We start from the raw sequence: 56,935 nt of genomic DNA, 5'->3' as shown, positions 1-56,935 counted from the left end.
AGACTTGGTCGCGGGTGGCGATTTTGTCGTCGGCGACGCGGATGCCCGCGCTTTTGAACAAGCGTTTTGCCAGCGGCTTGTCCATCGCCAATGCCGATGCGGTCAGCCCGGAATGGGTGTAAGGAATGTTCAAGATATCCAGCAGGCCTTGAATACAACCGTCTTCGCCAAAGCGTCCGTGCAAGGCATTGAAGACCACGTCGGGTTTGGGATACAGCCGTCCCAACAACGTGCCGACATCGCGCTGCACGTCGATGGCGGTGACCGAGTAGCCCGCGCGTTTCAGCGCTTCGGCGCACGCCGCACCGGATACCAGCGAAACGTCGCGTTCCGCCGACCAGCCGCCCATGAACACCGCCACTTGTTTGGTCATGCGCCCTCTCCCCCTTCTTCGCCACGGATGCCGATACGGCGAATTTCCCATATCAGATCGATCCCCGATGTCGCTTTGACGCGGGCGCGCACCTCTTCGCCCAACGCTTCGATGTCGTCTGCCGTCGCGGTGCCGTCATTGATCAGAAAGTTGCAATGTTTTTCCGACACCTGCGCGCCGCCGATGCGCAAACCGCGACATCCGGCTGCGTCGATCAATTGCCAAGCTTTGTGGCCTTCGGGATTTTTGAACGTCGATCCGCCGGTCGAGGTGCGCAGCGGCTGGCTGTCTTCGCGCGCCAGTTTGATATCGTTCATGCGCGCGCGGATGTCTTCGACCTGACCGGCAAAACCGCGCAGATGCGCTTCGACGAAAATCCAATCCGTGGGCACCGTGCTTTTGCGATAGGAAAAACCCAAGTCCTCCGCGCTCAGCTCGTGGCGATTGCCTTCGCTATCCAACGCCACCGCGCCGACGACGATGTCTTTCATTTCCGCCCCGTAAGCACCGGCATTCATGCGCAACGCGCCGCCGATGGTGCCCGGCACACCGCTGAGAAATTCCAATCCCGAAACGCTGGCTTCCATCGCCGCCAGGGCGACATTGCCATCCAACGCACCCGCACCGGCGATGACGTCGGCCTTGTTGACCAAGATGTCGGCGAAACCGCGCCCCAAACGTACCACCACGCCCGGCACGCCGCCGTCGCGCACCAACAGGTTGGAGCCGACCCCGATCACCGTCACCGCAACGTCGGCGGGTTTGTGTTTGATAAAGTGCGCCAAATCATCCGCATCAGCGGGCTTGAACAAGACTTCCGCCGGACCGCCGACGCCGAACCACGTGACCTTGGCGAGCGACGCGCCCGCGCTGAGACGGCCGCGCACCTCGGGCAGCCGTTCGATCAAGCGTTCGCCGGTGGTCGCGAGAGACGTCATTCAGCGCCCCCCCTTCCGCCATAGCGCAGCTTGCGCAGACGTTCCGGCAAGCGGTTGGCCCACTGGGTAATGTTGCCCGCGCCCAAGCACACGATCATGTCGCCGGGGCGGGCCATGTCCTTGACCACTTCGGGCAGTTCGTCGGGATTGACCAGCGGCATCACTGTGCGGTGACCGTGTTCGCGCAGTCCGGCAACCAACGCATCGCGGTTGACCCCATCGATGGGCGCTTCCCCAGCTGCATAAACATCGGCCACCAGCACGGCGTCGGCATCGTTGAAGCAAGTGCAGAATTCTTCGAACAGATCGCGCAAACGCGTATAGCGATGCGGTTGCACCACCGCGATGACTTGGCCTTTGCCGACCGCGCCGCGCGCGGCCTTCAACACCGCGGCGATTTCCACCGGGTGATGGCCATAATCGTCGATGATGGTGATGCCGTCGATCTCGCCGGTTTTGGTGAAGCGGCGCTTGACCCCTTTGAAGCCCGAAAAGGCGCTCGACAGCACGTTGGGATCGATGCCCATTTCGTGCGCGATGGCGGCGGCGGCGAGTGTATTGAGCACGTTGTGCTTGCCGAACATCGGTAATTTGATATCGCGGATCGCTTGCGGATCGTCATCGCCGTAGCCCGCAAAGACCACATCGAAGGTCATGCCGTCGGGACCGGGACGAACGTTTTCGCCGCGCACCATGGCTTGCGGCGAAAAACCGTAGGTGATGATGCGCCGATCCGATACGCGCGGGATCAACGCCTGAACCTCGGCATGATCGATGCACAACGCGGCGAAGCCGTAAAACGGAATGTTTTCGACGAACTGGGCGAACGCCGCGCGCAACGTTTCGAAATTGCCATAATGATCCAGGTGTTCGGGATCGATGTTGGTGACCACCGCGATGGTCGCGGGCAGCTTCAAAAAGGTGCCGTCCGATTCATCGGCTTCCGCCACCATCCAATCGCCCGAACCCAACCGCGCGTTGGATCCCCACGCATTGATGATGCCGCCGTTGATCACCGTCGGGTCCAAGCCCGCCGCATCCAACAACTGCGCCACCAACGACGTCGTGGTGGTTTTGCCATGGGTGCCGCCGACGGCGATGGACCATTTTAGGCGCATCAACTCGCCGAGCATTTCCGCGCGCCGCACCACCGGCAACAAGCGCTTCCTGGCGCCGACCACTTCGGGATTATCGGATTTGACGGCAGACGAAATCACTACCACGCCGGCATTGTCGATGTTGTCTTCGCTGTGGCCGATGGCGACATTGACGCCCAGTTCGCGCAACCGCGTGACGTTGGGGCCTTCGGCTTGATCGGAACCCTGCACCGAATAGCCGAGGTTATGTAAAACCTCGGCGATACCGCTCATGCCGATGCCGCCGATGCCGACGAAATGAATGGTGCCGATGGAAAGTGGCAAAGCCCTCATGCTTCGGCGCTCCCTTTTTGATGTGTGTGTTCGACCAAACCCGCGACCATGTCGGCCAACCGCTTGGCGGCGTCGGCCCGGCCCAGGTCGCGCGCGCAACGGGCGGATTTTTCCAGCACCGCCGGAAGACCCAACAACGAGTCCAACCGCAACGCCAAGTTATCCGCCGTGAACGTGTCTTGCGGCATGATCCAGCCCGCCCCCGCCGCGTCCACGGCCTGGGCGTTGTAGCGTTGATGGTCGTCGGCTGCAAACGGATACGGCACCAAGATCGACGGCCGACCGACGGCCAAGGCCTCAGCCACCGTCGAGGCCCCGGCGCGTGAGATCACCAGATGCGATTTCACCATGCGTTCGGGCACGTCATCGATGAAGGTCGCGAGATGGGCGCGAATGCCGCAGTCGCCGTAAGCCTTCTTGACCGCGTCCAGGTCTTCTTCGCGGCATTGTTGGGTAACGTCCAACCGCACCTTGATTTCGTCGGGCAGTTTGGCAAGCGCGGCGGGAACCACCTCGCTCAACACCGTCGCCCCTTGCGATCCGCCCAGCACCAAGATGCCCAACGGTGCCTCACCCTCGCTGGGCGGGTACGGCGTGTCGGCTTTGGCGGCGATGGGTGCGCGCACCGGCATGCCGGTCAGCGTGATTTTCGCATCCGCACCCTGGGGCAATCCGTGGGTGTCGATGAACGACGTGGCGATGGCCTTGACCCGCCCGGCCAACAGTCGGTTGGCGCGACCAAGCAATGCATTTTGCTCGTGAATGGCGGTGGGGATCGATGTGAAACTCGCCGCCATCATAGTCGGCACCGAGGCGTAACCGCCAAAGCCGACCACCGCATCGGGCCGCAAGGTTTTCATCAGCCGCCAAGCCTGCCAGGTGCCGAGACCAAGCTCGAACACGCTTTTGATGCGCGCAGGCACGCTTTTTCCGGCGATCCCGCCGGCAAGAATGTGATGTGTTTCCAGCGCGCCCAGCGCGCCGCCGTAAGCCTTGCCGCGCTTGTCGGTGACCAACCCCAAACGGTAGCCGCGATCCATCAGCTCCGACGCCAAGGCTTCCGCCGGGAACACATGGCCGCCGGTGCCGCCCGCGGCCAACAACACGTGGGGACGGGTATCCGATGCGCTCATCGATGCCCCCCTTGACCATGGCGCACGCGGGTCAACGCCAACACCATGCCCATGCCCAACGCCAACGCCAAGGTGCTGGACCCGCCATAGCTGATGAACGGCAAGGTCATGCCCTTGGGCGGGATCAGATTGGTGGTCGAGGCGATGTTGATGATCGCCTGCAAAGCGAATTGGGTCAGCAACCCGGCAACCGCGACCATGACGAAAAAGTCACTGTCTTTGAAGACCCGGGAAAACCCACGCAGCACGATGAACGCGAACAAGACCACGATCAGCAAACACAGCAGCAAGCCGAACTCTTCGCCCGCGACCGCGAGAATGAAATCGGTATGGGCATCGGGCAGCACTTCCTTGACCCGGCCTTCGCCGGGACCACGTCCCAACAAGCCGCCGTTTTCAAACGCATCGAGGGATTTTTCCACCTGATAGCCTTTGCCGCCGATGGGATCGAGGAAACGGTCGATGCGCACACGCACGTGATCAAAGCTCAAGTACGCGCCAAAACCACCCAAGATGAACAGCAGCGCAATGGCGCCGACCAACACCAGCGGAAGTCCGGCAATGAAAAACTGCACCGCCCACACGCATGAAATGACGATCGACATGCCGAAATCGGGCTGCAGCAACAGCAATCCGACCACCGTCACGAACAGGAAGATGGCGATGGCATAACCCGGCACGTCTTCATCGAGCTTTTGCGCCGAAAACATCCATGCGGCCACCACGGCAAAGCTTGGCTTGATGAATTCGGACGGTTGCAACGAGAACCCCGCGATATACAACCACCGCGTCGCGCCCTTGGTTTCCGCACCGACGAACAACACCGCGATCATCGCCAACATGGCGCCGGCGAACACCAGCAACGCCAATCGCCGCACACCGCGCGGCGTCAACAACGAGGTGGTGATCATCACCACCAGCGCCAACGGCAAAAAGATGAAATGGCGATGGACGAAATGGAAACTTTCCAAGCCGATGCGATGCGCCACCGCAGGCGACGCCGCCAACACCAAGATCGCGCCCAACGCGGCGATGACGATCACCGACAACAAGGTCAGGCGATCGATGGTCCACCACCAGCGACTTACGACAGATGTGTCTGTGCGTGTAAAGGTGCTCATGCGCTGGCTGCTCCTCCGTCCACAAGGGCGGCGTGTTCGCTCAGCCCCGCGACAATCGTTTTGAACTTATCGCCGCGATGTTCGAAGCTTTTAAACTGATCGAACGATGCACACGCGGGCGACAAAAGAACCGTCGCCCCCTTCAGCGCATCGGCCTGCGCCGCGGCGTACGCAGACTTGGTCGCTGTTTCCAGATCGCCGCACAGTTCCGTCTCCACCTTGCCATTCAGATATTGGGCGAACGGCTCTGCCGCTTTGCCGATCAGAAACGCGCGACGCACCGGACCCAACAAGGGGTCCAAACCTTCTAGCCCGCCTTCTTTCGCCAGACCACCCGCAATCCAATAGATGTTGTCGTAACACACCAGTGCCTTAGCGGTGGCCTCGGCGTTGGTCGCTTTGCTGTCGTTGACGAACGCAACGCCGTTGAGTTCGCCCAGGCGTTCTTGGCGATGGGCGAGACCGGGGAAACTTTCGATAGCTTTGACGATGTCTTGGGCTTTGACCCCCATCATCCGCGCCGTGGCGTAGGCGGCGGCGATGTTTTGTGCATTGTGGCGTCCCGGCAGGTTGAGCAATGCCGTCAGGTCCATGACCTCATACGCCGCGCCGAGCACGTCGTCGATCAAAACCGCACCATCGACGTAAACACCACCGGGCGCTTTGCGCACACTGCTGATGGGTATGACCTTGCGACCTTTTTGGGCCTTGAGCTCATCGAAGATCGCACGCGAGACATCGTCGTCGATGCCGACCACGGCGATATCGCCCGCACCTTGGCCGCGAAAGATGTTTTTCTTGGCGCGCGTATAGCCACCCATGCCGCCGTGACGATCCAAATGATCGGGCGTGATGTTCAGCAGCACCGCAATTTTGAAGCGGGCGGAGGGACACAGTTCCAACTGATACGATGACAGTTCCAGCACGTAGGCGCAGTCGCGTTCCATCATCGCCATGTCGCAAATGGCCGGACCGAGATTTCCGCCGACTTCAACGTCACGGCCCGCATGTTCGAGGATGTGTCCGACCAGCGCGGTGGTGGTGGATTTGCCGTTGGTGCCGGTGATGGCGATCATCGGTGCGCTCGCACCCGAAGTCGCCAGCAATTCGGCGTCACCGATGATTGGCACGCCCGCATCCTTTGCCATGCGCGCGGCGTCATGCGGTTTGGGAAAGGAGTGGGGAATGCCGGGGCTGAGCACCAAGGCATCCATCGCCGCCCAGTTGATGCGTTTGGGATCGCGCACGGGAATGCCTTCGGCCTCGGCGGCGTCGCGCGCCGCATCGCCGTCATCCCACGCCAACACCCGCGCGCCGCTGCGGCACAGGGCGCGAGCTGCCGCCAAGCCGGACTTACCCAGTCCGATCACGGCGACATGTTTGGTGGCGTATCCTTCGCACGAAATCATTTACGATCGCTCATCTCAGCTTCAAAGTGGACAAACCGATCAGCGCCAAAATGGTGGCGATGATCCAAAAACGAATAACGATGGTGGGCTCGGCCCAACCTTTCTTCTCGAAGTGGTGATGCAGCGGCGCCATGGCGAACACGCGCTTGCCGGTCAGCTTGAACGACACCACCTGCACGATCACCGACACGGTTTCCAAAACGAACAATCCGCCGACGATGGCCAGAACCAATTCGTGCTTGGTGATCACGCTGACCACACCCAATGCGCCGCCGAGACTGAGCGAACCGGTGTCGCCCATGAACACCCGCGCCGGCGGGGCGTTGAACCACAAAAACCCCAAGCCGCCGCCGACCATCGCGCCCAAGAACGTCGCCAGTTCGCCAGTGCCCGGCACATAATGCAGTTGCAGATATCCGGCGAACACCGTGTTGCCGACCAGATACGCGATCAGCATGAACACACCCCCGGCAATCATCACCGGCACGATCGCCAAACCATCCAAGCCATCGGTCAAGTTCACCGCGTTGGAAGAACCAACCATCACAAAGGCGGCGAACACCGGGAAGAACCACGCCAATTGCACCAACGTATCTTTCAAGAACGGCACCGCCAAGGTGCTTTCCAAGTGTTCCGGCATCATGCGCACGATCCACAACGCGGCGGCTAAGGCGAACGCGATTTGCAGCGCCATTTTCATCTTGCCGGGTAGACCCTTGTGATTGCGGCGGCTCACTTTCAGGTAATCGTCGAGGAAACCGATAAAGCCGTACGACACCGTGATGCCCAACGCCACCCACACGAACCCGTTGGACAAGTCCGCCCACAGCAAGGTGGAAACCACCATCGCGATCAAGATCATCAAACCGCCCATGGTCGGGGTGCCCTGCTTGGTGAGCAGATGGCCTTCGGGACCGTCGTCGCGGATCGGCTGGCCGCCCTTTTGGCGCACATGCAACAGCGTGATCAGCTTGGGACCAATGAGGAAGCTGATGATCAGCGCCGTCATCACCGCGCCGCCGGTGCGAAACGTCAGATACTGAAAGACGTTGAAGATCGGAAATTTGTCCGTCAGCGGGAACAGCAGGTGGAACAGCATCTATTCGGCCTCCCCCTTTTCATGTTTTGAGATAGCAAGGGATTTCAGCACTTCGACCACCCGGCCCATGCGCACCCCGGCGGAACCTTTGACCATCACCACATCACCGGGACGGACCGCTTTGCGCACCACGTCGGCCAACAAGTCGGAACTGACCGAATGATGGCCGCGTCGCTCAGAGGGCATTACCTTCCACAAATGCTCCATGGCTTCACCGGCCAAGAACACCAGGTTGATGTGATTGTCTTCCAGCACCTCGTTCAGTGCGGCGTGCAGTTCGGGGGTCTCTTCGCCCAATTCCAACATGTCGCCCAACACCGCGATGCGCCTCCCATCAGGCCCGAGAGGCTGTGCGCTCAGCACCGCCATCGCCGCGCGCATGGCTGCCGGGCTGGCGTTGTAGCTTTCGTCGATGAGCACGAAGGAACCCGCGCCGGTTTCGATTTCGAAGCGTTGACCACGCCCCGTGGGCGCGGTGAGCTTGGATAGGGTCTTGGCCGCTTGCGCAACGTTGCCGCCCGCCGCATGCACGGCCGCCAGCACGCACAGGGAATTCATCACCCAGTGTCGCCCGGGCACGCCCAAACGGTATGTCAGCTCACCCAATGGGGTCATCGCGGTAACATCGGAGCTTTCGGCATGTAGGCTGCATTCAACCAATCTGAAATCCGCGTCGATACCGCCACCAAAGGTAACGATCTCACCCATGTCGGCACCACGCGCGGCGTCGAACAGGCGGTCGTACTCTTTGATGTCGCGGTTGAGCACCGCCGTTGCGCCGGGTTGAGCGCCTTTGAAAATTTCCGCCTTGGCGTCGGCGATTTCATCGGCATTGGCGAAAAATTCCGTATGCGCGGGTGCGATGGTGGTGATCACGCACACGTGCGGCCGGGCCATCAACGACAACGGCGTCAGTTCGCCGGGATGGTTCATGCCCAATTCAAGCACCGCATAGTCCGCGTCTTTTGGGATGCGCGACAGGCTCAGCGGCAAACCCCAATGGTTGTTGAGACTGCCTTCGCTGGCCGACGTTTTGCCCTGTTCGGACAGCACCAGTTTCAAGGCTTCCTTGGTGCCGGTTTTGCCCACCGACCCGGTCACCGCGATGACCTTGGCGTGATCGAGCCGGTCGCGTGCGGCGCGACCCAAGGCTTCCAGTGCCTGCATCGTGTCGTCGACCACCAGCAACGGTGCGTCCGGGTCCAACACCGGCGGGCGGTGACACACGGCGGCGGCGGACGCGCCCTTTTCAAAGGCCGTGGCGACATAATCGTGGCCGTCGGCGTTGGGGCCTTGCAAGGCAATGAACAGGTCGCCCGGCTTCAGCGTGCGGGTGTTGATCGACACGCCTGTCGCCTGCCAATCGGGATGCACGTCGCCACCGGTGGCGCGGGCCGCGTCTTGGGATGTCCACAGAATGTCGGGTGTCTTTATCATGTTCACGCTCCGACCTCCTTCATGACGGCAGCGGCCTCTGCGACATCGTCGAACGACCGCACCTCGTCGCCGATGATCTGGCCTTGTTCGTGGCCCTTGCCCGCCAACACCAACACGTCGCCATCGCCAAGGCCGCACACAGCTTCGCGGATGGCTTGGCGGCGATCACCGATTTCGCGGGCGCTGGGACACGCGGCCATGATCTCGGCGCGAATGAGATCCGGATCTTCACTGCGCGGGTTATCGTCGGTGACGATGACGCGATCGGCGAACTTGGCCGCGATCGCCCCCATCTGCGGGCGCTTGCCGGCGTCGCGGTCACCACCGCATCCGAACAAAACATGCAACTTGCCGGTCGCGTGCGGGCGCAAGGCCTGCAACACGGTTTGAAGGGCATCGGGGGTGTGGGCGTAATCCACATAGACCGCCGCGCCGCCGACCTTGCCGACTTTTTGCAAGCGCCCCGGCACGCCGTCCAAAAATTCCAGTGCCGCGACGGCAGCTTTGACGTCCGCCCCCATGGCCAATGCCAGACCCAACGCACACAAGGCGTTTTCGGCCTGAAAGCCCCCCGCCAACGGCAGGTTCACCTCAAACCCGTCGGCATCGATCTGCACCGACAAGGTTTGCCCATCGCCATGGGGAACTTGATCGACCAGACGAATATCGCGTCCTTCGCGTCCATAGGTCAGAACGCGCAAACCGCGCTTCAAGGCAACCGCAGTAATCTCGTGACCTTCGGGACTGTCGGCGTTGATCACCGCTGCACCGCCGCTGGACACAACTTGGGAAAACAACCGCAGTTTGGCGGCCAGATAGGCGCTCATGGTGCCGTGATAATCGAGATGGTCGCGGCTGATGTTGGTAAAGCCCGCCGCCTGAATGCGCACGCCATCAAGACGGAATTGCTCCAACCCATGGCTGGAAGCTTCCATGGCGAGGTGATCGACGCCTGCATCAGCGAGACGGGCGAGTGTTTCGTGCAGCTGCACCGGGTCCGGCGTGGTCAGCTTGCCGGGTTCGTCGAACCCCACACCGTGCACACCCAACGTGCCGACGCTGGCGGATTTGTGGCCGAGCCTTTGCCAGATTTGGCGCAGGAACGACGCGGTCGAGGTTTTACCGTTGGTGCCGGTGATCGCCGCAACATGGGCAGGTTGGGCGCGATAGAAATTCGCCGCCATGCGCGCGAAGCGCTGACGCACGTTGGCGTCTTCGAGAACCGGAATGCCGTCGACGCGCGTGCCCACCGGGGCGAGCACGATGGCCGCGCCTTTTTCGGCCGCGGCAGGAATGAAATCACGGCCATCGACGTGCGCGCCGGGCAACGCCGCGAACAAGTATCCCGGACGCACGGCGCGGCTGTCGCAGGTCAGGCCCGCGATATCCAATTCACCGTCGATGACGTCCGTATCAAACACGTATTCGTCTCCCAGCAATACTTCAATAAGTCGCATGGCGCACGCTCCCGCCCACCATCGCGGTGCGCTTCGGCCCGCTGGACACCGGCACATGCAACGGATGGTTCGGCGCGTCCTCGGCCTCGACGCCGCGGCCATCGGGGATCATGCCGTAAAGCGGTCCCATGCGTTCGATCACCCCCTGCACCACCGGTGCGGCGACCCAGCCGCCGGTGGCGTAGCCGTACGTGGCTTTGATGCCTTGCGGTTCGTCCACCACCGCCAGCACCACGTAACGCGGATTGGTCATGGGGAACGCGCCGACGAACGACGAGATCAGCGCCTTCTTGTCGTACTTGCCCGCCACTTGCTTTTCCGCCGTACCGGTCTTGCCGCCCACCAGATAACCTTGCACGTCGGCGTTCTTGCCGGTGCCGTCGCGCACCACCAACCGCATCAAACTGCGCATGGCGGCGGACGTTTTCGCTTCCAGAACTTTTTTGCCGCGCGGCACCGTCGTGTCGGTGTGCTTCATCAACGTCGGCGGCATCATCACCCCACCGTTGATCAACGAAGAAACCCCTGCCGCCAGTTGCAACGGCGAAACGGCGATGCCGTGACCATAAGAAATGGTCATGGTGGAAATCTCACCCCAGCGCGCGGGAAACAGCGGGCTGCCGACTTCGGGCAATTCGACGTCGGAAGCACCGAGCAGGCCGAAGCGGGTCAGGTATTCCTTTTGCGTTTTCGCGCCAACGTCCAACGCCATCTTGGCGGTGCCGATGTTGCTGGAATAAACCAGAATTTCCGGCACGCTGAGCCAGCGTTTCTTGGCATGGAAATCGTTGATGGTGAAGCGCGCGATGTGGATCGGCTCGCTGGCGTCGTAGCCGTCGGTCAACTTCACCGTGCCGGTATCCAGCGCCATGGCGGTCGTGAACAGCTTAAACGTCGAACCCATTTCGTAAACGCCCTTGGTCGCCCGGTTGAACCCGCTTTCGCCCAAGGAACTCTCGGGCTTGTTCGGATCGAAATCGGGCAGCGAGACCATGGCGATGATTTCACCGGTGTTGACGTCCATCACCACGCCCGCCGCGCCCAAGGCGCTGAAGCGCTTTTGAGCTTTGACCAGTTCTTCGTGCAAGATCGCCTGCACACGCATGTCGATGGACAGGTCGATGGTTTCGCCTTGGGTGCCGAGGCGCGTTTCGAAAGTGCGCTCGACACCGGAAATTCCGCGCCCGTCGACATCTGTATAGCCGATAACATGGGCAAAACTCGGGCCGTAGGGATAGACCCGGCGTTCTTCGCGGCGGAATCCAAATCCCGGCACGCCGAGACGGTTCACCGCCCACACCTGATCGGGGGTGAGATTGCGCGCCAGCCATTCGAACCGTCCGCCCCCCTTAATCTTATCAAGGACTTGGTCGCGGTTGAGATCCGGCAGAACGCTCAGCAACTTGTCCGCCGCTTCTTCGGCATCGCCGCCTTCAAGCGCCTCACGGCTGTCTACATACAGCGATTGCGTGGGCAGGCTGGTGGCGAGAATGTGGCCTTGGCGGTCGCGCACGTCGCCGCGCACCACCACCGGGCTTTCGGCCTTTTTGGTGGTCATCGCCTGCCACGTCGGCGCACCGTCCTTACCGTGACGGGTCAGGTCGACCAAGCGACCGCCCAACACCACGAACGCCAACGCGAACATCACGCCGGTGACCAGCAGACGCGTCCGCCCCTGGTCCAACGCCTGTTTACGCGCACTTTCCATGCGGATGCGTTCGGGGTCCAGCGCCTCGAACGGGATTTCGGTTTGCAACGGGGATGCATGCTTCATTGCGCCGCCTCCCCCTCGGAATTCTTTTCGCCGAATACGATCTCGCGCACGGGAATGCTCATCATCGCGTCCGGGCCGACCACACGGCGCGGCGGAACCGGCCCCATGTTCAAGTATTCGATCGCCAGCGCCTCGATGCGCGCCGGATCGTTCAGCGTCGCCCACTCGGCATGCAGCACATGTAGCGCACGGCGCTCTTCTTCCAACTCACCGGACAAACGCTTGTATTGAGATTCCAGATCGTGAACCTGATATTTGACCGAGAACAACACCATCGAAATGCCGCCCGCCAACAGCAGGAACAACACGGTGGTGTGGCGCAGGAAAGCGGATCGATGGGTCATCACGCCGCCCCCCCATAAGGCCATGCGGGCGCATCGGTGCGCTCGGCCATGCGCAGCCGCGACGAACGCGAACGCGGGTTGATCTTGCATTCTTCGGCGCTCGGCTTGACGGTGCCTTTTTTGAGCAACTTAAATGTCGGCGCTCGCCCCGTCTCGCCGCTGTCGGGCATGTAACGCGACGGATTGGGCACATTGCCGGACCGCGCGTTGAGGAACGATTTGACGCGCTTGTCTTCCAGGGAATGAAACGCCACCACCGCCAACCGCCCGCCGGGCGCGAGCAGACGTTCCGCGCCGCTAAGACCGCGATCGACTTCGCCCAGCTCGTCGTTGACGTAGATGCGCAAGCCCTGGAAGGTGCGCGTGGCGGGGTGAATGCCGTCCTTTGATTTCTTCACCACCCGGCACACGATGTCGGCCAACTGGCCGGTACGGGTGATCTTGCGTTCGGACCGGGCCTCGACGATGGCGTGCGCGACCCAGCGCGACCGGCGTTCTTCGCCGAATTCATATATGACGTTGGCGAGATCGTCTTCGTCCATATCGTTGACGACGTCGGCGGCACTGAGACCCTTTTGTTCCATGCGCATATCCAACGGCCCGTCGGACATGAACGAAAAGCCGCGTTCCGCCTGATCGAGCTGCATGCTGGACACGCCCAGATCCAACGCCACCCCATCGACGCCGGCGACGCCGCGGGCGCTCAGCAAATCGAACATATCGCCAAAGCGACCTTCGACGACGCGTAGCCTGCCGTCGTATTCGCTTTCGATCTGGCGTGCCTTGGCAATCACATTGGGATCGCGATCGATCCCCCACACGACGCAATCCGCAGCCTCGAGAATCCCGCGCGAATACCCGCCGTTACCGAAGGTACCATCGACATAGACACCGCCGTCACGGGGGTTTAGGGCAGTTAAAACCTCTTTGAGAAGAACCGGGATGTGAGGCTGTGACATGGGCTCACTCCCCCCCGGTTGGATTTCGCGGCGACAACTGCAACGTCGCCCCTTCGGCCTTGGCTTTTTCCAGCGCGCCGCCACGGTGCTCTTGATAAGTGTCCGGCGACCAGATCTGAAAGCGCGAACCATGCCCGACGAACAGCGCCTGACCGTCAAGACCGGCATGTTGGCACAGCTCCGTCGGCAAGCTGATGCGGCCTTCAGGATCGAAGGCCAACTGGAAGGTGTTTTCCAAGGTGATGGCGGCCAGACTTTCCTGAGCGTCGGAGAAAAGCTCGAGATTGTCGTCAAGGCTGGCGGACAGACGTTGCATGAACGCTTCGCCCGCGCCTTCCAAGGCCGGATATTTGAAATAAGGGAAAATATAGACGCCCGCGAAGCCCTCAGACGTGACGGCTTCCCGATAAGGCTTCGGGACGGAGACCCGGCCTTTCTTGTCTATTTTATTGAGATGACGGCCGACGAGCAGCGCCATAACTCCCCCTAACTGATGCATCAACAAAGACCCTTTGCAGGCCCTTGATAACGGCTCCCTCGTTTTCGAAACCGGCCCCATCCCCGTGACGGAACCCAATGCCGAAAGCTTGAAAGCCTGCCCGCATCGCACGTCGAACGCGCTCACGGGCCCCATTGGTAACTTATGGGATAACATGGGATCTTATGGGCGTCAATGGGAATGCTTGGTTTGTCTTGGGTTTTACTGGGGATAAGTGGAACTTAAGAACACTCGCATAAGCACAAAAAAAGCCGCCGATACGGCAGCAACATTTTGAAAAAATTGTAGTTTTAGGTTCACCAAGCCATCACGCCGCAAATGTTCTTGTATTGTTCTTTATTTGAGCGAAATGATCCAGTATTTCAACTCGATCAAAAAGGAGGACGTTTCACGTGTTAAGCGTCTAAACCGCGCCGAACGAGGGCTGCGAGCATGCTCGGCATCAAAACCTGAATTCGGCCACGCCCGCTTTTGACCCACTTGCGCTTTGAAAATACGCCCAGCGTCTTGGCGATGACTTCTCGCGTCGTGCCAATATGGGACGCGATTTCTTGCTGGGTTCTCAACACCCAGCCCTCGTCGCTCGCCTGATTGAGCAAAAAGCTCGCCAGGCGCTGATCGACACGATGCGCATGCACCTCTTCCAGTTCCGTCATCAGTCGCATCACCACCGTTGAAAGGGTGCGCACGGTGAGATCTTGAATCACGGCTTCATCAGCGAACAGGGTGCGATACAACGCCCCGGGCACGACCATCACATCGGTATCCTCTTCGCTCTGCACCCAAGCGGGATAAAGCAATTTATTGAATAGGCTATTGAGCGCAAACACACACGTTTCACCCGGACGGATCAAGTATAACGTGGCCTCTTTGCCACTGGGTGTGAGGGTATAGACCCGCAACTGCCCACGGGTGACGAAATACGCTCCCGATACCGTCTGGCCCTTTTCCACCACCGTGGCACCTTTGGCAAAGCTGTGAAGCGATACACCGCGTTTTAGAGCTTCCCGCCCTGAAGCTGAGATGTCTGCAAATGGATAGATTGTTTCCATGTGTGTCCTTTCTGCTCAACCGAAGGAAAAGTTAGCAGGTTTTCTATTTGTGTCATCCCCACTGCACTTCTTTGACGTTGAACGAGCGTATCGCTGCTCAGGGCATGGAGAAACGCCACGATGTCTTCGATGCCTTGCGATGAAATTTGCTTTTTCCGGTAGCCCGAAAGCGACTTGGTTTCAGGAGACCACAGTACCCGCAATGGAGATATGTTATTTTTTGCATCGACATCGGCCGCCAACTGTGCGGATGCCATGACGCGCACAGCCTCAGTTAAATCAGTGACGGAACCGTTGTGGAAATAGGGAGCCGTCAACGCCACGTTTCTCAATGACGGCACACGCCATATACCGTTTTGGGCCTGAGCATCTGCACGACCTTTGTCCTGATCGAGACCGTAATGCAGCGCCAGCTCAGAACGGCTTGCGAACAACAATTGAAAAGGCGAACGCGGCCCAACCAAACTGGCGCCACTGAAATTCGGCCCCGAATGACAGTTTGCACAGCCCAAGGAGCGAAACAGATACATGCCGCGTTTTTGACTTTCAGTCAGCGCATCGTCATCGCCACCCACGAAACGATCGTAAGGTGTATCCGGTGTAACCAGAGTTCGCTCATAAGCCGCGATGGCCTTGGCGATGTGTTCGATGGTGATCTCGCTCCCAGTGTCAAAGGCTTCAGCAAATGCCTTTTGATACACGTCATTTTCGGCAACACGCGCCACCACGGCATCGAGTGAGGGCATGCCCATCTCATTGGGGTTGATCAGGGGGCCGGTTGCTTGATCTTCCAACGACGTCGCCCGACCATCCCAAAACAACCGCGCCTGAAACGCGGCATTGAACACAGTAGGAGTATTGCGTGGTCCTGGCACCTTCGTAATGCCGATCGCGGTCGCGGTCGCGTCAGCCCCCGCCCCTGTTTTGACATCGTGGCAAGTCGCACATGATACCGTGCGATCCGCCGATAATGCCGGATCGTGAAACAAGAGCTCGCCCAATGCGATTTTTTTGGCCGTACCGGGGTTGTCCGCTGGCGTAGGCGCGGCGGCGGGCAAAGCCCGCCAAGTTTTTTGCCGTGACGAAAATAAAGCAGGATGCGCGGATCCCGGTAATGGTGTGTTTCGAAGTTGCTCATACTTCGCTTGGCGTTCAGTCATATCGGGCAATTGAACGTCAATGGTTTGCGCGGGAAACAGTCCAAAAGCCGCGATGACCACCAATTTGATGGAAAATGCAGCCATCCCGAACCCCAACACACCGCCGACAACAAAACGCCCTTCGGCACTCATCACCGAGCGTGGGACAAGATCCCCGCGCATAATCAACACAAGCGCCCCGCAACCGGTCAAAAGCATCAACGAACCGTACGTCAAAATGGGTAAAACATCGGCGTTCATGGCGTGTCCCCACTCCTCAAACCTTCGACGCGGCCACCTATGCAAAAAGCCGCGTCGAAGGCTGCGCTTTATGCGGCTTGTGGCTTGAAGAAAATGGTTCCCGGGGTCGCGGTCTTAACCTCGGTGATCGACGCGTACGGCAATCCGACACGTTCATGTGAACGCCGCACGGCTTCGGCATTGGGTGCCATTGTCATGCAGAACGCGCGTCCGTCTTCCAGGCCGACATTGACCTGCAAAAGAACGACACCTTCCTCTTGGCAAGCCACTTTGTACTGGGCAAAGAATTGCTCGAATTGTTCTTCATTCAAGCTTTCGGGGAAGGTTCCATTTTGTGTGTCGTGTGTATCGACAAAAAATCGCATCGTATTCATGGGATGATCTTCTCTTACTGTTAAAGGAGAACCACACGGTAGTGCTCCTGGGTGAGCAAGGTCTGTATCCATAGATACATTCATGATCATTTAGGCAATGGCGCAAAATTCCATCAAGATACTGGCATATGACCTTTGAAACGGTCTAAGGTGCCGCATGACCTCCCCTACAGACACACATCACACTCATATTGCGCCCGCGCTCGCCATCTCGATGATCATCGTGACCGGCGCCATGCTTGCGGGCATGGATGTAACCGCCAAATATCTGGCACTGGAACTGCCGGTGTTGGTGGTGTTGTGGGCGCGCTATTTCTTTCACACCGCCATCACCTTCACCGTCTACGCGGCCAAGCGGCGTTCGTTCCAGTTTCTGCGCGCACGCCGACCGGGATTGCAGTTGATACGCGCCGCTTCGTTATTCGGCGCCACATCGTTCATGTATGTGGCGATCACGCTGATGCCGCTGGGCGATGCGGCGGCAATCCAGTTCATGGCACCGGTGTTGGTGACCTTGCTGTCGGGGCTGTTTTTGGGTGAGCACGTGGGCCCGCGCCGCTTGATCGCGGTGGCGGTCGCATTTGGCGGCGTGGTGCTGGTGGCGCGGCCCGGTTCCGACGTGTTGGGATGGACGGCGCTGCTGCCCATGGTCACGGCGGTTTTGCTGGCGATCTACATGGTGATGACGCGGGTCATCCGCACCAAGGACAACCCGGACTCGACCACCTTTTATTCAACCGCCGTCGGGGCGTTGATTCTCAGCGCCATCGTACCGTTTTATTGGCAAGACTTTACGCCCGCTCAATGGGGACTGATGCTGACCATGGGCCTGGCCGGGGCCGGCGGACATTTTCTGCTGGTCAAAGCCTTTCATTCGGCGGAAGCGTCGATGCTCGCCCCGTTCACCTATTCCCAAGTGGTGGCCGCGATCATCTGGGGTTTCTTGGTGTTCGGTGACGTGCCCAGCGTGTGGACCACTTGTGGCGCAACGTTGATCGTCGGCAGCGGCATTTACGTCTGGTACCGCGAAACCCGCCTGCGTCGCGCTGCGGCCTAAGCCCCCAAATCACAGCTCTCCGTCATCCCGGCCTCGCCGATGATGGGGCAACTGGCCGTTCAACACCGTCCAGCTTCTGCGGCTTTCGGTCCAGGTTTCATCTCGGGGCGGATAAGCTTCAGGGTCGTCGAACAGCACGCTGGGCAGATCGATGTCGCGGCCTTCGTTGTAAACAAACGCGACCGGCGTGCCGCACGCAGGGCAGAAACCGCGCATCGCCGCACGGCTTGAAGTGCGCCACGCGGGCTCGGCGCCACTCCATTGCACCGCCGCTCTGGGCAGCTCGACCCAGGTCACATAGGGTGCGCCGGATGCTTTTTGACACATCCGGCAATGGCAATTGGTGACCCCGTTGGGCGCGCCTTCAACCGTGAAGGCGACATGGCCGCACAAGCAGCTTCCTTTTTGAACGCGCGTCATGATGACATCTCTTGATACAGCCTCGCAAAAGCACTCCCCTGTCATGGTGCATTGCGGCGGTCGGTTCAAGCAAGACTAAAGGCAGGCATCTCGTTTTTTACGGTATGGACGGTCGCATTCCCAATCGTTGCCGGAGTAATCGAGATGGGCGTTTTCAGGCAAGATCACCGCAAGGCAAGCATTGTCGACGGCGTAAAAACCGCGCTCGCATTTCCATGCCGAGTTCGATGCCGCGCCGACGAAATAGCCGTTGTCCGGGACATCCACCGCGACACACGCATCGCCGACGGCGTGATAACCGCGTTCACATTCCCAGCCCACTCCGTAACTGCCGTCCACGAAATAACCGTTTTCGGGTACCTTGACCGCGACACATGCATCTTCGATGGCACGAAATCCACGATTGCAGGCCCAGCCGGTTCCATACGAAGAGTCCGCCAAGTATCCGTTTGCGGGCACTTTGACAGCCACGCAGGTGTCTTTGACCGTGAGATATCCGCGATTGCATTCCCAGCGACCACCCGATGAACCCAAAAAGGCGTTCTTCGGCACGGTAATCGCAACGCAAGCCCCGGCAGTTTTCAAATAGCCTCGGCGACAGTCCCAACCTTCATCGTAGGTTTTACCTGTCAGATAGGCATTGCTCGGCGCGATCACGGCCTTGCACTGCCCCTCGGCTTCTCGATAGTTCTTATCGCATTCCCATCCACTGCTGTAACTTTTGGCATGTGCGTTCGCAGGCATAGTCGAGGCACTTTCTTGGCCAAAACTCACGGCAGGAAACAACACCATAAACGCCAAGAACATCAGGGCGTGAAAGGTGGTCGGACATGGTCGGCAGACGTCGGGCATTGAAAAATCCTAAGTTGTGCGAGAAAGCGTCACGTGTTCATTTGTGTTTTCAGGCGTACGACGATGGCATTCACCGCCTCTTCACGATCATCGAAATGAACGTTCTCCCCTTTACTGATCTGCAGCGTTTCGTGGCCTTTGCCGGCCAAAATCACGACATCGTTTTCGCTTGCATTGTTGATCGCATGTTCGATTGCGCTGCGCCGGTTCGCAATGAGAACGCAATTGCGGGCCTGCGCACCGACACCACCGAAGACTTCATTTAAGATCGTCTGGCTGTCTTCATCGCGTGGGTTGTCGTCGGTGATCACCACCCGGTCAGCAATTTCAGCGGCAATCTTGCCCATTTGCGGGCGCTTGCCGCGGTCTCGGTCTCCGCCGCAACCGAACACCACCCAAAGCTGCCCATTTCGTGTCACGGCGATATCCTTGGCCGTTCTCAACACATTTTCGAGGCCGTCCGGCGTGTGGGCGTAATCGACCAAAACCATAAAGGGCTGCCCCTGTACGACCGGTTCCATGCGCCCCCTTGGCGCCAAGCAGGCGGACAGGGTTTTGCGCGTAAAACTCTCACCAATGCCGATGTAGCGCAGGGCGCTGACAGCAGCCTGAATGTTGAGGTAATTGAAATCGCCCAACAGTTGGGGTTCGAAATCTATGCTCTCATCACGAAAATCCGCGGGGTAAATTTTGTGTGCCAGACCTTGGCGCATGAAATCCATTTTGACTTTTTCGTAATGCGCAAAAGTCTTGTGATAATCAAGGTGGTCTTGGGTGATGTTGGTGAGAATTTTGACATCGAAATCGATCCCAAGAATGCGGCCCTGATCGATCCCTTCCGACGTCACCTCCATCACGAAGTGGGTGCCGCCTTGATCCAGGTGATCGGTCATAAAACGGGCGGTGTCCAGTTTTTCAGGAGTGGAAAGGTCGCGATTTCCCGAGTTGTAGGTTCCCAACACAAATGGATTGTGACCGGCGGCTTTCAGTACTTCGCCAAGCAGGTATGAGACCGTCGTTTTTCCGTTCGTCCCCGTCACGCCGATAACACACAGATCCTCGGACGGATGACCGTACCCAGGAGGTGAAATGTCCAGCGGCAAAGCATCATCGATCAACGCATCATTGGCGTGAAATACACCCATTGAATATCCTTTTGTGTGAATATCGATTGGCGGATCGCTGAATATACTGATCCGCAAACACCCGTTGAGACCGTGGAGGCACACGCGTGCACCCCACGATTGCTTAGGTCATAGATTGAGTGGCGAACATCATGGCGCTTGCGCTTGCGAAATCAAAAACAAGCAGCCACCCACCTTCCGTGTCGGCGATCAAACCAAACGGATTGGTGGAGACGACGCAGGACACAGCCCTACGCGCCGGAACTAGATGTTTCGCTTAGGACTTGGAAGCCGGGGAGCTTTCGCTTGGCGCCGCATCAGGTTTCACAGTCGGCTGATCATTTGCCGGTGCGTCTTTGGGCTTATCGGCGGACTTGTCTTTGGCAGGGGTGTTTTGTGCGGTAGAGAATGACTTGAATGACATTTTGCATGCCTTTCGGTGCTGCCCGCAATGATTTGCTGACTTTGCGAATATAGTAATAATTCAAATATTTTTCAAGGTTATCGAAAATTTTATTTTTAAATTATTAACTAATTAATTTTCACATTAATATTTTTACACAAATTACATTTGATTGTATTTTTACTCTTCACATGAACCACGTCATTCACGCGTCTCATGGGCTGTGCGGGGATGGCCCAAATGCAGGACCGGCATCAAGTCGAAATAAGGCCGAATGGTCGGCGAGGTCGAAGCCGCGAAATCGCAAAACGGACCGTCGAAGAAAACTCGGCCTTGGTGCAGCATCACAGTGCGCGGCTCCAACCGATTGAGCAGATCCTTATCGTGGGTGATGATGATGGTGGTGCGTTTTCGCGCCACATCCAACTCATGCGTTTCCAAAATCAAATCTTGGATTTGAGCAGCACTGGTGGGATCGAGCCCGGTGGTCGGTTCGTCATAAAAAATTGCATCGGGACTCATCGACAAGGCGCGCGCTACCGCCAGACGTTTGGCCATGCCGCCCGATAAGCTGTTCACATCGGTATCCAGAAAATCGTCGCTATCGTCCAGCGCCACCGCTTTCAACACCCGTTTGGCGATGGGCACGATGTCTTCGTCTTCCATGTGACGGATTTCGTGAAGCCACAATTGAATGTTGTCGAACACCGTACCTGAAAACAGCGCGTTCATTTGAAACACCACGCCCCAATGGGTATGCAGCGCATCCAACTGCGCAGGCGTCAGCCGCGACACATCGACCAACGGCGATCCTTCGCGTTCGTGATCGGCGACCTGCACCACGCCTTGGTCCGGTTCCAACTGACCGAGAATATGATTGAGCAACACCGTCTTGCCGCAGCCCGACCCGCCGACGAACGCCACCATTTCGCCGCGCTTGATCTCGATATCCACCCCACTCAGAACCCGGTGTTCCCCGAACGCCTTGTGCAAGCCTTCAATCCGAATTTCGATGTCGCTATTCATATGATGAGCGTACACGGTGAAAACAGGATTTGTGCAGAAAAAAAGAGGAAAAGAATACGGACCAGATGACCTGTAAGCCGGGTTCTGTCCCCCCTCAACTGAGGGATGGATGGCCATTCATCTGGGACGCCTGTTGCCAGACGCCTCGCGCGATACACCCGAACGGCGGCGCACAAACACGCGTGAGGCCCTAAGCCTCTGGCCGTCCTTCTCGATCTTGCACCCGGTGGGGTTTACCGTGCCGTCCCTGTTGCCAGGGACGCGGTGCGCTCTTACCGCACCCTTTCACCCTTACCTGAGCAAGCTCAGGCGGTTTGCTTTCTGTGGCACTTTCCCTAGGGTCGCCCCCGCCGGCCATTAACCGGCACCGTGTTTGTGTGGAGCCCGGACTTTCCTCCCCCGCGCGAACGCGAGGGCGGCCATCCAGTCATCTGGTCCGCCGGAAACTTACTCCCTTACGCCATTTCGAGCAACGCCTTCAAAATGCCGACGGTTTCCGGATCGGCCTCGCCGCTGACGAGAGCTGGGCGGAAATGGCGCTGAAACGCAGCCAGCGCGGCGCCCAGGTCGGTGATATCGTAACCAAACGCAGCCAGCATGATCGCAACGTCAACGTTGGTCGCCTTGGTTGGTTGAGCGTCGTCCACCCACAAACCGATGCCATGCGCGGCGAGACGCTGCCAGTCGAACAATTCACCGGGATCTTGCTTGCGACGAGGAGCGACATCCGAATGCCCCACCACATTGTGCGGGGGAATGGGATGACGCTTGAGGATCGCGCCCGCCAGCGCCTCCAACGCCGTCATCTGGGCCTCGGGAAAGGCGCGGTAGCCAAACTCATGTCCGGGGTTGACCAATTCGATCCCGACCGAGCGGCCGTTGACGTCCATCGCCCCGCGCCACCACGCGACCCCTGCGTGCCAGGCGCGCTTGTCTTCGTCGACCAGACGATAAACCGTACCGTCTTCGTCGATCAGGTAATGGGCACTAACCTGCGCGTCGCCGTCGCACAGACGTTCCAGCGCCACCTGACAGGTTTGCATGCCGGTGTAATGCAGAACCAGCATGTCGATCGGGATCGCCAAAGGACGATCGTTGAAATTGGGCGAAACGGTGAGGGTGCTCATGACATCTGCTTATTTAAAGCCGCGGGTCTTCTTGATCTTGTCATAGGCGGCATTGATGGCGGCCATTTTCTCATTCGCCAAATCAATGAATTCCTGCGGCAAGCCTTGGGCCATCAGCTTGTCGGGGTGGTTTTCATGAATCAGCTTGCGGTACGCTGCCTTGATTTCCTGATCGCTTGCATCCGCATTGATGCCCAAAATCTCGTAGGGATCGGCTTGGCCGCTGGGCGCGTGGGTGGCGGTGATGCGCTCGAACGTGTGCCGATCGAAACCGAAAATATCGGACACGCGCTTAAGGTACTCCAGCTCAGCCGGGTGCACCACGCCATCGGCCTTGGCGATGTGAAACAGCCCGCCCAACAGCTCTTCGAGAACGGCAGGCTCATGCGGAAACAGATTTGCGACCTGTTGCGCGTAAAGCTCAAAGCCCGCTGTCGAGGTCTTGGCGCGATCGAAAACCTTGGCAACGTTGTTCACCTCTTCCGGTGGGATATGGAACAACTGCTTGAACGCCTGGACTTCGTCGCGTGTCACTTGGCCGTCGGCCTTGGCCATTTTCGCGCCCAGCGCAATCACCGCCAAGGTGAAGGCGACTTGGCGTTGTTCTTCGCGCGACACCCGCCCCAGGGCGGGACTTCCGCCGCCATGGGCCTTGTCGATGGCGTGCCCCGCCACCGCACCCAACAATGCGCCCAACGGCCCGCCGATGGCGAAACCGGCAACCCCGCCAATCACTTTTCCCCAAATGCTCATCGATCTTTATCCATCACTACAACGCCCAGCCCTTTCCCCATCTTTTTTCCATGGCCCCAGGGTACCTCAGTCGCGCCTCGCTGCAAGTCCTGACATGACCTGAAATCCAAAAAGGTGACGGTGTGACGAGCGTCATATTCGATTTTCCGCAATGCCTGTAATTTCAACGTAACACTAAACATTTAGATGAGTGTCTTGAACAGCTTTGAGGAGCCTCACCATGATGAGCGCTTTTGATATCCCGAAAAACCTGGTGGCCCTGTTGGGCGCATTGGCGCTGGCCGCCTTGTTCGCGACGGCAAATCCCGCACAAGCTGAAGAAACCACGGACCAGAGCAGCGCCGCAAGCGCCACGACGTCCGCCCCCACCACGGCTCATCATATCGAACAGAACACGCTCAGAAAGCTGTTGAGCGCGCCCCATTTGAGCCGCGAAGAGCATCTGCAGCTGCTGATCGAATTGAACGAACTCAACGAAGAAGTCGCTTAAGCCCCACCGTCTGCATGCGCCGTCGGCTAGCGATTGCGGGCACTGAGGCGTTCGCGCAGACGGTCCAGCAACGCCCCGTCGATACCGCCACCCCCCATGCTTTCCACACCACGAAATGCAACGATCGCATCATAGGTGCGCTCACCGTCGATGCCGTCGGCGTATCCCGGCTCATAGCCCAAACGCGCCAAGGCGTATTGGACGAACCGAACCGTGGCGCGGTCGACCGTATCGGTCGGGCGCATCTCCTTGACCCAGGCTTGCGCCTGCTGCACGGCCTGTTCAACGGCAGCCGCATTCAAGCGCCCCTTTAAGCTGTCGATCGCTCCGGCGTCATCGGATGTCCCGTTCGCTTGCGCGATCAACAACCACGTCAAGGCTTCGCGTCGTTGCGCAGACCCCGCCACCCCGGCCGCCATGGCGGCGCCCAAGGCATGCTGAGCTTTCGCTGACCCGGCGCGGGCGGCGCGCTCAAACCACATCATCCCCCATTCCGGCTCTTTGGCCGTACCGCGCCCGTTGAAGTAGGCGTCGCCCAGTTCATATTGCGCGCCGACATGGTCCATGGCCGCCGCCATCGAATGCCATTCCACCGCCCGCTTGAGATCGGATTGCATCAGCCCCATTTGGTACGCCGCAGCGCCATAGCCTTGCAGCGCCGCGCGTTCGAACCATTGTCCCGCCGCTTGGGGGTCCGATTCGGCCAGCGTCAGGCCCAAGTCATACTGCGCGCCGACATCGCCGGATTCTGCCCACGCCTGTAAGGCTGCCTGGGATGAGGACAACGCAGCCCCCCGCTCAACCAAATTGGCTTCAACAGATTGATTTTCCTGAGCTTTCTGAACATTCGCCGTGTCGCCCGATCCTGCACATCCGCTAAGCAGAACCGCGACCCCAGTCGCAACGGCGCTCACCAACATCCGAGTCCGCCCATTCGTCACAGCGCTCAACGCCATACTTCGCCCCTTATATTCGTCGAGAGAAATGTCCATTTGTCTTTATATTGTCGCTATTTAAGCAGATTTAGCCCTGTTTTGCCCAGAGAACTTCTGCGCGATCTTTTATACGCCGTCAATTGTCGCTCAGTCTTAAGTGTGATAGACAGTTATCGCAAGAGGTTGAAGCGTATAGCAACAACCGCGATGAATAAGAGTGCACCCCGTGAAGCGACCCGCGAAACCCATGAAACGTATTATTCCGCTAATGGCGATGTGCGCCCATCTCGGCGCGGGCATTGGCGCTTATGGCGTTGCGGTATCCCCAGCGATCGCACAACCGATCGAAAATGAGCTGAAGTACCTCATCGACAGCCATCCGAAAATTCGCGAGTCGGAAAAGACTTTGGAATCGCGCCGCGCGTCCATTGCGGAAGCCGAGGCCGGGTATTACCCATCCGTCAGCGTCACCGGCGAAATTGGCCCCGAAGTCATCGACAGCCCCACCACCCGCAACCGCGGTGAGCGCGACCCCAGCCGCGCCGTGATCAACACGGTCAATTTGACCGTTATTCAAAATTTGTTCGACGGCTACAGCACCACATCTTTGGTGCGCGCCGCCGAGATCAACCGCGAAGTCGCGCAAATGTCTTTGGAAGGCACCCGCCAAAGCACCCTGTTCGAAGGCGTGCGGGCGTATATCGACGTGTTGCGGCAGCGCCGCCTGGTCGAGATCGCACGGGAAAACGAACGCACCATTTTGCGCCAACTCAATCTCGAAGACGAACGCGTGCGGCGCGGTTCCGGCGTAACCCAGGACGTGCTACAAGCCAAATCGCGCCTGCAAATCGCCAAGGAGCGCCGCGTCGGCTACGAAGGGGCGCTGGCCAACGCCATCAGCACCTACGAACAAGTGTTCGGCCATGCCCCGGCGTTGGCGAGCATGATCGACCCGTCCCCGCCGGCCGAGGTCATTCCCAGTTCGTTGGAACGGGTGACGGAAATCGCCTTGATCGAAAACCCGGCGCTTGTCGGACAAGGGGCGACAGTGGAATTGGCCCGCGAGCAACGCCGCGGCGCGGACAGCGAACTGTACCCCACCCTCGATCTGCAAGGCAGCGCCAACTACGAAAAGAAACTGGGCGGTGTCATGGGCATCCGGCGCGATTACGGCGCCAAGCTATCGGCGCGCTGGGATCTGTTCAACGGCGGATCGAGCCGCGCGCGGCAAAACATCACCAATTTCGATTATCAGGCCTCGATGGACAACTACGACTACGTCACAACCAAAATCATCGAGCAAACGCGCCTGTCGTGGCAATCCCTGGTCACCGCGCGCAAACGCAAAGAACTGCTCGGCAACGCGGTCAACATCGCGGCCGAAGTGTTCGAAGGCCGCCGCAAGCTGCGCGATGCCGGTAAGGAAACGGTGATTAACGTCTTGGACGCGGAAAACGAACTGAACAACACCCAGATCAACTACACCACGGCAACCTACGACGAACGCGTCGCGATTTATCAGTTGCTGTTGTCCATGGGCCGTCTCAAACCCGATTACATGATTTCCCAGCGCTAAGTCGATTACCCTGAGCGATTATTTCTCGCGGCGGACCAGCGACACCTGATCTGAAATCCGGTCGGATGGATGCAGCACCACCGCCTCGCCCGCACTTAGCCCACCGAGCACTTCAGCCTCGCGGCCATTCATATGACCGACCTCCAGGCGCGCCAAGCGGGCTTTGCCGTTTTCCATCACGAACACGCCCCAACCGCCCTCAACCCGAAACAGGGCTGACATCGGCGCTTTCAAGACCCCCTCACCGTGCCATGCATTGATGCCGACCTCGACACGAAACCCGTGGCCCAAGGCGGCCGGCAGCGCAGCGGGATCGGCGAAATCGATGATCACGTCGACGCGCTGTTCTTCGATACCGAGCACCGAAACCTTGGTGTAACCGAACGGTTCGATCCGACGCACGATGCCCTTGAGCGGCTGTCCGCCCCAATTTTCGATCACCACTTCGGCACCTTCGCGTATGCGCGCGGCGTCGCTGGTCAGCACATCGACCACGACTTCCAAATGACGCGGATTGCCAAGTTCCATCAACGCCTCACCAGCGCCGACCACGCCTGCGCTTTCGTGCAGAACGCGCAACACTTGTCCGTCGATGGGCGCGGCAATGGCGACGCAGCACTGCCCATCTGCGCCGTCGGAAGTCGGGGTCAGCAGCCGGGCGCGGGCAGTTTGCAATTCATGTTCGCGAACCTTTCGTGTGGCTTCAGCGCTTTTCACTTCAGCCGCACGGGTGGCGGCCTCTAATTTAGCCACATCCAAAGCGCGTTGGGAAATGGTGCCGTTTTGACTGAGCTTGCGGGCACGGTAAAGCTCGGCGCGGGCAAAGCCCAACTCGGCGCGGGCCCGCTCGACATCGGCGGACGCCAAAGCCAAGGTTTCTTCGGCGGCTTGGGCGGTGGCTTCGGCCTCGGCGCGGGTGCGGCTGTCGAGAATGGTGGGATCAGCGGGCTCGATCACCGCCAAGCGGGTCTGGCCCGCCACCACCGGGTCGCCGGCCTCGGCCTCGATACGCATCAGCCGGCCTGCGACGGGGGCGGAAATGGCGTAGATGTCTTTCACCCGCGTCCGCCCCTCGCCTTCGACGCGTACGGTCATGGGGCCGACCTCTACGGTCGAGACGTCGACCGGCACCGCGTTCGGCACGAACGCCCAGGCCAAAAACGCCGCCACCAGGACGGAAATCACGCCCCAGAATATATAGCGTCCAAAACTGACGGGTCTGCCATGTGCCATGAATCTCACATCCTTTTAGATCACTCGCGCGTTTTCAGCGCTTGCACCATATCCAGTTTGCCGATTTGGCGGAACGTGGCAAGGCCGGACCCCAGCGCCGCCATCACCACCACCAACGCGGAGAAGCCATATGTCTGCTTACTGACTTCCAGCGGAATGCGATACAAATCGGTATCCAACGACAGCGTCCACATCCACGCCAACCCATAACCGAACCCACACCCCAGCGGCAACGCCACCACGGTCAAGATCGCCAATTCGCCTAACAAGATGAACGACACCTCGCCCAAGGTGAAACCGAGCACACGCAGGCTTGCCAATTCCCGCGACCGTTCCGACAGCGAGATGCGCGCGGCGTTGTAGACCACGCCGACTGCGATCACGCCCGCGAACATCACGTTGAAAAAGGTGATCAGCAAAATGTTTTCGGCCATGGTGTCGCGAAAACTTTGCAACGTGGTGCTCTTGATCGCCATCCCCGCGATGCCGGGTGTGTTCTTGACCGCACGGTAGAAGTCTTTTTCATGGTTTTCGTCCAATTTGACATACGCCCCGCTGAGCCGTCCTTGTTCACGCATGACGTCACCCAAATACGCGAAATCCATAAACGCGGGACTGCCCAGCATGGTCTGCGAAACTTGCACAACGGGCAGTTCCAAGATGGGACGGCGGCCTTCGGTAACTTGCGCGATGATGGTATCGCCGACGCCTGCCCCCAGCATTTCGGACAACTTCGTCGACAGCACCAATCCGCTTTCCGGCACCATCACCGGTTCATAATTTTCATCGAGAATACGGCTAAGCCGCGCCCCTTGGACCAAACCGGTAAGGCTCTCGCGACGTTCCGCTCCTTGAAAATAGAGCTTCGCCGATACCGCACGAAACGGTTCGGCGGCAAGCACGCCCGGCATCGACTTTATGTTTTCCAGGGCGCGCGGCTCACGGGCTTCCATAAAGCTGACCGTCACGTCCTGACGTTCGGCTCTTTCGAAGTTGATCTCGATCAGCTTTTCCATGGCATCCATGAAAAACATCGATCCGACCAGCACCGCCACCGCCGCCGCATTGCCCAAGACGGTCAAACTGGTGCGCGCGGGCCAGCGCACCATGTGGCGCACGATCATCCGAGACGGCTGGGAAAACCGTTTGAACCAAATCTCGAACCGCGAACGATGATACGTGGTCGGCGGCGGCGGCACCATGGCTTCCGCCGGCGGCAACAACGCGGCACGGCGCACCGCGCCCCAGGTACCGAGCAAGGCGGCCGCAAGACTGATGCCCCCCGCGATGGCGAACACCGACGCGGAAAAATGAAAGTGCAAAAACGGGAAGTGGAAAAAGTCTTGATACACTCCGGCCAAACCGCGCCCCAGCCACACACCGCCCATAAAGCCAAACGCCACCCCAACCGCGGTGATTGCCACCACCAGTTTGAGGTAATGCATCCCTACCGACACTGTCGTATAGCCGAAGGCCTTTAGCAGCCCGATTTCTTCGCGTTCGGTTTCGATCCAACGACTGATCACGACGTTGAGCAAAAACGCCGCGATGGCGAGGAAGATCGGCGGCACGATCTCGGCGGTGTTGCGCAACTGGTTCAACTCGCCCTCGACATACCAGTCCGACAATTGTCGGGATCGACCATATGCCCCCACGCCGCCATAAGGCTCCAGAACGCGGTCCAGGCCCGATTTCACGGCTTCCAATTCGGCGCCCGGATCCATTGACACGATCACATCGTTGAACGCCCCCTTCATATCGAAGGCCGCTTCCAATGCCGGACGCGACATCCACAACACACCGAAGCGCTTGTTGTCGGGCATCATTGCGCCGGGCTGAATCGCGTATATGTATTCCGCCGACAGCACCACTCCGGCGATGGTTAGGCTGCGTTTTCGCCCGTTGACGATTGCTGTGACCGTATCGCCGGGGGTGAGCGCGTTCGCATCGACGAAGGCTTGGCTTACCAACACCTCATCCGATTTACCCGGCGCCAGCCAACGTCCAGCCGACAAATGCAAGCGGTTGAGACGCGGCGTTTCGCCGACCGAATACGAAAGAATTTCACCTTGCGCCGGTTCATCCATATCCGGCATATCCAACGTCACGCGTTCCTTGATGCGGGTTTCGACAAAGCGCACGCCGGGCACGGTTTCCAGTCGCGTGGACAGGGCGTTGGGCGCGCGTTTCAAGGACGCGAACACGTCGGCGAAACCATAGCGTTCGTAATATGCCGCGCGCGTCTCGAACAGGGACTTGAGCATGCCTTCGCTCATCACGAACATCGCCACGCCCGCGCCAATCACCAACGCAATGGCCAGCGCCTGCGCCCACATGCTGCCCAAGTCGCGCACCACTTTTTTGTCGAGCACCGAAAGTCCCATCACCATGACAGTTCTCCCGGCTGTTTCTTGGCGGTGTTTTCGCGGATCTCTTGAACGCGTCCATCGCCGATCACGATCACCCGGTCCGCCATGTCGGCGATCACCGCGTTGTGGGTGATCACGGCGGTGGTAGTACCCAGTTCGCGGTTGGTTTGGGCGATGGCTTCCAAAACCAAAATGCCGGTTTTGGAATCCAGCGCGCCGGTCGGTTCATCACACATCAAAATTCCGGGGCGCTTGGCGATGGCCCGGGCGATGGCGACGCGCTGCTGCTCGCCGCCCGAAAGCTCGGCCGGAAAATGGTCCATGCGCTGCCCCAGCCCCACCAGGGTCAAGGCTTCGTCGGCGGTCATCGGGTTGGGTGCGATTTCGGTCACCAACTCGACGTTTTCACGCGCGGTTAGGCTTGCCACCAAATTGTAAAACTGAAACACGAAACCAACGTGGTCGCGGCGATAGAGAGTCAAATCGGCATCGCTCAATTGAGCCAAATCTTGGTCTTGGAACCGGACCGAACCGGTGGTCGGACGGTCGAGACCGCCGAGAATATTCAGCAGCGTCGACTTGCCGCTGCCGCTGGGCCCCAGCAACACCACCAACTCGCCCTCGAACAGATCGAAATCGACACGGCGCAACGCCGGGACTTCCAGCTCGCCGGTGTGGTAGATTTTGGAAAGCCCCCTGGCTTGCAAGGCAGACTTTCGAAGTGGCGCTTGATCGCTCAACGCTGGCCCCCGACACGCAACAATAAGTTACATACTTACAATAGCATATATCATGTGATTGCGGGAAAAAGTGACAGCAACAGAAGTCCCGCCATGAACCAATTGAATGCTCGCAAGCGTCCCGGCGTGTGCAAAAACCGGCCGATGACGGTACCGAAAAAAGTCCAAATGCTGGTGCTGGGGATGGTCCACAACAAAAAGATCAGCGACATGAGCAAAACTTCGCCCAACAAATCGCCGCCCACCGTGGTGAACGTCGCCACCGCCCCCACGGCAACCGCCCAGGCCTTGGGGTTGACCCATTGAAACGCGGCGGCTTGCAAAAAGGTGAACGGCTTGGACTGCGCACCACCTTCCTTGACATGGCCGGCATTGGCGATCTTCCAGGCGAGGAAAATCAAGTAGGCGACGCTGACGTATTTCAGGACCTGATGGATTTGCGGATTGCTTTCGAACACCCGCCCCAGCCCCAGGCCGACAGCCAAGTTCATCACCGCGAATCCCACCGCGATGCCGAGCATGTGGGGGATGGTGCGGCGGAAGCCGAAATTGACCCCGCTGGCGGTGATCATCACATTGTTGGGTCCCGGCGACGACAGCGACGCCGCTGCGAACAACATAACCGGCACGACCAAATCAAGTAGCGCCATGCACAAACGTCCTTATGCTCGTCAATCGATTTCCGATACGCTATCACTGTAATCAGAATTCTACCGGGCACAAGTTACAAGGACGCGACCATGACCTCCCACCCCACGCCTTCCGGAAACTTAGGGCTGATCGGCTGCGGCCTGATGGGCCACGGCATCGCCAAAAACCTTCTGCGCGCGGGCCATGCCGTGACGATCTTGGATCATCCCGGCAACCAGCCGTGCGATGATTTGGCGGCGCTTGGCGCCGGGTTCAGCACGGACCTCGGCGACATCACCCGCGCCAAGGACGCGGTGCTGGTGGTCTTACCCGGATCGCCCGAGGTCGAGACGGTGGTTCTGGGCGACGGCGGCTTGCTGCAGCATTTGGAACGCGGCACCTTGCTCATCGACGCGACCACCGCCGAACCCGAAGAAACCCTGAAAATCGCCGCCGCCGTGCAGGCTCACGGCTGCGCATACGTCGATGCCCCCATGACCCGCACCCCCAAGGAAGCCGAAGAAGGCCGCCTCAACGTGTTGCTGGGCGGTGCGCACAGTGATGTGGCGCGGGCGCGCGTCTATATCGAAGCCTACGCCGAAAATATCTACCACGGCGGGGGCGTGTCGGCGGGGCATCGCTTGAAGCTGCTACACAACTTCGTGTCCCTCGGCCAAGCCGTGGTGGTGTCCGAAGCGGTCGCGGCGGCGGACAAAGGCGGCGTCGATCTGAATGTGCTCACCGAAGTCCTGGCCACCGGCGGCGCGGGCGGCGTAGCGCTTGAACGGCTGCGCCCCTACATCGAACAGCGCGACACGTCGTCGTTTCGTTTTGCGATCCGCAACGCCGCCAAGGATCTGGACTACTACACCCGCATGGCTGTGGCGCTCGACGCCCAACACGAAGCTGCCCAGGCGGTGCACCATGTGCTGACCCGTGCGCTGGAACGCGCGGGCGTTGAAGCCGTGATGCCCCAGTTGATCGACATCCTCGGCGATAAAAAAGACGCTTAGGACTTGCCCAGAACAAACGGCAGCATGCGCGCCAAGGTTCCGTCGCGCTTGACGAACTGATGCCACAACGCCGCCAGGATGTGCACCGCGAAGACCGTGATCACCGCATGGGCCAAGATGACGTGCACATCCTGAAGCCGTGTGCTCAGCGGCATGTCGACTGTCGTCCAGGGGTCTAAAAAGTCCATGGCGAAAAAGCCTACAGCCTGGCCACCGGCGAGCAAAGTCATCACGCCGGTGATCGTCAATGCCATCGGCAACGCGTAAAGCGTGAGCACCACCAGCTTGTGCACGACGATCAAAAGCTTGTTTTGGTTCAGCTCATCGGGGCTGGTCTGGCTGATACGCCATGCGGCCCGGATGACGAAAAGCCCCACCACCATAATGCTCAACGAGACATGCCAATACATCACCGCCGCCCGATCGGCATTCTCCGTGCCAACAAGGGCTTCGCCGCTCAGATACGTTGCAATCATCACCGCGGCCACCGCCCAGTGCAAAATTTGGCTGATCAATCCATAACGCTGACTGTTGTCTTTGAGCAGATTCATGACGGCGGTCCGTTCCCTTGTGGATGGCGATTGGGACTTAGACATGCCTTTTTGGGCAGCGCCGCGCCTCATCCAAACAGGGGATATTTTTTATCGCGATATATGAAATTATTTTGCATGACCGTTTCTTAGCGGTCGCAAACCTGAACGAAATTTCTCTATGTTTTCAATACGGTTAAAGGATTTCCAACAGCCGACATGAATATTCTATTCAGCTAATATTCAGGTCCAGTTCAGTGATCGTTCAGTCACGCCGTGGCAATATGGCTTCAACGATCGGGAACACACAGACAAAGAACCCGATCACCCCGAGAAGATATCCAGGCAGGAGACGAAACATGAAAGTCCGCACCCCCGAACAGATCGAAAAAATGCGCATCGCCTTCGGCTCCGCCGCCATCGTGTTCGCCGTCGGCTTGACCTCCATCGCGGTCACCGTGCTGGGCTTGGCGCAGATGGCCTAATCCCCCCTTTAAAACAAAAAAGCAGAAGGTTTCCTCCCAACCTCTGACAACTCGAAAACGACCGCCCCTCCCGGCAACAACTCTCCTCCCAAGTTTTGCCAGGGCCCTCCCTAAAGCCCTTGAACAGGACGAACGTTTTCAAAACATGTGAAGCGCCTCTCCCCGGCCATTGCGCCGGGGATTTTTTCGCGTGATGTGCGGAACTCAGTCGCCGGAAACCACGCGTTGACGCTGTTCGCCCAAGCCCTGAACGCCGAGGCGCATTTCGTCGCCGGGTTTGAGAAACTGCTGCGGCGTCATGCCCATGCCCACGCCGGGCGGTGTGCCGGTGCAAATCACATCGCCCGGATGCAAGGTGAAGAACCCCGACAGATAACTGATGATGTGGGCCACGGAAAAAATCATGGTGCGCGAATTGCCGGTTTGGCGGCGCTCGCCATTGACATCGAGCCATAAGTCCAACGCTTGAGGATCCGCCACCTCGTCGCGCGTCACCAGCCACGGACCGATCGGACCGAAGGTGTCACAGGACTTGCCCTTGACCCAATGGCCGGTGTTTTCCAATTGAAAGGCACGTTCGGAAATGTCGTTGACCACGCAATAGCCTGCGACGTGATTCAGCGCTTCGTCCACACCGACGTATTTGGCGGCGGTGCCAATGACGACCCCCAACTCGACCTCCCAATCGGTTTTGATCGAACCGCGCGGCAGCACGACATCGTCGTTGGGCCCGTTGATACAACTGGTGTACTTGGTGAACAACACCGGCTCGGACGGCGCCGCCATGCCGGTTTCCTTGGCATGGTCGGAAAAATTCAGGCCGATGGCCATAAACTTGCCGACCCTCGCCACGCACGGACCGATCCGCACATCGCCGTCAACCCGCGGCAAGTCGGCGACGTTCAAGGCCGCCAGCTTGGCCAAGCCGTCATTGCCGAGCGTGTCGCCCGAAAGATCGTTCACATGGGCCGACAGATCGCGGATGTTGCCATCCCCGTCCAACAAACCCGGTTTTTCCTGACCGCGCGGGCCGTAGCGTAAAAGTTTCATAATTCCTCAATGCCCCGCCGCGCGGCCCTCTGTCAACAACGTCGAAAACCTTTCGAAGCGCAAAGCGAGCTTCTATACTGAGCCCAATTCTAGTTGAGGAACTTGGTTGATGCCCAATCCACCGATCGCAGGAATCGTCTATGAACGCGGCGCGCCGATCCGCACCGTGATGAAAGCCTTCGTCGACGCGCTACGTGCCGATGGCGTCAAGGTGCGTGGCATTTTGCAGGAATCACCTGAAGACCTGGACCCCGCCGCGGCCGGGTGCGGCGTCGATGCCATCGACATCGACAGCGGCGACCACGTTCCCCTGGTGCGGCCCACGCAATACGAATTGGACAACAACATCTGTTCCATGAACGTCGCGAAGCTGGCCGAAGCGTCGATGATTCTGCGCCGTGCCCTGGAAGAACATGCCGAGATCGTGGTGGTGGAAAAATTCGGCAAACACGAAAAAGATGGCGGCGGATTATCCGACGACTTGATGGCGGTGATGGCCGAAAACATCCCCACCGTGGTTTCTGTGCCCGAAAACGAGTTGGAATCCTGGCAACGTTTTACCGGCGGTCTGGGCGCACAGCTGCCATGCGATTTGGACCAGATTCTTGCGTGGTGGCAGAGCCTCAAAAGCTAAATACCCGGCTTTTCGCGACAAACTATATTTCCCCCAAAAGATGGCGTTCCGCCGTCGAAACTACACCGTTGCAACCCTGCAGGTTCATTACGATTTTCTAAAATTCGTCTGCGCTAATGTGCGCCCTTGGGGTATACTTTCAGGCATAAATGATCCAAACGATTCTGAGGCTAGGATGACTTCGAGCGAACCGCATCCCCGGTGTTTAGACGACACCTTCCGCCTATCCGTTTACGAAGCCGGACACACCATCACGGCATATCTTTTAAATCAAAAAATCGTTTCCGTGCGCATGCGGCCGCGCCCGCCGATGACCATCGCGGAAAAGAAATTCATCAGCCACAGTTGGGATTCCTTTATGGACATCCTGGAAAACCGCGCACTGGAACTGTTTGGCGGCCAGATTGCCGAACAGTTGATTTGCGGCAGCACTTCGTGCTGTTCCGGCGACATTTCGCGCATTGATGAAATCTCACGCATCTTGGCGGGCCTGTCGGTCGAAGACGTTGTCGACAGCGAAGAAATTCTGTTCGAATTGGAAGACCGCGCCAAAGACATGTTCGCCCCCGATTACGTGCGCGCGGCGATCATACCGGTGGCCGAATATCTCAGCGAACAAGAAAAGTCCGGTCATATGGAAGTGGGCGGCAAAGAAATTACCAAGATCATCGAGAGCTTCATCCCTCGCCCGCCCAAAGAAAAAGGCGGGTTGCTCAAGCTGTTGAATCTCGCCTGAGACCCGTTCGCCTGAAACCCCGCCTTTTCGGCAAAGTCGAAATCGCTGTTCCGCTTATCGCCCCATGTTCCAGAAATAGGACATGGGCGACGAGAACATATTCGACGTGCGACCGACGTCATGCGACATGCGCGCCATCGACGAATTCATGTTCGCGGTCGAACCGGTCATGATCGCCATGTTATGCGACATCGCCGCCAATTGCCCATCCATGTTTTGCACCGATGCTTGGATGGTCGCGATGTTGGTCGACATCGCGCTGACGTCCTGAACCATGACCTTTTGCACTTCGGTCATGGTGTGGATATCCGTTCCCATCCTGACGATCGTGTTCGTCATGGTATCGATCCGGTTGGCGATCCCCCACATCAAATATGTGAAAACACTCATCACCACCACGATGCCGCTGATGCCCGCCACGATGTAGCGGCTGTTGTTCACTCTTCTATACACGTCCCAATCCCGTTCTTGTTATCGTTATGACCTGTGTTCACCGCGGGTTTACGCCTGCGGCCACACCGGCCAGGGTCATTCGGCAGATGACCGGCTTGGCTGCTCAGCAGGTTCCGAGGGGAAAATCTGCTGTGCCGGATCTGCAACCAGAGCCGTCTCGATCTGCGCGTCTTCGTTGTTCACCACAATGTCCGGGCTTTCCGTCAAACTTTCAACACTTGGGGTTTTGCGTCCCGACGGATCCGTGTGCAGGTCGTTGAGACGTTGGATATGCCCTTCGATCGCACCGAGCACGTCGCCGACCATCCGGCGGGTGCCCTTACCCCACCCCGTAACACCGCTGGAAAAAGCGCTGCGCCACGCCCGGGTGTTTTTCAAGAAGGCGTTGCGCATATTCAATTCGTAATCGCCGTAGACCGCTGGCAATTTGGCCGCGATGAACTTGGCGGCCAGCTTGCGCACGGTGTAGTGCCATGACAACGCAACCACGCCGAACGCGGCGGCGATGGCGATCAAGCTCAGCACGTAGCCCTTCACCGCGTCGAACGCGGACACAAAGGGCTCGACGCCGAAAAGCTGCACCAAGGCGAACGCCAGCCCCAGCGCCACCACCAGTCCGAAAACGTCGCCGCCGAGCACCAGCTTGCGCCATTTTTCGACCGCCGTTTCGATCACCGCGATGTTGTCTGTTTCAATGGAACGCGCCACGTCTTCGAGCGAACTGACCACCCGATAGCCGCGCTCGATCTCGACCTCGTCCATGCGACGGGAGATTTCGCGCATGTCTTCGTCGCGCTTGCGCTGATAACGTTCGCGCAACGCCGGATCCGCGATGGGCACGGCGGCGTCTTCGTTGTAGATGCACAAGAACCGTCCGCTCACCAAGCCGGTCTGCGCCAGCGCGCGTTGCCACGCGGCGACGACCTCTTCGGGATTGTCTTCGCGCGCGGTGGTGTCGATCTGGTTCAAGATATAGACGAACTTGGTCGCGTCCGCGCGACCCGACGCCTTGGCCACCAAGTGCTTCAAGGTATCCTGCATCGCGCCCGGCTCGGGATGGCGGGCATCGAAAAAGATCAGCACCAAATCGGAAATGTCGATGATGTGTTCGGTCAAACGCAGGGTCGAACGACGTTGATCGTCGGCGTCGAAGCCCGGGCTGTCGATCAAGGTGCGGCCCTTGAGCATTTCGGAATCGGCCGTTTTGAGCTGCAAATAGGTATCGATCCGCCGCCCTTCGCCTTCGGCGACTTTTTCGATTTCGCCGCCGATGCCAAAAAACGGAAAGCGCGGATCGTTGTTCAGTGCGGTGCCTGGAAGGGTGCGCGAGCTTTCATGGTGCGAATAACAAATCACCGTGAACTTATCGTCCACCGCCTGATTGCCGGTGCGCTGCAGGGTCTTGCCCAAGGTGTGATTGATGAAGGTCGACTTGCCGGACGAAAACGTCCCCAACACGCTGATCAGCGGCCACCAGGTGATTCGGGTGGCGAGGGATTCATCGTCCTTCAACAGCCCCAAACGATACAGAACCTTGTCGAGCTTGCGATAGGTCGGCAACACCTGAACCAGATCCGGATGCTCCTCTTGCAGGTGCGCTTCCAGATTGTTCAAACGCTCCGTCAGGTTTGCGTTCGGGCGGCTAAACAGCATTAATTTCACTCCTTCGTTCGAGCGTTAGAAGTCGCCCTTTGCGCCGCGATCCAATACATCCAGCATGATTTCCTTGACCTTGATGGCTTCCGCTTTCAAATCCGGCGGCAGCGGTTTACCGCCGTAGATCATCGGATCCATGTTCAAGGTGTAGATCCACAATCGACCCTCTTTATCTTCCACCAACGACAACCGGCACGGCAGGTAGGCTGCGAAGGCATCGGAATAATCGAGCATCTGCGCCGCGGTCAAGGCATTGCAGAACATGTAGATCTTCACGAAGCGATAAGGCTTACCGCTCATCGCCTCGACTTGTTTGTAAAGCGGCAGTTCGCCGACATTTTTGATGTTGTGCTCGTTGGCGACGAACTTGATGGTTTCGTCCACTTCGTCGACGCTCAGGCTTTCATTGACCTGCGCGCGCCACACGGTCGCTTCCGCTGCGTTCCCGGTCTCGAGAACTTGGCGGAACATCGACACATATGTATCCAACGCCTTTGCATCGAATTCGGCGAACCGGTTCTTCACCTCCCATACGTAGGGCGATACAACGACCCCGGCCAAGACGGCCAGAACGCCGATGATCGCGAAGAGATTTCGAACCGTACCCATCATTCAGCTCCTTAATTGGCAGCGTTGTTTTCAGTCGGCGCAGGCATCGGCATCGGTGCGGGCGCAGGTGCATTGGCTTGGCGTTCCGCCGCAGCTTTAGCCATAGCAGCGGCGTGCGCTTCGCGCAATTTTCCGCGCAAGTCATTGGCCTTTTCGGGGTCGAGACGGAACAACACACCCAACACCGAACCGGCGGTCCAGGGCTTGTCGCCGTTCAACAGGCGCAGGCCGGTCTGATAATACATCTCGGCGGCATCTTCATAACGGCGCTGCATGAAATAGAGGTTTCCCAACTCGCCGGTCACGTCGGCATCTTCGCTGGTTGCGGCCAAGGCTTTATAGAGTTCCTCGGCCTTGGCGAAATCGCGCTGCCAATAGGCGGAGCGCGCCGCCGACCACTGTTCCATGACCGCCGGATCGATGTTGGCGTTGGCCGCATCGGCAGGCGACTGCATCGGCGCCCGCTTCGCCATTTCGGCGCGTTGCGCTTGGGCGCGCTCATAAGCTGCCTTGGCGCGTTCCTGAGCCTCGGCTTGCGCCTGTTGGCGCGCCTTTTCTCGGGCTTCGATCCATTCGGCCTGGGCTTTGGCTTGAGCTTGTTGGCGCGCCTGATACTCGGCCATCGCCTTTTCACGCACCTGCTGCGCTTGCGCTTGTGCGTCGGCAGGAGTTTTCGGTGCCGCGGCCTGAGCCTCGGCCATTTGAGTTTGCATCTTTTGCGCTTGTTCCTGCGCTTTTTTGGCCTGTTCGGCAGCTTGAGCCTGAGCCTGCTCATACGCGGCTTTCTGGCGCGCCACGGCCTCTTCTTGGCGGGCTTGGGCTTCGGCTTGAGCCTTCTTCATGCTGGCTTCGGCAGCGGCCTGCGCGTCACGCGCGGCTTCCTGCGCCTTCAAGGCTTCGGCTTGAGCTTTTTCGTAGGCTTCCTTGCGCTTGGCTTCGGCTTCCGCCTGCATCTGTTGCGCTTTGGCCTGAGCTACCTCGAACGCCGCCTTGTTTTTCGCCGCCATTTCTTCGGGGCTCATGGGTTTGGCGGTGGTGGCCGAAGCAACCGAAGCCGACGGAGCAGCTGGGGCTACCGGGGCCACTGCGGCTTCGGCAGGTACGGCTTGCTCGGCTTCCGGAGCCGGAGCGGTGGTCGGGGCCGGGGTCGGTGCGGGAGCAGCCGTCAAATGCGTCGGCATCTGCGCCACCGCCGGAGCCTGCTCAGGTGTGGCGGCAGGCTCTTCCGCTTCCGCGGCTGCCGGTGCGGCGGGTGTTGTCGCCTCGGTGCTCGCGACTTCACTCGTTTCCGAGTCCATGACGCCAAGCTGTACGAGCTCACGTTTGATTTCGTCTTGATACACCAGTCCGGCGACGACCAGAACGGTGACGAATACGATGACCAAATGGTTCATGATCCAACGAATAACAGGCATGCCTACTCTCCAGTTATGACTTCCGCGCTTTAGCGATAAAGCGTCTCGGCCAGTGCATTAAGTTCAAGCGCCGCTTTGCCGCGGGGCTCCAATTCGAAAACGCCCAGCCCTTCGCTGAAGGACCGGCGAAACGCCATGCGTTGCGATAAACATTGATCCAAGACCGCAAGGCCGGGGATCTGCTTCAAGACCTCTTGAGTCTCGGCATTTTCGGTCGCCGCCGGGTGGGTGTCGGCGCGATTGATGAAACACAGGACTTCGGGTTTCTTGGCGCTGGCGCGGGTGCTTTCCTCGATGATGGCGAGGAACTGCTGGGTCGCCCACACGTCGGCCTGAGACGGCGTCACCGGAATCAACACCCGATCCGCACGTCCCAGTGCGGTGCGCGCCGACGCCATATCCGACAAACCGATGTCGACCAAGACGTTCTCGCTGCCTTTTTTCGGAATCGTGCCGAACACCGAAACCGTGGGCTCGTAACCTTCCTCGACGCGTACATCGATGGCGTCACGCAACGTGTTCTGCGGATCGAGATCGCACAGCACCACGGGATGGTCCGCATTGGCGAGCCACAGGGCCAGGTTGAACACCACAGTGCTCTTGCCGGTCCCCCCCTTTAGATTTCCCACCACTGTAATCATAAAAATCGTCCCTTAAGTTCTCGTGTTATTTGGCAACGATCATTTGGTCGGCGTTTTCGGCGCTTCGATGCGCTGATAACCGGCCGGCACATCGAACCATCCGGCGGCGCTGGCCGAAATCTTCAGGCCGCGCAGTTCACGCGATAGGCCCATGGCCGGGTTTTCTTCCTTGACGATGATGCCGATGTCCGTATCCACCAGTTGATAGGCGGTGGTAACCTTGCCGCTGGGGTCGGCAAGGGACATGTCCCAACGCTCCACCTGACGGCCTTCGAAATCGACGTTCCCGGACATGGTCAACTGCATGATCCGACCGTCGGGAAATTCCTGGCGCACGATCATGTTGCGCTGCGGTTCCCACCACAACATCGACGAGGTGTTGGTCGGCGCATGGTGCTGTTGCCACTGCTCGACATCGAACGCGCCGAATTTCGCATCGGCGATCTTTTTGCACGTAAGCCCGTCGATTTGCGGACACGGGCTGGTGTCGCCGCCAACCTGCGTCGGTGCATCCGCCGGTGCCTGAATTTCCATATAGAGTTTATCTTGGGGGAACAGGATGCGCATGATCTTCTGCTCGGGCAGAATGATTTTGACCATTTCCCGGCCGCGCTCGACATATTCGAAACGAGTATCGTCGCCAGCAACGAAAATAGTGCCGCTTTGAACCTGCTGATCCTTAAAGGTCTGCACTGCGGTTGCGGAAAAAGGCTTTTTGCTACCTGCGACGGCCTCGCCTGTTGCGCCCGCAAAAACGGCGGCACTGAGAACTGCGGCTGAAATCGTCATTGAAATGCGCATAGCAAGGTCCGTTCCTGAAACGTGTTATTGCTCTTAACGAATGGATCTTAAGGTCTGAAACAACTTACACTCGGTGGTGGCTAGGAAGCCCCGCCCGAAGGCGGTGCTTCCCATCCAACCGATTGGCCTTAGTTGGCCGGAGCAGCCGGTGCAGCCGGTGCAGCCGGTGCGCCCGGTGCACCATAGGGTGCGCCATAGGGTGCGCCGTAAGGAGCACCATAAGGAGCACCATAAGGAGCGCCGTAGCCGTAAGGTGCGCCGTAGCCGTACGGGCCGTAGCCGTTGTAGCCGTTCCAGCCGTTGTAGCCGTTGTAGCCGTTGTACATGTTGCTGTTGCCATTACCACGGCCGCTGAAGCTCATGGAGAAATCGCCGGAGCCATCGCCCCAACCGTTGCCCCAGCCGTTGTTGTTGTTGTTCCAGCCGTTGTTGCCCCAGCCGTTGTTACCCCAGGGGCCCCAGCCCCAAGCAGCTGCATCGCTTGCAGCCATGGAACCAACAACAGCAACACCGGCAACAGCCAGAACTTTCATCATTTTGGTCGCGTTCATATCCAGTACTCCTTGTGCTTTACTTTTTAGCCCCCTAATTCGAAGACGGATGCAGGAGAGGGGATGCTCCAAAACCCGCATCGGGTAAAAAACCCGTAAACTCAACCGGGCGATTGCCCGTTTACTTATTCGGGTCTACGACCCGACATTTTTTGGCCCGAACAGATGCCTTTTTACCAAAACGGCATCCACGACATCGGACCGCCAAAACCATTGCCCCAACTGTTGTAGGGGTAACTTCCCAATCCCAGACCGGGAACACCTATACCGGGGTATCCCAGACCGGAATAACCCAGCCCCGGATAACCGACCCCGGGATAGCCGACGCTGGGATAACCAGCGCTGGGATAACCTAGTCCCGCATAACCGGTGCCGGGATACGCCAATGCGCCTTGATACGGCACACCACCGTAGGCCAAGCCATTGACGACATTGCCCCCGGCCGGATAACCGGGATAACCGCTTGCCGTGTTGTCGATCCTGCCGTCCAAGGGTGCATATTTGGGCTGAGGTGCCTGTTTGGGGACCTGTGCCTGCACACTGGGTTTAGGCATGTACTGACCACTGGCTTGAGGGTCGGCGCGCCATGGATTTTGCGCCGCCGCCACGGACGGGCTCGCGGTGAACAACCCCGCGATCAATATTCCCATCAGTGCCAAACGGTTACTCATCTGTCTAAAGCTCCCTCGCTTTGTTCAATCTCATTTCGTCGGATCGCTGGCTTGCGGTTGCGGAGCGTATCCATAAGGCTGCGCGAACGGTTGCCCATAAGGCCCGCCGTAGGGGTTTCCATACGGGGTTCCATAGGGGGCACCGTACGGCGCGCCATAACCTTGGCCATACGCACCCTGGCCGTATGGCTGGTACGGTTGAGCGTATGGATTGTTCTTCTGCATTTCGGCCATTCGCTGCTGAGTTTGCTCGCGAAGCTTATCCGCCTCGGCGCGGCTGTCCTTGACCCACTGCGGTTCTTCAGGCGGTTGGGGTGGGCTCGTATTGCCACCCGGTGCTTGCTGCGGCTGTGCAAAGAACCCGCCGGGGTTCGGCATTGCCATGCCACCTGGGGCCATGCCACCTGGGGCCATAGCGCCTGGGTTCCACGGATATTGGCCGGTATTTTGCGCCGGGTTTTGATCCGACGCGGGGGCCGGAGCATCGCTCGCGCCGGGAGCCGCCTGCTGAGCCGGTTCCGGTGCGTACTGCCCCATTGTGCCCGCGTGATTGAAGGGCGTCCCGTAAGGAGCACCATAGCCTTGGCTGTAAGGCATTCCGTACGGCATACCGCGCATGAAATTGCCAAAGCCATTGTTGCCGAAGCCATTTCCGCCATTACCAGCGCCACGTCCGGCCAAGCCGATGCGTCCACGGACCTCCACTTGAACTTCGGTGCCGTTGCCCAGGTTGTTGCCAAAGGCATTACCCGGACGCGGCGGCATCATGCCGGGCCCCGGCGGCGGCATCGTATTCTGCGCCACGGCGGAGTCTTCGCTTGGCAAAACGTCATTGCTCATCGGATCAAAACCCATCGGCGGGAAACCACCCTGGTTTTGAGCCACGCGACGGGAGAAAAACGGACCTTGCGGGGCCGGAGGAAGAGAGGCTGCTGCCTGTTCCGCCGTCTGGGAAACACCGCTGTTGGACGCCTGAGCCGCAGGCGTCGTCGCATCCGCTGCCAGCGCACCTGAGGGAAACGCTAGCATCATCACACCAACCATCAGCTTCGTGTGCATGATCCAATTCCTTTCCTTGCTCTCATAGGTCATGTGTCGTCCCCTTGATCCGTGCCCCCGGTCTTGGCCTGATCGGCGTTGGCACCGTTCTCGGGAACGCCTTTCAGTCGAATGCCCCGCCGTTTGGCCTTGGGACGCGCCTTGGCTTTCGCCGCCGACTGGGACCGCGCGGGTTTCGCAGGCGGTTTTTCGACCGGTGCCTGGGTTTGCGGTTCGACTTTCGCTTCCGTTTTGGTTTCCGGTTTCGCTTCGGGCTTAGGCTTGGGTTGCGCGTCCAGCTTCGTGGTAGGCGCTTTCTTCGCCACTGCTTTTTTGACCGGAGCCTTATCCGCTGCAGTCTTCTTCGCAGGAGCCTTCGTCGCCGGAACTTTTTTAGCCGGAGCTTTTTGGGCTGGAGCCTTTTTGCTCGGGGCTTTTTTCGCGGTGGCCGTCTTCGTTTGAGGCGCGACCTCGACGACAGCTTCCGCTTTCGGCTCGACTTTTTGCTCTACTTTGGGTTCCGGCTTGGCTTGCGGCTTCGCATCCGATTGCGATGGCGATGGCGATGCTGCTGCCGGCGTTGGTGTTGCCACAGGCGCTGCGGGAGCAACCGGTGCTGACGTCGGGGCTGGCGTGGGTGCCGGAGCAGGAGCAGGCGTTGGTTCCGGTTTGTGCGCACGGTTTTCACGCCAACGGGTATACGTGTCCTTGACGAACAACATCACGAAGTACGGCATTGCGCGCAGGGCATACCCCACCATCGCCAACACCGGCAGCAACTTCTGCACCCACCCCCAACGCTTGACCCAATCGGCGAAGGTCACAATGGCGGTCCAGGCAAAGATACCGATCATCGCCGGGATCACCCACAACAAGCGGATTTTGCTTTTGCCCCCGTCCGATTGTTCCGCGCTGGACGGATCCAACGAAATGCCTGCATCCGTCACACAAGCAACCGGCGTTCCGGTGAGAGAGGCATTGAAAACCTCCGCGCCGGTCGCGCAGCCATAGACCTTTTTCGGATCGATGGTGGCGCATTTCAACGGGATCACCACCAACGTCAACAGGGTCGAAACCATCACGCCGAACATCAGCGAGATTGCCATGCCTTGGAAAATCGGATCGGACAAAATCACGCTTGAACCGGCCACCAGGGCCAACGCGGTAATCATGATCGGCCGGGTACGCGCCCGGCAGGCTTCGATCACGGCTTCGCGCACGGGCATGCCGTTTTCGACCGCGCGTTTGGAGAAGTCCGCCAGCAAGATCGAGTTGCGCACGATGATACCCGCCAGCGCGATGAAGCCGATCATCGAGGTCGCGGTAAATTCCGCGCCGAACAGCCAGTGACCGGGAATGATGCCGATCAACGTCAGCGGAATGGGCGCCATGATGATGGCGGGCAGTTTGAAATTGCCGAACTCCCACATCACCAGCATGTAGATCAAGATCAGCGCCACGCCGAAGGCCAGACCCATGTCGCGGAAGGTTTCGTAGGTCACCGTCCACTCGCCGGTCCATTCGAACGCGCTGGTGAAGCTGTCGGCCGGCGGCGAGAGATAATGCGATTCCAGCTTTACGCCGTCGGGGGTGGTGTAGTCGGCGAGCAGGTCTTCGACCGCGAACATGCCATAGATCGGCGCGGCCAGACGCCCCGCAACCTCACCGGTGACGAATTCGACCGGGCGCAGATCCTTGTGGAAGATCAACTGATCTTGCGCCACACGCTCGAAACGACCCAATTCAGACAGCGGAATCATCTTGCCCGTCGAAGACGGTACCGGCAATTGGCCCAAGCGCGAGAACTGGTCGCGCAACGCGATGGGGATTTGCATCACGATGTAGCGCGGTTCCAAGATATTGCCGATTTTCACGTCGCCAAGTTTGTAGCGGCCCATGACCATTTCAAGCTGCGCGTTGATGTCTTCGACCGACACCCCGCGACGCACGGCCTTTTCGCGATCGACCACGAAATGCCAAGCCTCGTAAGGATCTTGAATGAAGTTGTCTTCGTCGACCACGTTGCCCGCCTTGGCGAACACTTCGGTCAAATCTTGCGCCACCTGACGACGGGTGGCGGCGTCGGGACCATAGACTTCGGCCACCAAGGTCTGCAGCACCGGCGGCCCGGGCGGCATTTCGACAACTTGGATTTTCGCACCCATTTCCTTGGCCATCGGCGTCAGCATTTCGCGCGCGGCCACGGCCAGTTCATGAGAGCTGCGATCGCGATCGCCCTTTTCCAGCAACTGGACTTGAATGTCGGCCTGCCATGCGTCTTGGCGCAGATAATAATGGCGCACCAAGCCGTTGAAGTTGAACGGCGAGGCGGTGCCCGCATAGGTCTGAACAGCGGTCACTTCCGGCAACGTCAACAGTTGGTCGGTCAACGCCTGAACGACGTTGGCGGTTACCGGCAACGCGGTGCCTTCGGGCATGTTCACGACCACGTTGAATTCGGGCTTGTTGTCCAACGGCAGCATCTTCACCGTCACCGAGGTGGTGTAGAACAGCGCGAAACACGCAAACAGAATACCCAACATGGAAAGACGAAAGATGCGGTATTTGACCTTGCTCTCGATCAACGGATTGAGCATGCGGCGGAAGAAACCATCCAGCCACTTCTGCTGATTTTCTTCTTTCTTATGCGCTTTTTGCAGCGAAGACATGGTCGGACGGATGCGCATCGCCAACCACGGCGTGAAGATGAACGCCGCGAACAGCGAGAAGATCATCGCCACCGAACCCAGCGCCGGGATCGGCGCCATATACGGGCCCATCATGCCGGACACGAAACCCATCGGCATCAGCGCCGCGATCACGGTGAAGGTCGCCAAGATGGTCGGGTTACCGACTTCGGCCACGGCTTCGACCGAGATGTCGGTGTCGACCTCGCCCTTCAGCAGCCAATGGCGATAGATGTTTTCGATCACAACGATGGCGTCATCGACCAAAATACCGATCGAGAAAATCAACGCGAACAAGCTCACCCGATCAATGGTGAAGCCCATGATCCAGGCCGCAAACACAGTCACCAAGATCACCACCGGGATGACGATCAACACCACCACAGCAGCGCGGAAGCCGAGGAAGATCCAGATCAACACCGTCACCGCGCCGGTGGCGACGAACAGTTTGAAGATCAGTTCGTTGACCTTGTCGTTGGCGGTCTTGCCGTAGTTGCGCGTCACCGACACTTCGACGTTGTCGGGTATGATGCGGCCTTTGAGATACTCAACCTGATTGAGCACGCCCTCGGCCACCGTGACACCGTTGGTGCCGACCTTTTTCGCCACCGCGATGGTCACCGCCGGCGCGCCGACCGGGGCCAACAGGTCGCCGTCCGAATAGGCCGGGCCGGTGAAATACTGCACCAAGTTTTCCGCCACTTGCGGGGCTTGGCTGACCAACGCCACATCGCGCACATAAACCGGGCTGCCATTGTGAACGCCGACGATCAAGCGCTCGACGTCTTCCGGTTTGGTGAGGAACGAACCGGTGAAGATTTGCAGGTTGGAGCCGGATGATTCCACTTGGCCCGCTTCCATCTCGGAGTTGGCGCTGGTGATTGTTTTGGCCAACTGGCCGACGCTGATGCCGTATCCGGCCAATCGTTCGGGGAACACTTCGACGCGCAATTCTTCGGCGCGCCCACCGACGATGTAGCTTTGCGAGGTGTTGGGCACCTCTTTGAGACGCTGCATCACGTCCAACGCCACCAGGCGCAACGCGGCGTCATCCACGTCATGCGACCACAAGGTCAGCGTCACCACCGGAACGTCGTCGACGCCCTTGGGTTTGACCAGCGGCTGCGATACGCCGGGGGGGATTTTGTCTAGGTTGGACATCAGCTTGTCGTACAGCTTGACCAACGAGGTTTCCAAAACTTCGCCGACGATGAACTGCACCGTCACCATGCCGCCGCCGTGGCGCGACACAGAATAGACGTGTTTGACACCGGGGATTTCGCTCATCAAGCGTTCCAACGGGTCGATCGCAAGGCTTGAAACCTGTTCGGCCGACGCACCGGGATAGCTGAAGAACACGTCCACCATGGGCACGGAAATTTGCGGGTCTTCTTGGCGGGGCGTGAACAACAGCCCCATGATGCCGATGGCGAGGCTCGCCAACAGCAACAGCACCGACAGGGGCGAATGGATGAACTCCTTCGCCATCGCACCCGCAATGCCTAAACCGTGACGGCCGCCGGGTGCGCTTTCCGTGGTCTGTTTGTTTTGATCTGTCATGTGCGTGTCCCTTCCCCCTCGCGCTCGGTTATTTAGCCGAGCTCGACGACAAGCCCGCGGGCGGGTTCAAGATCACCTGTTCGCCGCCTTTCAGGCCTGCCAACACGCTCATGCGTCCGTCGTCCAGGCTGACGCCCAGACGCACCAAACGCAGCGACACATTGTTGTTACCATCGATCACGAACACACTGGGGAAGCTGCCGCGCCACACCAACGCGTCGGTCGGCACCACCGGGGCGGTGCGGAACGCCGACGACATGTCGGGCACCCGCACTTCGGCGTACATGCCGGGGCCGCCGGGCGTGCCTTCGGGCAGATCGAACTTCACCGTCACGGTGTGGCCGGACGCATCGGCCATGGGGAAAATCTGCGCCACCCGAGCCATCACTTCGGGACCGCGCACATCCAGACGCGCGGGAAGCATCATGCCTTTGTCGATGCTGGACACCAAACGCACAGGAACCTCGACCTGCAAACGCAGATACTTGGTGTAGGCGTAACGCACCAAGGACTGGCCGGGTTGAACGGTATCGCCCTCTTCGACCATCTTTTGCGTGATCACGCCGTCGAACGGCGCCAGGGTGCGGGTGTCGCGCAGACTGGCGTCGAGCGTTTCAAGACGGGCATGCGCCTGCAGCAACTGACTTTGCGCTTGGTTCATGCCGCTGAAGCTGTTGTAGAGATCGGCTTGGCGTTCCACCCCGGTGTTGGAGTTGCCAACCATGTTGGAAAATCCGCGGGTGAAGAATTGATCGAACATGGTCGGCATGCCCATGCCCGGCATGCCGGTGATCGAATTGACCCGCGGCGAGATCAACTCGCGCGAATACTGCACTCGGGCGTTCTGCATGCCCGCTTGGGCGCTGGCGATATCGGCCAGCGCGGCACGGCGTTGGGCCTGAATGCTGTCGTCGTCGATGGTGACGAGCAATTCGTCTTTGGTGAAGGAATCCCCTTCCGCACCGGAAATGAACGTCACCCGGCCCGGAGATTGAGCCGCCAAGTTGACTTCTTTATATGGGACCACAGTCCCCGCCAACGTGGTCATTTCGCCGATCTGTTCGACGGCGACGATCGCGGTCTGGTATTCCGACGCCTGAGCGGTAGGAACGATGCCAAATGTTGCCGCACTCAACGCGAATGCAACAGCACTGTGCAACACTCCAGTCTTGATCGATGATTTCCGCCCCAGCATTACCCAATCTCCCCGATTTGGTCTTGATGTCCGTCTATATTGAACCTGTGTGTGCCTAAGCCTTGGCCATCGCTGCGAAACTTTTCACGAAAGGTCCGGCCATGCGCGGGTCTTTAACCATTGCGCCGTAATCGCCGACCTGAAACTGCAACTTGCGTGACGTATACGCCATGCCAAGGCCCATCATTCCCGGCGGCTTTTTCAGCCACTTTTCCCAATCGCCTTGGCTGGCGCGCATATCCCAGTTCAATTCCTGGCCCTCATAGGCGCTGCCGGAGACCGCTTTACCGTTTTCCACGACAAGCACGCCCAAGGGCGCATCCGCGCCGAGAAATCCGTATGCGATGGTTGAAGAAAAGCCGATTTTTTCCAGCTCATCGGAAAGACCGGGCTCTGAATTCCAGACGTTTTGAAACGACGCCATCCAGTCGGGCGAAAACATTTCTGCCATGATGTAAAACTCCCCCTTGTTTGTCGTGTCGATGGCGCACCAACTCTTGCTAGAGCCACGAAACACCCCGGTTGGTTGTCTCATCTCCACGAGATGCCAGAGTAGCCTGAGAAAACCGTTTCGTTAACCCCTCATTAAGCAATCGCCGTGCCAGCGGCTCGAATATCTCATTAGTCCATTGATATTAAAGAAATACGTGTAGAAAAAATGTTTACCCCGCACCACGACTGCAACACCTCTATATTAGAATTTTGTTATATAATGCATTGATAATATTACACTTTTTTCGCTGCAACACGCTGCAACATGTTGCGCAACACTTCGTTTCATGTCAGCATCCCTGTGCAACAATCGCCAACAATGACCGCAAAGGTCGTGGGAGACTGTCAATATGGGAATAATCGATCACAAGCTCGATCTGGCTGCGGTGAACCCGATTTTTGAAACACTGATTACATGTATTTCGGATGGCGTTTTGATCACCAACGAAGATGGCGAGGTGCTGTGCCAGAACGAAGCGTCACGGCAAATGCTGGGCGAAGACAACCATGACGCGCCGGGCGAAAGGGAACTGGACCGCATTTTCGATTTGGCTAAACGTTCCACCTGCGCGGCGTTTTCCTACGCCTCAAACGGCTCGCCCTTGGACAACTTCGTACGCGTCAAAGAGCAGTTCCAATCTGGCGGCGCAACCCGCGATCTGGAGCTGTTCCTCGGCACTATCACCTTGCCCGAAGGCGACCGCCGCCTCAACGTCGTGATTTCCCAGGACCGTACCCAACCCAAGGGACCCGAGGGCGCGCCGGAACTGAAAAAACAAGGCTTCATCACCAACGACCGGGAAATGCTGTCGATCATCTCGCGGTTGGAACAGATTGCGGATTCAACCGCGCCCGTGCTGCTGATGGGTGAGTCCGGGACCGGCAAAACCCAAGTGGCGCGCATGATCCACGAACGCAGTTCGCGCGCAAACAAGCCGCTGATCGAAGTCAACTGCGCCGCCATTCCCGAACAGCTGCTTGAATCGGAACTGTTCGGCCATGTCAAAGGCGCCTTCACCGGGGCGACGCAAAAACGCAAAGGCCGCTTCCAAGCCGCCCATGGCAGCACCTTGCTGCTGGATGAAATCGGCGAAATTCCGTTGCACCTGCAAGCCAAGCTCCTGCGCGCGATTCAAGACCAGCGCTTCGAGCCGGTGGGCTCGGACGAAACCATCGAAGTCGATGTGCGGGTCATATCCGCAACCAACCAGAACCTGCGCGACATGGTCAACGAGGGCAAGTTCCGCGCCGATCTTTTTTACCGCCTTGCCGTTGTGCCAATCAAAATTCCGCCCCTGCGCGAACGCGTCGGCGACATTCCCTTGCTGCTCAAGCACTTCTGCACCGACCTGACGGCGCGCGGCTATCCCAACGATGTCGCCTGCACGCCGGACGCCATGCGCATGATGATGGATTATCCGTGGCCCGGAAATGTGCGCGAAATGATCAACGCGGTCGAGCACGCCTACATCTGCGCTATCGACAAGGCCGTGGTGCCTGAAAGCCTGCCTCAAGACATTCGTCACCACGCGATCAGTGGCTCATACGTCAATCTTGGCGAAATATCGCCGAGGCTCAATCGACGCCAAAGCGACCGAAATCAGTTTGGGACTGCGTACACAGGCGAGACCAACGCCCTACACTCTGCAACCAACGGCGATGCGGACCAGATCCGTCAGGCGCTTCAGGCGGCGGGCGGCAACAAATCCGCAGCGGCCAAGGCATTGGGCATCGACCGCACCACCTTGTGGCGGCGCATGCGCAAGTTTGGCTTGGCATAGGGCTCCAAGGGCGTTAGCCTCCCCGGCGAACGACGTTCAATCGGACCCATGCCATGAAGCGCTTCGTAGCCTTATCCATCCTTGCATTCGCGCTCGCCTTGAGCACTCCGACGGCTCAGGCTCAGTCGGGGTTGACGCTTTACGGCAATTGGTGCGGGCCCGGAACCAGCCTCAACAGCGGCCCGCCGCTCGATCCGCTGGACTATGCCTGCATGCGCCACGACATCTGCTACGTAGCGACCGGCTCCGTGGCGTGCGAATGCGACGTCGCGTTCATGCACGATCTACGCCGCATGCAGTATCCCAACGAAGACACCTTTCTTCGGGGGCGCGCCATGTACGACGCCATGGCGATGACGCCGTGCGACGATCCCAGCGGCTGGGCGGTCAAACAAAGCCTGATGTGGAGCGACATCGCCGACGACGCCATGAGCGGTCGGGCGACGCCATTTGAGGTTCCGGCGCGCTGGATGTACCTGTTTTCGCGCGGCAATCCTTACCGCTGGTGATTTAGAGGAAGCTCAAGGCTTTCTTGGTTTTCGCGATCAACTTCAGCAAGAACGAAATCTCGTCGCCGGGCAACGCCGACTTGAAGCGGCTGCCTTGAAACAACCGACATCCTGCGTTGTGCGACAGGGCGACATGCTCTTCGCTCTCCACGCCCATGGAAACGATCTGCACCTTGGCCTTGTCCCAGCGTTTCATCTGCTGGGCCAGCACCTCGATGCCGTCGCTGTCGGCGAGGCTTTGCATGTGTTCGATACAGACTTTCGACATCTGCACCGGCGTTTGACGCACGACATCCAAACACTCTTGATTAAGAGGATTGCCATCCAACACGATCACGCAACCCAAAGCGCGCAAATCGCGCATCGTTTGGGAAATCCCCGCGACATCGACCGCGAGCACACGCCACGGGCATTCCAACGATAATTTCTTGGCGGGAAAGCCGCTGTCTTTGAGGGCGCTTTGAACCTTATCCACCAACATCTTGCCGTTGTTCCAGGCGGAGATGTTGACGCTCATCAGGCCGAACGACAAATCCTGATCCACCCACGCCCGTCCTTGACGCATGGTGTCGCCGAGCACCCAGGCATCGACCGCTTCGATCAACTCGGCATCGCGTTCGATCGCACGCATAAATCGACCGGCTTCCAGGAAGCCTTCTTCTGGGTGGTTCCAACGCAACAGCGCTTCCAAACCGACGATGTCTTCGCTGTCGGGATCGAACTTGGGCTGAAAATAGGTCGCGAATTCACCCGCTTGCAATCCGGATTGAACCGCTTGCGCCAAGGCTTGATCATCGGGAAACGGCATCGGTTGGTCCAATCAGCGCGGCATGATGCTCATGGGGCGGAGCATGTTGTGAATATCGTACTCCATCACCTTAACGGTCCTTTGCACGTTTGCGAACCGATAAGACATCTCCGACGTGCCGTTGCCGATATATCCGACGTTGGTGTCGACCGCCTGCATATCCTGGCTGACCGCGTCGAGGGAGATCTGCATATCCGAAACGTCGAGGTTCAGATACTGCATGTTCTGGGCGATGGACGGCAGACCGTGAACGTTTTGTCCCATGCTTTTGACATGCGCGGTGATTTGCCCCATCTCCGCCGACATCGAACCGAATTCCACATACATCTCGTCAAGGCTGCCGATCATCGCCGACAGATCTTGGCTCATGGAATACGTCAGATACACCAGGTAAATGGAAATCACCGCCAGGAAGACCAGGACAACTCGGATCATGCGACTGGTCTTGCCGCTGATTTTTCGCGAAATGCGGTCGATGGTTTCCATCTCGACGCGGAAGATCTCCATGCTCTCGCTGGCGATGGCGACAAAATCGTTTTTGCTTTCACTCATCGGGTCACCACGGGAACATGTTGTTGAAGGTTTTCATCGGTTCCGACGCCTGATTGACGTTCGCACCGATCCCCACCAGCGACGGCTCGAGATGGCGGAAAGATTGATTCATGGTGCCGACGTCGGTGGTGATCACACGCATCTTGTTTTCCACGCTGGTCATGCTGCCCGACATGGTGGCCAGGTTGGCGTTCATTTTCGCCACCGTCGTGCGCATGGTGTCCAACTCGCCCACGACGACGGGAAACGCCGCCAGATCGCGATCCATCGCGGCGATGACGGTGCGCATTTGACGCATATCCGCCGACATCGAACTGAACTGCACGCGCATGGTGTCGAGCACCGAAATCATGTTGCCGACACTCGAGGTGAAAGCGAACAGCATCACCACCATGATCACCGTGACCACCGCAAAGCTGAACATGCCGACGCGCAAAATCGACGTCACCCGCCGCGCAACGCGCAGGTTCAACTCACTGCGCAATTCCATCGCCTTTTTAAAATCGGCGACGGCTTGGCGCATTTCAGCCGCTTCGTCTTCGGTAATTTTCATGCCCACCCCTACGTTCGTCGGTCGTTGGGGTATCACATGGGGCTATGTCAGACAATGCGCTAAATGTCTTACAAATTTCCAGAACGCTGATGATCAGCCCTCGATTCCGGCTTCGGCCTTTTCCAGCATCTGGCCGATTTTCTTGGCTTTGAGGGTTTCGCGGGCCTTGGCGTATTTGTCGTCGTTCCAAAACATCAAGCAACCGTTGCACCCCAGCCCGCAACAGCTTTCCAATCCCATCGCCGGGGTCTTGCCGGTGTGTGCGCGGCCCTTGAGGGTCGGACGCGCCTCGCTACCATCGCGCAAGCCGCGTTCGACGTCCATGCTCATCAAGTTGCCCTGCAACAGCGCTTGACGGTCCTCGCTGAGCACCGCTTCGGTACGCCCCACGCTCAGCACGGGCAGTCGGGTCTTAAGGCCGGCGGCGTCTTCGTTGTGAAACAGCGACGCCGGTATGCGGATCGCACGGCCTTGCCCAGGATTGGCTTTGTCGGCGACCTCGCCGGTATCCGCGTTGACGAATTCATAGAGGCGCAAGCGGATCGGTTCGATCTCTTGGGGGGCGAGGAACTCGATCACCGCGCCGGCCTTGAGCGTGTTGCGCAAACCGAAGATCATGTCGTCGCCGTCCCAGCGCTCGATGACGCCCGCGAACAGCCATCCTCCGACGGTGTCGGTGCGCTCGTAATTGTGCGCCAGGTTGCTCAACCGGCCGTCATGAAAACCGAGCGAGTAGCCGCGATTTTGCAACGTATAAATCTCGCGCAAATAGGGCTCCGGCGACCAGTTTTCCGGGTCGGCGTACCACGCATCGATGGCCAAGCGGTAGGACCGCGCGGTGACGGCGGCATAGTATTCGCTTTTGTTGCGCCCTTCGACCTTGAGACTGTCGACGCCGATGCGCAGATAGTCGTCCAGCTTGGGCATCAGACACAGGTCTTTGGCATTGAGGATGTACGAACCGCGGTCGTCTTCTTCGAGTTTCATCAACTCGCCGGGGCGGAATTCTTCTTCCAGATAAAAATCGAAATCGTCCTTGTTGTCGGGTGTAATTTCGACCTCTTCACCGTCCTTGCGCCGGGCGCGGACCTTGTAGTTCCAGCGGCAGCTCTGCGCGCAATTGCCTTGGTTGGCACCGCGTTCAGCCAGATAGTTGGACAACAGGCAGCGTCCCGAATAGGTCATGCACATGGCCCCGTGGACGAACGCTTCGAGCTTGATGTCGGGACATTTTTGGCGAATTTCCTCAAGCTCTTCGAAGCTCACTTCGCGCGCCAGAACGCACAACTTCGCGCCCATCGCAGCCCAGCTTTGCACCGTCAGCCACGAACACGCGTTGGCCTGGGTGGACACATGCAAATCCAGTTCCGGCGCGTGTTCGCGCAGGTAATGGAACACCCCCTGGTCCGACACGATCACCCCGTCGGGGTTCACCGTGCGCACGGTCTTGACGAATTCCGGCAGCTTTTCGATGTCGCGGTTGTGGGTGAACAGGTTCAGCGTCAGATAGATGCGCTTGCCGCGTTCATGGGCGAAGCGCACGCCTTCCAGCAACTCTTCCAACGTAAACGACGATTGGGTGCGCAACGACAGGTCGGGCGTGCCGGCATAAACGGCATCAGCGCCGTACAAAATCGCGGTTTTCAGTTTCGCCAGTGAGCCCGCGGGCATCAACAGTTCGGACCGGTGTGAAGTCGTGTTGTGTATCATGCGCCCTCATATCACTTCGGGAGGGCGGTTTCCATGGTTCTGTGCGTACTCAGGTGCGGTTCAACATCTGCAGCGTGTTCAGATCGAAGTGCATATTCAGCAGCGATGACAGGTTCGATGTGGACGATCTAAAAGCATTTTTATCCGCCCCGCCGAACGCGGGCGTCAGGCCCAGTGAAAGCATCTGCATATCCAGCCCTTCGGCGTCATATCCTTTCAAACGTGCGGTCATGCGTTCAATGATGTAATCCTTAATGCGATCGCCGCTCAGTTCCGCCTCGCTCGCTTGAGCGGACTTTTGTTGCGCCACATGCGGCAGGGAAAAGGGCCGTGCAAGCGGTTCCAAAGTCAGGCTCATGGGGATTATCCTTATCCAATCCATTTACATGACGCCGTGCAACCCGCGTGCCGTTTTCCGGCATTACCAACGGTCTGATTTTGTTGAAATATTGAATTCGACGCGAACCACAAGGTGGGTAAAATCGACGTCAACGCGGAAAAAATTGCCCCGAAGACCGCTTCATCTTGGGCGCGAAGCCCAATTGCTGTAATGCTTGTCGAAACCTGTTTATCCGGATGAGCACCACCTCGAACCATGACCGCCCTCGAAAAACGCGCTCAGCTCCTGACGATCATGGGCACCATTTTGGTTTCCACCTCGTTCCCCATCGGCGCGGCCATCACCCAGGGGCTCGACAGCGTGGTGCTGACGTTGTTTCGCTTTGCCATCGCCGCCGCGTTGTTCGGACCGTTGGTGGCGTGGAAATACGGCCTGCCCCGGCCGTCGCTTAGGGACCTCGGCCGTTACGGCCTGCTCAGCGCCTGCATGGTCGGTTTTTTCTGGGCCATGTTCGAGGCGCTGCGCTTCACCAGTCCGCTCAACACCGCGACCATCTTCACCCTGACCCCCACCATCGCCGCCGGCGTGTCGGCGGTGCTGCTCAAGGAGCGCTTGAAAACCCGTTCCTTCATCGCCTTGGGTCTGGGCATGGTTGGGGCCGTGTGGGTAATCTTTCGCGGCGATTTTGCCAGTTTCATCGCCCTCGACCTCAACCGCGGCGACGCTATTTTCCTCATCGGCACGGTGTGTATCGGGGTGTTCGGTCCGCTGGTGAAATACCTGCATCGCGGCGAGCCGATGGCGCGGGTGAGTTTTTGGATCTTCGCAACCGGCAGCGGTTGGCTGTTGCTGTTGGCGCTGCCGCGTCTGGGCGGCATCGATTGGGCCGGAGTGCCGACGATGGTCTATTGGGGCGTTTTGTATCTGGCGT

At 58.9% G+C, this 56,935-nt stretch carries 56 protein-coding genes and 1 other RNA gene (2 of these 57 cut by a window edge); 10 read left to right on the top strand and 47 right to left on the bottom strand.

Annotated elements, in window-relative coordinates; genetic code table 11:
* The 16 genes from VIN96_RS05805 to VIN96_RS05730 all read right to left on the bottom strand — a co-directional run.
* Positions 1–373: the start of a D-alanine--D-alanine ligase gene (locus tag VIN96_RS05805; protein ID WP_331894596.1), read on the bottom strand. 533 nt of this gene lie to the left of the window's left edge; the window shows 373 of its 906 coding nt (coding positions 1–373); the start codon lies at positions 371–373; its stop codon lies off the left edge, out of view.
* Entirely contained in the window at positions 370–1,311 is a 942-nt protein-coding gene (murB, locus tag VIN96_RS05800) for a UDP-N-acetylmuramate dehydrogenase (protein ID WP_331894595.1), read from the bottom strand. Before murB ends, VIN96_RS05805 begins: the two co-directional genes overlap by 4 nt.
* Positions 1,308–2,741, bottom strand: coding sequence for a UDP-N-acetylmuramate--L-alanine ligase (gene murC / locus VIN96_RS05795; RefSeq protein ID WP_331894593.1), 1,434 nt, complete (start codon positions 2,739–2,741; stop codon positions 1,308–1,310). Before murC ends, murB begins: the two co-directional genes overlap by 4 nt.
* The gene (murG, locus tag VIN96_RS05790) at positions 2,738–3,874 is read right to left on the bottom strand and encodes an undecaprenyldiphospho-muramoylpentapeptide beta-N-acetylglucosaminyltransferase (protein ID WP_331894591.1); all 1,137 of its coding nucleotides are present in this window, start codon (positions 3,872–3,874) and stop codon (positions 2,738–2,740) included. The genes murC and murG overlap by 4 nt, the downstream gene beginning before the upstream one ends.
* Positions 3,871–4,995 carry a putative peptidoglycan glycosyltransferase FtsW gene (locus VIN96_RS05785; protein WP_331894589.1) on the bottom strand — a complete coding sequence of 375 codons (1,125 nt, stop codon included), beginning with the start codon at positions 4,993–4,995 and terminating at the stop codon, positions 3,871–3,873. Before VIN96_RS05785 ends, murG begins: the two co-directional genes overlap by 4 nt.
* Positions 4,992–6,404 (bottom strand): UDP-N-acetylmuramoyl-L-alanine--D-glutamate ligase, encoded by a 1,413-nt coding sequence (gene murD, locus VIN96_RS05780; RefSeq protein WP_331894588.1) that lies wholly within the window; start codon positions 6,402–6,404, stop codon positions 4,992–4,994. The genes VIN96_RS05785 and murD overlap by 4 nt, the downstream gene beginning before the upstream one ends.
* Positions 6,405–6,414: 10 nt before the next feature.
* Complete coding sequence (mraY, locus tag VIN96_RS05775) at positions 6,415–7,500, bottom strand: phospho-N-acetylmuramoyl-pentapeptide-transferase (protein WP_414675602.1); 1,086 nt, start codon at positions 7,498–7,500, stop codon at positions 6,415–6,417.
* Positions 7,501–7,503: 3 nt separating this feature from the next.
* The gene (locus tag VIN96_RS05770) at positions 7,504–8,940 is read right to left on the bottom strand and encodes a UDP-N-acetylmuramoylalanyl-D-glutamyl-2,6-diaminopimelate--D-alanyl-D-alanine ligase (RefSeq protein WP_331894584.1); all 1,437 of its coding nucleotides are present in this window, start codon (positions 8,938–8,940) and stop codon (positions 7,504–7,506) included.
* Positions 8,941–8,942: 2 nt separating this feature from the next.
* Positions 8,943–10,397 (bottom strand): UDP-N-acetylmuramoyl-L-alanyl-D-glutamate--2,6-diaminopimelate ligase, encoded by a 1,455-nt coding sequence (locus tag VIN96_RS05765; RefSeq protein ID WP_331894583.1) that lies wholly within the window; start codon positions 10,395–10,397, stop codon positions 8,943–8,945.
* On the bottom strand, positions 10,384–12,171 hold the full coding sequence (locus VIN96_RS05760; protein WP_331894582.1) for a penicillin-binding protein 2: 1,788 nt from the start codon (positions 12,169–12,171) through the stop codon (positions 10,384–10,386). Before VIN96_RS05760 ends, VIN96_RS05765 begins: the two co-directional genes overlap by 14 nt.
* A complete protein-coding gene (ftsL, locus tag VIN96_RS05755; RefSeq protein WP_331894581.1) occupies positions 12,168–12,515 on the bottom strand; it encodes a cell division protein FtsL in 348 nt (115 codons plus the stop codon). The genes VIN96_RS05760 and ftsL overlap by 4 nt, the downstream gene beginning before the upstream one ends.
* Positions 12,515–13,474, bottom strand: coding sequence for a 16S rRNA (cytosine(1402)-N(4))-methyltransferase RsmH (gene rsmH, locus VIN96_RS05750; protein ID WP_331894579.1), 960 nt, complete (start codon positions 13,472–13,474; stop codon positions 12,515–12,517). Before rsmH ends, ftsL begins: the two co-directional genes overlap by 1 nt.
* 4 nt (positions 13,475–13,478) lie before the next feature.
* Complete coding sequence (locus VIN96_RS05745) at positions 13,479–13,952, bottom strand: division/cell wall cluster transcriptional repressor MraZ (protein ID WP_331894578.1); 474 nt, start codon at positions 13,950–13,952, stop codon at positions 13,479–13,481.
* Positions 13,953–14,368: 416 nt separating this feature from the next.
* Positions 14,369–15,025 (bottom strand): Crp/Fnr family transcriptional regulator, encoded by a 657-nt coding sequence (locus tag VIN96_RS05740; protein WP_331894577.1) that lies wholly within the window; start codon positions 15,023–15,025, stop codon positions 14,369–14,371.
* A complete protein-coding gene (locus tag VIN96_RS05735) occupies positions 14,971–16,425 on the bottom strand; it encodes a cytochrome-c peroxidase (RefSeq protein ID WP_331894576.1) in 1,455 nt (484 codons plus the stop codon). The genes VIN96_RS05740 and VIN96_RS05735 overlap by 55 nt, the downstream gene beginning before the upstream one ends.
* 68 nt (positions 16,426–16,493) lie before the next feature.
* On the bottom strand, positions 16,494–16,871 hold the full coding sequence (locus VIN96_RS05730) for a DUF4242 domain-containing protein (RefSeq protein WP_331894574.1): 378 nt from the start codon (positions 16,869–16,871) through the stop codon (positions 16,494–16,496).
* An 85-nt stretch (positions 16,872–16,956) separates the two neighbouring features.
* On the opposite strand from VIN96_RS05730, the gene VIN96_RS05725 reads away from it, so the two are divergent.
* Entirely contained in the window at positions 16,957–17,856 is a 900-nt protein-coding gene (locus tag VIN96_RS05725) for a DMT family transporter (RefSeq protein ID WP_331894573.1), read from the top strand.
* 9 nt (positions 17,857–17,865) lie between these two features.
* On the opposite strand, the gene VIN96_RS05720 is transcribed toward VIN96_RS05725, so the two are convergent.
* The 7 genes from VIN96_RS05720 to VIN96_RS05690 form a co-directional block, all read right to left on the bottom strand.
* Positions 17,866–18,276: a GFA family protein gene (locus tag VIN96_RS05720; RefSeq protein ID WP_331894571.1), complete on the bottom strand. Its 411-nt coding sequence runs from the start codon at positions 18,274–18,276 to the stop codon at positions 17,866–17,868.
* 75 nt (positions 18,277–18,351) lie between these two features.
* The gene (locus VIN96_RS05715; protein WP_331894570.1) at positions 18,352–19,128 is read right to left on the bottom strand and encodes a hypothetical protein; all 777 of its coding nucleotides are present in this window, start codon (positions 19,126–19,128) and stop codon (positions 18,352–18,354) included.
* Between the two features lie 29 nt (positions 19,129–19,157).
* Entirely contained in the window at positions 19,158–20,273 is a 1,116-nt protein-coding gene (locus VIN96_RS05710; RefSeq protein ID WP_331894569.1) for a UDP-N-acetylmuramoyl-L-alanyl-D-glutamate--2,6-diaminopimelate ligase, read from the bottom strand.
* 583 nt (positions 20,274–20,856) lie between these two features.
* Entirely contained in the window at positions 20,857–21,681 is an 825-nt protein-coding gene (locus VIN96_RS05705) for an ABC transporter ATP-binding protein (RefSeq protein WP_331894568.1), read from the bottom strand.
* Between the two features lie 57 nt (positions 21,682–21,738).
* An RNA gene (rnpB, locus tag VIN96_RS05700) (RNase P RNA component class A) lies at positions 21,739–22,116 on the bottom strand.
* 20 nt (positions 22,117–22,136) lie between these two features.
* Entirely contained in the window at positions 22,137–22,808 is a 672-nt protein-coding gene (locus VIN96_RS05695; RefSeq protein WP_331894567.1) for an N-acetylmuramoyl-L-alanine amidase, read from the bottom strand.
* Between the two features lie 9 nt (positions 22,809–22,817).
* A complete protein-coding gene (locus VIN96_RS05690; RefSeq protein ID WP_331894565.1) occupies positions 22,818–23,561 on the bottom strand; it encodes a TerB family tellurite resistance protein in 744 nt (247 codons plus the stop codon).
* A gap of 220 nt (positions 23,562–23,781) precedes the next feature.
* Between VIN96_RS05690 and VIN96_RS05685 the strand changes: the two genes are divergently transcribed.
* A complete protein-coding gene (locus VIN96_RS05685; RefSeq protein ID WP_331894563.1) occupies positions 23,782–24,051 on the top strand; it encodes a hypothetical protein in 270 nt (89 codons plus the stop codon).
* A 26-nt stretch (positions 24,052–24,077) separates the two neighbouring features.
* Here the strand turns inward: VIN96_RS05685 and VIN96_RS05680 are convergent, their stop codons facing one another.
* Complete coding sequence (locus tag VIN96_RS05680) at positions 24,078–25,007, bottom strand: peptidoglycan-binding protein (protein WP_331894562.1); 930 nt, start codon at positions 25,005–25,007, stop codon at positions 24,078–24,080.
* A gap of 226 nt (positions 25,008–25,233) precedes the next feature.
* On the opposite strand from VIN96_RS05680, the gene VIN96_RS05675 reads away from it, so the two are divergent.
* On the top strand, positions 25,234–26,562 hold the full coding sequence (locus VIN96_RS05675) for a TolC family outer membrane protein (protein WP_331894560.1): 1,329 nt from the start codon (positions 25,234–25,236) through the stop codon (positions 26,560–26,562).
* An 18-nt stretch (positions 26,563–26,580) separates the two neighbouring features.
* On the opposite strand, the gene VIN96_RS05670 is transcribed toward VIN96_RS05675, so the two are convergent.
* Genes VIN96_RS05670 through VIN96_RS05655 form a run of 4 tightly spaced genes read right to left on the bottom strand, consistent with a single transcriptional unit; the run spans position 26,581 to position 31,554 of the window.
* The gene (locus VIN96_RS05670) at positions 26,581–27,795 is read right to left on the bottom strand and encodes an efflux RND transporter periplasmic adaptor subunit (RefSeq protein ID WP_331894558.1); all 1,215 of its coding nucleotides are present in this window, start codon (positions 27,793–27,795) and stop codon (positions 26,581–26,583) included.
* A gap of 20 nt (positions 27,796–27,815) precedes the next feature.
* The gene (locus VIN96_RS05665) at positions 27,816–30,185 is read right to left on the bottom strand and encodes an ABC transporter permease (RefSeq protein ID WP_331894556.1); all 2,370 of its coding nucleotides are present in this window, start codon (positions 30,183–30,185) and stop codon (positions 27,816–27,818) included.
* Positions 30,179–30,904: an ABC transporter ATP-binding protein gene (locus VIN96_RS05660; RefSeq protein WP_331894555.1), complete on the bottom strand. Its 726-nt coding sequence runs from the start codon at positions 30,902–30,904 to the stop codon at positions 30,179–30,181. The genes VIN96_RS05665 and VIN96_RS05660 overlap by 7 nt, the downstream gene beginning before the upstream one ends.
* Positions 30,905–30,954: 50 nt before the next feature.
* A complete protein-coding gene (locus tag VIN96_RS05655) occupies positions 30,955–31,554 on the bottom strand; it encodes a LysE family translocator (protein WP_331894553.1) in 600 nt (199 codons plus the stop codon).
* Between the two features lie 90 nt (positions 31,555–31,644).
* Between VIN96_RS05655 and VIN96_RS05650 the strand changes: the two genes are divergently transcribed.
* Positions 31,645–32,547 (top strand): NAD(P)-dependent oxidoreductase, encoded by a 903-nt coding sequence (locus VIN96_RS05650; RefSeq protein WP_331894552.1) that lies wholly within the window; start codon positions 31,645–31,647, stop codon positions 32,545–32,547.
* Here VIN96_RS05650 and VIN96_RS05645 read toward each other — a convergent pair.
* Positions 32,544–33,098: a cytochrome b gene (locus VIN96_RS05645; RefSeq protein ID WP_331894550.1), complete on the bottom strand. Its 555-nt coding sequence runs from the start codon at positions 33,096–33,098 to the stop codon at positions 32,544–32,546. The two genes, VIN96_RS05650 and VIN96_RS05645, sit on opposite strands and share 4 nt — an antisense overlap.
* Before the next feature lie 338 nt (positions 33,099–33,436).
* Here VIN96_RS05645 and VIN96_RS05640 point away from each other — a divergent pair, with 338 nt between their 5' ends.
* A complete protein-coding gene (locus VIN96_RS05640; protein WP_331894549.1) occupies positions 33,437–33,562 on the top strand; it encodes a hypothetical protein in 126 nt (41 codons plus the stop codon).
* A 204-nt stretch (positions 33,563–33,766) separates the two neighbouring features.
* Here VIN96_RS05640 and VIN96_RS05635 read toward each other — a convergent pair whose 3' ends face one another.
* Positions 33,767–34,612: a fumarylacetoacetate hydrolase family protein gene (locus VIN96_RS05635; protein WP_331894548.1), complete on the bottom strand. Its 846-nt coding sequence runs from the start codon at positions 34,610–34,612 to the stop codon at positions 33,767–33,769.
* Between the two features lie 109 nt (positions 34,613–34,721).
* On the opposite strand from VIN96_RS05635, the gene VIN96_RS05630 reads away from it, so the two are divergent.
* Entirely contained in the window at positions 34,722–35,246 is a 525-nt protein-coding gene (locus tag VIN96_RS05630) for a DUF2478 domain-containing protein (protein ID WP_331894547.1), read from the top strand.
* A 175-nt stretch (positions 35,247–35,421) separates the two neighbouring features.
* Entirely contained in the window at positions 35,422–35,982 is a 561-nt protein-coding gene (locus tag VIN96_RS05625) for a hypothetical protein (RefSeq protein WP_331894545.1), read from the top strand.
* Between the two features lie 54 nt (positions 35,983–36,036).
* On the opposite strand, the gene VIN96_RS05620 is transcribed toward VIN96_RS05625, so the two are convergent.
* The 12 genes from VIN96_RS05620 to VIN96_RS05565 form a co-directional block, all read right to left on the bottom strand.
* Positions 36,037–36,423 carry a hypothetical protein gene (locus tag VIN96_RS05620; RefSeq protein WP_331894544.1) on the bottom strand — a complete coding sequence of 129 codons (387 nt, stop codon included), beginning with the start codon at positions 36,421–36,423 and terminating at the stop codon, positions 36,037–36,039.
* Positions 36,424–36,510: 87 nt separating this feature from the next.
* Positions 36,511–38,088, bottom strand: a complete 1,578-nt coding sequence (locus VIN96_RS05615; RefSeq protein WP_331894542.1) for a dynamin family protein — start codon at positions 38,086–38,088, stop codon at positions 36,511–36,513.
* Positions 38,089–38,112: 24 nt separating this feature from the next.
* On the bottom strand, positions 38,113–38,703 hold the full coding sequence (locus VIN96_RS05610) for a DUF302 domain-containing protein (protein ID WP_331894540.1): 591 nt from the start codon (positions 38,701–38,703) through the stop codon (positions 38,113–38,115).
* An 8-nt stretch (positions 38,704–38,711) separates the two neighbouring features.
* On the bottom strand, positions 38,712–40,115 hold the full coding sequence (locus VIN96_RS05605; RefSeq protein WP_331894539.1) for a hypothetical protein: 1,404 nt from the start codon (positions 40,113–40,115) through the stop codon (positions 38,712–38,714).
* A gap of 29 nt (positions 40,116–40,144) precedes the next feature.
* Complete coding sequence (locus tag VIN96_RS05600) at positions 40,145–40,756, bottom strand: AAA family ATPase (protein WP_331894537.1); 612 nt, start codon at positions 40,754–40,756, stop codon at positions 40,145–40,147.
* Between the two features lie 39 nt (positions 40,757–40,795).
* Positions 40,796–41,557: a hypothetical protein gene (locus tag VIN96_RS05595; protein WP_331894536.1), complete on the bottom strand. Its 762-nt coding sequence runs from the start codon at positions 41,555–41,557 to the stop codon at positions 40,796–40,798.
* Between the two features lie 128 nt (positions 41,558–41,685).
* Positions 41,686–42,108, bottom strand: a complete 423-nt coding sequence (locus VIN96_RS05590; protein WP_331894535.1) for a sulfur globule family protein — start codon at positions 42,106–42,108, stop codon at positions 41,686–41,688.
* 173 nt (positions 42,109–42,281) lie between these two features.
* The gene (locus VIN96_RS05585; protein WP_331894534.1) at positions 42,282–42,779 is read right to left on the bottom strand and encodes a hypothetical protein; all 498 of its coding nucleotides are present in this window, start codon (positions 42,777–42,779) and stop codon (positions 42,282–42,284) included.
* Positions 42,780–42,809: 30 nt separating this feature from the next.
* Positions 42,810–43,838 carry a hypothetical protein gene (locus tag VIN96_RS05580; protein WP_331894533.1) on the bottom strand — a complete coding sequence of 343 codons (1,029 nt, stop codon included), beginning with the start codon at positions 43,836–43,838 and terminating at the stop codon, positions 42,810–42,812.
* Between the two features lie 29 nt (positions 43,839–43,867).
* Positions 43,868–48,064, bottom strand: a complete 4,197-nt coding sequence (locus VIN96_RS05575; protein WP_331894532.1) for an efflux RND transporter permease subunit — start codon at positions 48,062–48,064, stop codon at positions 43,868–43,870.
* A gap of 28 nt (positions 48,065–48,092) precedes the next feature.
* Entirely contained in the window at positions 48,093–49,259 is a 1,167-nt protein-coding gene (locus tag VIN96_RS05570; RefSeq protein WP_331894531.1) for an efflux RND transporter periplasmic adaptor subunit, read from the bottom strand.
* 55 nt (positions 49,260–49,314) lie between these two features.
* The gene (locus VIN96_RS05565; protein ID WP_331894529.1) at positions 49,315–49,710 is read right to left on the bottom strand and encodes a hypothetical protein; all 396 of its coding nucleotides are present in this window, start codon (positions 49,708–49,710) and stop codon (positions 49,315–49,317) included.
* Between the two features lie 391 nt (positions 49,711–50,101).
* On the opposite strand from VIN96_RS05565, the gene VIN96_RS05560 reads away from it, so the two are divergent.
* On the top strand, positions 50,102–51,532 hold the full coding sequence (locus VIN96_RS05560; RefSeq protein WP_331894527.1) for a sigma-54 interaction domain-containing protein: 1,431 nt from the start codon (positions 50,102–50,104) through the stop codon (positions 51,530–51,532).
* Between the two features lie 53 nt (positions 51,533–51,585).
* A complete protein-coding gene (locus VIN96_RS05555) occupies positions 51,586–52,041 on the top strand; it encodes a hypothetical protein (RefSeq protein WP_331894525.1) in 456 nt (151 codons plus the stop codon).
* A gap of 1 nt (position 52,042) precedes the next feature.
* Here VIN96_RS05555 and VIN96_RS05550 read toward each other — a convergent pair whose 3' ends face one another.
* From VIN96_RS05550 to VIN96_RS05530, 5 genes are all read right to left on the bottom strand, one after another.
* Positions 52,043–52,849 carry an EAL domain-containing protein gene (locus VIN96_RS05550; RefSeq protein WP_331894524.1) on the bottom strand — a complete coding sequence of 269 codons (807 nt, stop codon included), beginning with the start codon at positions 52,847–52,849 and terminating at the stop codon, positions 52,043–52,045.
* A gap of 12 nt (positions 52,850–52,861) precedes the next feature.
* The gene (locus VIN96_RS05545) at positions 52,862–53,401 is read right to left on the bottom strand and encodes a hypothetical protein (protein ID WP_331894523.1); all 540 of its coding nucleotides are present in this window, start codon (positions 53,399–53,401) and stop codon (positions 52,862–52,864) included.
* Between the two features lie 4 nt (positions 53,402–53,405).
* The gene (locus VIN96_RS05540) at positions 53,406–53,954 is read right to left on the bottom strand and encodes a hypothetical protein (RefSeq protein ID WP_331894521.1); all 549 of its coding nucleotides are present in this window, start codon (positions 53,952–53,954) and stop codon (positions 53,406–53,408) included.
* Between the two features lie 93 nt (positions 53,955–54,047).
* Positions 54,048–55,664, bottom strand: a complete 1,617-nt coding sequence (locus VIN96_RS05535; RefSeq protein ID WP_331894520.1) for a U32 family peptidase — start codon at positions 55,662–55,664, stop codon at positions 54,048–54,050.
* 49 nt (positions 55,665–55,713) lie between these two features.
* Complete coding sequence (locus VIN96_RS05530; RefSeq protein ID WP_331894518.1) at positions 55,714–56,022, bottom strand: hypothetical protein; 309 nt, start codon at positions 56,020–56,022, stop codon at positions 55,714–55,716.
* A gap of 237 nt (positions 56,023–56,259) precedes the next feature.
* Between VIN96_RS05530 and VIN96_RS05525 the strand changes: the two genes are divergently transcribed.
* Positions 56,260–56,935, top strand: partial view of a DMT family transporter gene (locus tag VIN96_RS05525; RefSeq protein ID WP_331894516.1) — the 5' portion only. It continues 221 nt past the right edge of the window; 676 of the gene's 897 nt are visible here — the first part of the coding sequence; it begins with the start codon at positions 56,260–56,262; its stop codon lies beyond the right edge, outside the window.

Origin of the sequence: Magnetovibrio sp. (genome assembly GCF_036568125.1) — a bacterium.
GTDB lineage: Bacteria > Pseudomonadota > Alphaproteobacteria > Rhodospirillales > Magnetovibrionaceae > Magnetovibrio.
This window is presented reverse-complemented; position numbering and strand designations above follow the sequence as displayed.

Excerpts from the sequence above, each read along its gene's own strand:
- murB (WP_331894595.1), bottom strand. The coding sequence starts at position 1,311 with ATGACGTCTCTCGCGACCACCGGCGAACGCTTGATCGAACGGCTGCCC.
- murC (WP_331894593.1), bottom strand. The coding sequence starts at position 2,741 with ATGAGGGCTTTGCCACTTTCCATCGGCACCATTCATTTCGTCGGCATC.
- murG (WP_331894591.1), bottom strand. The coding sequence starts at position 3,874 with ATGAGCGCATCGGATACCCGTCCCCACGTGTTGTTGGCCGCGGGCGGC.
- VIN96_RS05785 (WP_331894589.1), bottom strand. The coding sequence starts at position 4,995 with ATGAGCACCTTTACACGCACAGACACATCTGTCGTAAGTCGCTGGTGG.
- murD (WP_331894588.1), bottom strand. The coding sequence starts at position 6,404 with ATGATTTCGTGCGAAGGATACGCCACCAAACATGTCGCCGTGATCGGA.
- VIN96_RS05770 (WP_331894584.1), bottom strand. The coding sequence starts at position 8,940 with ATGATAAAGACACCCGACATTCTGTGGACATCCCAAGACGCGGCCCGC.
- VIN96_RS05765 (WP_331894583.1), bottom strand. The coding sequence starts at position 10,397 with ATGCGACTTATTGAAGTATTGCTGGGAGACGAATACGTGTTTGATACG.
- VIN96_RS05760 (WP_331894582.1), bottom strand. The coding sequence starts at position 12,171 with ATGAAGCATGCATCCCCGTTGCAAACCGAAATCCCGTTCGAGGCGCTG.
- ftsL (WP_331894581.1), bottom strand. The coding sequence starts at position 12,515 with ATGACCCATCGATCCGCTTTCCTGCGCCACACCACCGTGTTGTTCCTG.
- rsmH (WP_331894579.1), bottom strand. The coding sequence starts at position 13,474 with ATGTCACAGCCTCACATCCCGGTTCTTCTCAAAGAGGTTTTAACTGCC.
- VIN96_RS05745 (WP_331894578.1), bottom strand. The coding sequence starts at position 13,952 with ATGGCGCTGCTCGTCGGCCGTCATCTCAATAAAATAGACAAGAAAGGC.
- VIN96_RS05740 (WP_331894577.1), bottom strand. The coding sequence starts at position 15,025 with ATGGAAACAATCTATCCATTTGCAGACATCTCAGCTTCAGGGCGGGAA.
- VIN96_RS05735 (WP_331894576.1), bottom strand. The coding sequence starts at position 16,425 with ATGAACGCCGATGTTTTACCCATTTTGACGTACGGTTCGTTGATGCTT.
- VIN96_RS05730 (WP_331894574.1), bottom strand. The coding sequence starts at position 16,871 with ATGGATACAGACCTTGCTCACCCAGGAGCACTACCGTGTGGTTCTCCT.
- VIN96_RS05725 (WP_331894573.1), top strand. The coding sequence starts at position 16,957 with ATGACCTCCCCTACAGACACACATCACACTCATATTGCGCCCGCGCTC.
- VIN96_RS05720 (WP_331894571.1), bottom strand. The coding sequence starts at position 18,276 with ATGACGCGCGTTCAAAAAGGAAGCTGCTTGTGCGGCCATGTCGCCTTC.
- VIN96_RS05715 (WP_331894570.1), bottom strand. The coding sequence starts at position 19,128 with ATGCCCGACGTCTGCCGACCATGTCCGACCACCTTTCACGCCCTGATG.
- VIN96_RS05710 (WP_331894569.1), bottom strand. The coding sequence starts at position 20,273 with ATGGGTGTATTTCACGCCAATGATGCGTTGATCGATGATGCTTTGCCG.
- VIN96_RS05705 (WP_331894568.1), bottom strand. The coding sequence starts at position 21,681 with ATGAATAGCGACATCGAAATTCGGATTGAAGGCTTGCACAAGGCGTTC.
- VIN96_RS05695 (WP_331894567.1), bottom strand. The coding sequence starts at position 22,808 with ATGAGCACCCTCACCGTTTCGCCCAATTTCAACGATCGTCCTTTGGCG.
- VIN96_RS05690 (WP_331894565.1), bottom strand. The coding sequence starts at position 23,561 with ATGAGCATTTGGGGAAAAGTGATTGGCGGGGTTGCCGGTTTCGCCATC.
- VIN96_RS05685 (WP_331894563.1), top strand. The coding sequence starts at position 23,782 with ATGATGAGCGCTTTTGATATCCCGAAAAACCTGGTGGCCCTGTTGGGC.
- VIN96_RS05680 (WP_331894562.1), bottom strand. The coding sequence starts at position 25,007 with ATGGCGTTGAGCGCTGTGACGAATGGGCGGACTCGGATGTTGGTGAGC.
- VIN96_RS05675 (WP_331894560.1), top strand. The coding sequence starts at position 25,234 with ATGAAACGTATTATTCCGCTAATGGCGATGTGCGCCCATCTCGGCGCG.
- VIN96_RS05670 (WP_331894558.1), bottom strand. The coding sequence starts at position 27,795 with ATGGCACATGGCAGACCCGTCAGTTTTGGACGCTATATATTCTGGGGC.
- VIN96_RS05665 (WP_331894556.1), bottom strand. The coding sequence starts at position 30,185 with ATGGTGATGGGACTTTCGGTGCTCGACAAAAAAGTGGTGCGCGACTTG.
- VIN96_RS05655 (WP_331894553.1), bottom strand. The coding sequence starts at position 31,554 with ATGGCGCTACTTGATTTGGTCGTGCCGGTTATGTTGTTCGCAGCGGCG.
- VIN96_RS05650 (WP_331894552.1), top strand. The coding sequence starts at position 31,645 with ATGACCTCCCACCCCACGCCTTCCGGAAACTTAGGGCTGATCGGCTGC.
- VIN96_RS05645 (WP_331894550.1), bottom strand. The coding sequence starts at position 33,098 with ATGAATCTGCTCAAAGACAACAGTCAGCGTTATGGATTGATCAGCCAA.
- VIN96_RS05640 (WP_331894549.1), top strand. The coding sequence starts at position 33,437 with ATGAAAGTCCGCACCCCCGAACAGATCGAAAAAATGCGCATCGCCTTC.
- VIN96_RS05635 (WP_331894548.1), bottom strand. The coding sequence starts at position 34,612 with ATGAAACTTTTACGCTACGGCCCGCGCGGTCAGGAAAAACCGGGTTTG.
- VIN96_RS05630 (WP_331894547.1), top strand. The coding sequence starts at position 34,722 with ATGCCCAATCCACCGATCGCAGGAATCGTCTATGAACGCGGCGCGCCG.
- VIN96_RS05625 (WP_331894545.1), top strand. The coding sequence starts at position 35,422 with ATGACTTCGAGCGAACCGCATCCCCGGTGTTTAGACGACACCTTCCGC.
- VIN96_RS05615 (WP_331894542.1), bottom strand. The coding sequence starts at position 38,088 with ATGCTGTTTAGCCGCCCGAACGCAAACCTGACGGAGCGTTTGAACAAT.
- VIN96_RS05610 (WP_331894540.1), bottom strand. The coding sequence starts at position 38,703 with ATGATGGGTACGGTTCGAAATCTCTTCGCGATCATCGGCGTTCTGGCC.
- VIN96_RS05605 (WP_331894539.1), bottom strand. The coding sequence starts at position 40,115 with ATGCCTGTTATTCGTTGGATCATGAACCATTTGGTCATCGTATTCGTC.
- VIN96_RS05600 (WP_331894537.1), bottom strand. The coding sequence starts at position 40,756 with ATGATTACAGTGGTGGGAAATCTAAAGGGGGGGACCGGCAAGAGCACT.
- VIN96_RS05595 (WP_331894536.1), bottom strand. The coding sequence starts at position 41,557 with ATGCGCATTTCAATGACGATTTCAGCCGCAGTTCTCAGTGCCGCCGTT.
- VIN96_RS05590 (WP_331894535.1), bottom strand. The coding sequence starts at position 42,108 with ATGAACGCGACCAAAATGATGAAAGTTCTGGCTGTTGCCGGTGTTGCT.
- VIN96_RS05585 (WP_331894534.1), bottom strand. The coding sequence starts at position 42,779 with ATGAGTAACCGTTTGGCACTGATGGGAATATTGATCGCGGGGTTGTTC.
- VIN96_RS05580 (WP_331894533.1), bottom strand. The coding sequence starts at position 43,838 with ATGCACACGAAGCTGATGGTTGGTGTGATGATGCTAGCGTTTCCCTCA.
- VIN96_RS05575 (WP_331894532.1), bottom strand. The coding sequence starts at position 48,064 with ATGACAGATCAAAACAAACAGACCACGGAAAGCGCACCCGGCGGCCGT.
- VIN96_RS05570 (WP_331894531.1), bottom strand. The coding sequence starts at position 49,259 with ATGCTGGGGCGGAAATCATCGATCAAGACTGGAGTGTTGCACAGTGCT.
- VIN96_RS05565 (WP_331894529.1), bottom strand. The coding sequence starts at position 49,710 with ATGGCAGAAATGTTTTCGCCCGACTGGATGGCGTCGTTTCAAAACGTC.
- VIN96_RS05560 (WP_331894527.1), top strand. The coding sequence starts at position 50,102 with ATGGGAATAATCGATCACAAGCTCGATCTGGCTGCGGTGAACCCGATT.
- VIN96_RS05555 (WP_331894525.1), top strand. The coding sequence starts at position 51,586 with ATGAAGCGCTTCGTAGCCTTATCCATCCTTGCATTCGCGCTCGCCTTG.
- VIN96_RS05550 (WP_331894524.1), bottom strand. The coding sequence starts at position 52,849 with ATGCCGTTTCCCGATGATCAAGCCTTGGCGCAAGCGGTTCAATCCGGA.
- VIN96_RS05545 (WP_331894523.1), bottom strand. The coding sequence starts at position 53,401 with ATGAGTGAAAGCAAAAACGATTTTGTCGCCATCGCCAGCGAGAGCATG.
- VIN96_RS05540 (WP_331894521.1), bottom strand. The coding sequence starts at position 53,954 with ATGAAAATTACCGAAGACGAAGCGGCTGAAATGCGCCAAGCCGTCGCC.
- VIN96_RS05535 (WP_331894520.1), bottom strand. The coding sequence starts at position 55,664 with ATGATACACAACACGACTTCACACCGGTCCGAACTGTTGATGCCCGCG.
- VIN96_RS05530 (WP_331894518.1), bottom strand. The coding sequence starts at position 56,022 with ATGAGCCTGACTTTGGAACCGCTTGCACGGCCCTTTTCCCTGCCGCAT.